At 65.4% G+C, this 56,769-nt stretch carries 55 protein-coding genes and 1 pseudogene (2 of these 56 running past the window's edge); 25 read left to right on the plus strand and 31 right to left on the minus strand.

Annotated features, from left to right (window positions below; genetic code table 11):
* Positions 1-641: the 5' portion of a hypothetical protein gene (locus SFC76_RS12060; protein WP_322849711.1), read on the minus strand. It extends 589 nt beyond the left edge of the window; 641 of the gene's 1,230 nt are visible here — the first part of the coding sequence; the start codon lies at positions 639-641; its stop codon lies off the left edge, out of view.
* Between the two features lie 215 nt (positions 642-856).
* Here SFC76_RS12060 and SFC76_RS12065 point away from each other — a divergent pair, with 215 nt between their 5' ends.
* Together SFC76_RS12065 and SFC76_RS12070 are read left to right on the plus strand one after the other, a co-directional pair.
* Positions 857-1,738, plus strand: a complete 882-nt coding sequence (locus SFC76_RS12065) for an AraC family transcriptional regulator (RefSeq protein ID WP_322849712.1) — start codon at positions 857-859, stop codon at positions 1,736-1,738.
* A 69-nt stretch (positions 1,739-1,807) separates the two neighbouring features.
* Complete coding sequence (locus SFC76_RS12070; RefSeq protein WP_322849713.1) at positions 1,808-2,374, plus strand: recombinase family protein; 567 nt, start codon at positions 1,808-1,810, stop codon at positions 2,372-2,374.
* Positions 2,375-2,400: 26 nt separating this feature from the next.
* Here SFC76_RS12070 and SFC76_RS12075 read toward each other — a convergent pair whose 3' ends face one another.
* The 3 genes from SFC76_RS12075 to SFC76_RS12085 are packed head-to-tail and all read right to left on the minus strand — an operon-like array spanning position 2,401 to position 3,654.
* Positions 2,401-2,931: an AAA family ATPase gene (locus SFC76_RS12075; RefSeq protein WP_322849714.1), complete on the minus strand. Its 531-nt coding sequence runs from the start codon at positions 2,929-2,931 to the stop codon at positions 2,401-2,403.
* Entirely contained in the window at positions 2,928-3,320 is a 393-nt protein-coding gene (locus SFC76_RS12080; RefSeq protein ID WP_322849715.1) for a VOC family protein, read from the minus strand. Before SFC76_RS12080 ends, SFC76_RS12075 begins: the two co-directional genes overlap by 4 nt.
* Positions 3,313-3,654, minus strand: coding sequence for a MarR family winged helix-turn-helix transcriptional regulator (locus SFC76_RS12085; RefSeq protein WP_245640873.1), 342 nt, complete (start codon positions 3,652-3,654; stop codon positions 3,313-3,315). The genes SFC76_RS12080 and SFC76_RS12085 overlap by 8 nt, the downstream gene beginning before the upstream one ends.
* A 188-nt stretch (positions 3,655-3,842) precedes the next feature.
* Here SFC76_RS12085 and SFC76_RS12090 point away from each other — a divergent pair, with 188 nt between their 5' ends.
* The 3 genes from SFC76_RS12090 to SFC76_RS12100 all read left to right on the plus strand — a co-directional run bounded on the left by SFC76_RS12090 (position 3,843) and on the right by SFC76_RS12100 (position 6,689).
* On the plus strand, positions 3,843-4,202 hold the full coding sequence (locus SFC76_RS12090) for a glyoxalase (RefSeq protein WP_322849716.1): 360 nt from the start codon (positions 3,843-3,845) through the stop codon (positions 4,200-4,202).
* Positions 4,203-4,582: 380 nt separating this feature from the next.
* Positions 4,583-5,488 carry a site-specific integrase gene (locus tag SFC76_RS12095; protein WP_322849717.1) on the plus strand — a complete coding sequence of 302 codons (906 nt, stop codon included), beginning with the start codon at positions 4,583-4,585 and terminating at the stop codon, positions 5,486-5,488.
* A gap of 7 nt (positions 5,489-5,495) precedes the next feature.
* Positions 5,496-6,689: an IS91 family transposase gene (locus tag SFC76_RS12100; RefSeq protein ID WP_322849718.1), complete on the plus strand. Its 1,194-nt coding sequence runs from the start codon at positions 5,496-5,498 to the stop codon at positions 6,687-6,689.
* A 1,421-nt stretch (positions 6,690-8,110) separates the two neighbouring features.
* Here the strand turns inward: SFC76_RS12100 and SFC76_RS12105 are convergent.
* The 6 genes from SFC76_RS12105 to SFC76_RS12130 are packed head-to-tail and all read right to left on the minus strand — an operon-like array spanning position 8,111 to position 16,055.
* Positions 8,111-8,725, minus strand: a complete 615-nt coding sequence (locus SFC76_RS12105) for a glycosyltransferase (RefSeq protein WP_322849719.1) — start codon at positions 8,723-8,725, stop codon at positions 8,111-8,113.
* Positions 8,722-9,381 (minus strand): phosphatase PAP2 family protein, encoded by a 660-nt coding sequence (locus SFC76_RS12110; protein WP_322849720.1) that lies wholly within the window; start codon positions 9,379-9,381, stop codon positions 8,722-8,724. Before SFC76_RS12110 ends, SFC76_RS12105 begins: the two co-directional genes overlap by 4 nt.
* A 47-nt stretch (positions 9,382-9,428) precedes the next feature.
* The gene (locus SFC76_RS12115; protein ID WP_322849721.1) at positions 9,429-10,445 is read right to left on the minus strand and encodes a YncE family protein; all 1,017 of its coding nucleotides are present in this window, start codon (positions 10,443-10,445) and stop codon (positions 9,429-9,431) included.
* Positions 10,442-13,516 (minus strand): efflux RND transporter permease subunit, encoded by a 3,075-nt coding sequence (locus SFC76_RS12120; protein ID WP_322849786.1) that lies wholly within the window; start codon positions 13,514-13,516, stop codon positions 10,442-10,444. The genes SFC76_RS12115 and SFC76_RS12120 overlap by 4 nt, the downstream gene beginning before the upstream one ends.
* Complete coding sequence (locus SFC76_RS12125) at positions 13,516-14,526, minus strand: efflux RND transporter periplasmic adaptor subunit (protein ID WP_322849722.1); 1,011 nt, start codon at positions 14,524-14,526, stop codon at positions 13,516-13,518. The genes SFC76_RS12120 and SFC76_RS12125 overlap by 1 nt, the downstream gene beginning before the upstream one ends.
* A 29-nt stretch (positions 14,527-14,555) precedes the next feature.
* Entirely contained in the window at positions 14,556-16,055 is a 1,500-nt protein-coding gene (locus SFC76_RS12130; protein WP_322849723.1) for a TolC family protein, read from the minus strand.
* Between the two features lie 25 nt (positions 16,056-16,080).
* Between SFC76_RS12130 and SFC76_RS12135 the strand changes: the two genes are divergently transcribed.
* Positions 16,081-16,755 carry a response regulator transcription factor gene (locus tag SFC76_RS12135; protein ID WP_322849787.1) on the plus strand — a complete coding sequence of 225 codons (675 nt, stop codon included), beginning with the start codon at positions 16,081-16,083 and terminating at the stop codon, positions 16,753-16,755.
* Positions 16,752-18,080, plus strand: a complete 1,329-nt coding sequence (locus SFC76_RS12140) for a HAMP domain-containing sensor histidine kinase (RefSeq protein WP_322849724.1) — start codon at positions 16,752-16,754, stop codon at positions 18,078-18,080. The genes SFC76_RS12135 and SFC76_RS12140 overlap by 4 nt, the downstream gene beginning before the upstream one ends.
* Before the next feature lie 93 nt (positions 18,081-18,173).
* Here the strand turns inward: SFC76_RS12140 and SFC76_RS12145 are convergent, their stop codons facing one another.
* The 3 genes from SFC76_RS12145 to SFC76_RS12155 form a co-directional block, all read right to left on the minus strand.
* On the minus strand, positions 18,174-20,483 hold the full coding sequence (locus tag SFC76_RS12145) for a TonB-dependent receptor (RefSeq protein ID WP_322849725.1): 2,310 nt from the start codon (positions 20,481-20,483) through the stop codon (positions 18,174-18,176).
* A gap of 120 nt (positions 20,484-20,603) precedes the next feature.
* Positions 20,604-20,966: a low affinity iron permease family protein gene (locus SFC76_RS12150; RefSeq protein ID WP_322849726.1), complete on the minus strand. Its 363-nt coding sequence runs from the start codon at positions 20,964-20,966 to the stop codon at positions 20,604-20,606.
* 781 nt (positions 20,967-21,747) lie between these two features.
* A complete protein-coding gene (locus SFC76_RS12155; protein WP_322849727.1) occupies positions 21,748-22,431 on the minus strand; it encodes a Crp/Fnr family transcriptional regulator in 684 nt (227 codons plus the stop codon).
* Positions 22,432-22,513: 82 nt separating this feature from the next.
* On the opposite strand from SFC76_RS12155, the gene SFC76_RS12160 reads away from it, so the two are divergent.
* Positions 22,514-23,002 (plus strand): DUF962 domain-containing protein, encoded by a 489-nt coding sequence (locus SFC76_RS12160; RefSeq protein WP_322849728.1) that lies wholly within the window; start codon positions 22,514-22,516, stop codon positions 23,000-23,002.
* Here the strand turns inward: SFC76_RS12160 and SFC76_RS12165 are convergent.
* The 5 genes from SFC76_RS12165 to SFC76_RS12185 form a co-directional block, all read right to left on the minus strand.
* Positions 22,999-23,601 (minus strand): TetR/AcrR family transcriptional regulator, encoded by a 603-nt coding sequence (locus SFC76_RS12165; RefSeq protein WP_322849729.1) that lies wholly within the window; start codon positions 23,599-23,601, stop codon positions 22,999-23,001. The genes SFC76_RS12160 and SFC76_RS12165 overlap by 4 nt on opposite strands.
* A gap of 86 nt (positions 23,602-23,687) precedes the next feature.
* Complete coding sequence (locus tag SFC76_RS12170; RefSeq protein ID WP_322849730.1) at positions 23,688-24,959, minus strand: D-arabinono-1,4-lactone oxidase; 1,272 nt, start codon at positions 24,957-24,959, stop codon at positions 23,688-23,690.
* Positions 24,956-26,119, minus strand: coding sequence for an MFS transporter (locus SFC76_RS12175; protein ID WP_322849731.1), 1,164 nt, complete (start codon positions 26,117-26,119; stop codon positions 24,956-24,958). The genes SFC76_RS12170 and SFC76_RS12175 overlap by 4 nt, the downstream gene beginning before the upstream one ends.
* Positions 26,119-28,365, minus strand: coding sequence for a TonB-dependent receptor (locus tag SFC76_RS12180; protein ID WP_322849732.1), 2,247 nt, complete (start codon positions 28,363-28,365; stop codon positions 26,119-26,121). The genes SFC76_RS12175 and SFC76_RS12180 overlap by 1 nt, the downstream gene beginning before the upstream one ends.
* Positions 28,366-28,407: 42 nt before the next feature.
* Positions 28,408-29,643 carry an alanine racemase gene (locus SFC76_RS12185; protein WP_322849733.1) on the minus strand — a complete coding sequence of 412 codons (1,236 nt, stop codon included), beginning with the start codon at positions 29,641-29,643 and terminating at the stop codon, positions 28,408-28,410.
* Positions 29,644-29,811: 168 nt separating this feature from the next.
* Between SFC76_RS12185 and SFC76_RS12190 the strand changes: the two genes are divergently transcribed.
* Genes SFC76_RS12190 through SFC76_RS12200 form a run of 3 tightly spaced genes read left to right on the plus strand, consistent with a single transcriptional unit; the run spans position 29,812 to position 32,223 of the window.
* On the plus strand, positions 29,812-31,236 hold the full coding sequence (locus tag SFC76_RS12190; RefSeq protein ID WP_322849734.1) for a coniferyl aldehyde dehydrogenase: 1,425 nt from the start codon (positions 29,812-29,814) through the stop codon (positions 31,234-31,236).
* Entirely contained in the window at positions 31,233-32,006 is a 774-nt protein-coding gene (locus SFC76_RS12195; protein WP_322849735.1) for an SDR family NAD(P)-dependent oxidoreductase, read from the plus strand. Before SFC76_RS12190 ends, SFC76_RS12195 begins: the two co-directional genes overlap by 4 nt.
* Positions 32,007-32,031: 25 nt before the next feature.
* Positions 32,032-32,223, plus strand: a complete 192-nt coding sequence (locus SFC76_RS12200; RefSeq protein ID WP_322849736.1) for a hypothetical protein — start codon at positions 32,032-32,034, stop codon at positions 32,221-32,223.
* Between the two features lie 27 nt (positions 32,224-32,250).
* Here SFC76_RS12200 and SFC76_RS12205 read toward each other — a convergent pair.
* Positions 32,251-33,398 (minus strand): IS3 family transposase gene (locus SFC76_RS12205; protein WP_322849737.1). Its coding sequence is split into 2 segments (ribosomal slippage): positions 32,251-33,137 and positions 33,137-33,398, totalling 1,149 coding nucleotides; the frame shifts between segments, so codons are not numbered across the junction.
* 197 nt (positions 33,399-33,595) lie between these two features.
* On the opposite strand from SFC76_RS12205, the gene SFC76_RS12210 reads away from it, so the two are divergent.
* On the plus strand, positions 33,596-33,934 hold the full coding sequence (locus tag SFC76_RS12210; RefSeq protein WP_322849790.1) for a hypothetical protein: 339 nt from the start codon (positions 33,596-33,598) through the stop codon (positions 33,932-33,934).
* 92 nt (positions 33,935-34,026) lie between these two features.
* Here the strand turns inward: SFC76_RS12210 and SFC76_RS12215 are convergent.
* The 7 genes and pseudogenes from SFC76_RS12215 to SFC76_RS12245 all read right to left on the minus strand — a co-directional run.
* A pseudogene (locus SFC76_RS12215) lies at positions 34,027-34,140 on the minus strand (transposase); the annotation flags it as partial.
* Positions 34,141-34,857: 717 nt separating this feature from the next.
* Positions 34,858-35,604, minus strand: a complete 747-nt coding sequence (gene arsH, locus SFC76_RS12220; protein ID WP_322849738.1) for an arsenical resistance protein ArsH — start codon at positions 35,602-35,604, stop codon at positions 34,858-34,860.
* A complete protein-coding gene (locus SFC76_RS12225; protein ID WP_322849739.1) occupies positions 35,604-35,927 on the minus strand; it encodes a YnfA family protein in 324 nt (107 codons plus the stop codon). The genes arsH and SFC76_RS12225 overlap by 1 nt, the downstream gene beginning before the upstream one ends.
* Complete coding sequence (locus tag SFC76_RS12230; RefSeq protein WP_322849740.1) at positions 35,924-37,210, minus strand: arsenic transporter; 1,287 nt, start codon at positions 37,208-37,210, stop codon at positions 35,924-35,926. Before SFC76_RS12230 ends, SFC76_RS12225 begins: the two co-directional genes overlap by 4 nt.
* Positions 37,210-37,638 carry an arsenate reductase (glutaredoxin) gene (gene arsC / locus SFC76_RS12235; RefSeq protein WP_322849741.1) on the minus strand — a complete coding sequence of 143 codons (429 nt, stop codon included), beginning with the start codon at positions 37,636-37,638 and terminating at the stop codon, positions 37,210-37,212. The genes SFC76_RS12230 and arsC overlap by 1 nt, the downstream gene beginning before the upstream one ends.
* 11 nt (positions 37,639-37,649) lie before the next feature.
* Positions 37,650-37,982 (minus strand): ArsR/SmtB family transcription factor, encoded by a 333-nt coding sequence (locus SFC76_RS12240; RefSeq protein WP_322849742.1) that lies wholly within the window; start codon positions 37,980-37,982, stop codon positions 37,650-37,652.
* Between the two features lie 147 nt (positions 37,983-38,129).
* Entirely contained in the window at positions 38,130-38,399 is a 270-nt protein-coding gene (locus SFC76_RS12245) for a metal-sensing transcriptional repressor (protein WP_322849743.1), read from the minus strand.
* 142 nt (positions 38,400-38,541) lie between these two features.
* Here SFC76_RS12245 and SFC76_RS12250 point away from each other — a divergent pair, with 142 nt between their 5' ends.
* A complete protein-coding gene (locus SFC76_RS12250) occupies positions 38,542-39,669 on the plus strand; it encodes a nickel/cobalt efflux transporter (RefSeq protein WP_416222414.1) in 1,128 nt (375 codons plus the stop codon).
* 154 nt (positions 39,670-39,823) lie between these two features.
* On the opposite strand, the gene SFC76_RS12255 is transcribed toward SFC76_RS12250, so the two are convergent.
* Positions 39,824-40,228 (minus strand): MerR family transcriptional regulator, encoded by a 405-nt coding sequence (locus SFC76_RS12255; protein WP_322849744.1) that lies wholly within the window; start codon positions 40,226-40,228, stop codon positions 39,824-39,826.
* 69 nt (positions 40,229-40,297) lie between these two features.
* On the opposite strand from SFC76_RS12255, the gene SFC76_RS12260 reads away from it, so the two are divergent.
* From SFC76_RS12260 to SFC76_RS12290, 7 genes are all read left to right on the plus strand, one after another.
* The gene (locus SFC76_RS12260) at positions 40,298-40,960 is read left to right on the plus strand and encodes a cation transporter (RefSeq protein WP_322849745.1); all 663 of its coding nucleotides are present in this window, start codon (positions 40,298-40,300) and stop codon (positions 40,958-40,960) included.
* Positions 40,961-40,979: 19 nt separating this feature from the next.
* Positions 40,980-41,312 carry a hypothetical protein gene (locus SFC76_RS12265; RefSeq protein WP_322849746.1) on the plus strand — a complete coding sequence of 111 codons (333 nt, stop codon included), beginning with the start codon at positions 40,980-40,982 and terminating at the stop codon, positions 41,310-41,312.
* Positions 41,313-41,377: 65 nt separating this feature from the next.
* The gene (locus SFC76_RS12270; protein ID WP_322849747.1) at positions 41,378-42,643 is read left to right on the plus strand and encodes a TolC family protein; all 1,266 of its coding nucleotides are present in this window, start codon (positions 41,378-41,380) and stop codon (positions 42,641-42,643) included.
* The gene (locus SFC76_RS12275) at positions 42,640-43,812 is read left to right on the plus strand and encodes an efflux RND transporter periplasmic adaptor subunit (protein WP_322849748.1); all 1,173 of its coding nucleotides are present in this window, start codon (positions 42,640-42,642) and stop codon (positions 43,810-43,812) included. Before SFC76_RS12270 ends, SFC76_RS12275 begins: the two co-directional genes overlap by 4 nt.
* Positions 43,813-43,815: 3 nt before the next feature.
* Entirely contained in the window at positions 43,816-47,043 is a 3,228-nt protein-coding gene (locus tag SFC76_RS12280) for a CusA/CzcA family heavy metal efflux RND transporter (RefSeq protein WP_322849749.1), read from the plus strand.
* A 10-nt stretch (positions 47,044-47,053) separates the two neighbouring features.
* Positions 47,054-48,028: a cation diffusion facilitator family transporter gene (locus SFC76_RS12285; RefSeq protein WP_322849750.1), complete on the plus strand. Its 975-nt coding sequence runs from the start codon at positions 47,054-47,056 to the stop codon at positions 48,026-48,028.
* A gap of 10 nt (positions 48,029-48,038) precedes the next feature.
* A complete protein-coding gene (locus SFC76_RS12290; RefSeq protein WP_322849751.1) occupies positions 48,039-48,725 on the plus strand; it encodes a transporter in 687 nt (228 codons plus the stop codon).
* A 214-nt stretch (positions 48,726-48,939) separates the two neighbouring features.
* Here the strand turns inward: SFC76_RS12290 and SFC76_RS12295 are convergent, their stop codons facing one another.
* From SFC76_RS12295 to copC, 4 genes are all read right to left on the minus strand, one after another.
* Entirely contained in the window at positions 48,940-49,323 is a 384-nt protein-coding gene (locus tag SFC76_RS12295) for a MerR family DNA-binding protein (RefSeq protein ID WP_322849752.1), read from the minus strand.
* Positions 49,320-51,590 carry a heavy metal translocating P-type ATPase gene (locus tag SFC76_RS12300; protein ID WP_322849753.1) on the minus strand — a complete coding sequence of 757 codons (2,271 nt, stop codon included), beginning with the start codon at positions 51,588-51,590 and terminating at the stop codon, positions 49,320-49,322. Before SFC76_RS12300 ends, SFC76_RS12295 begins: the two co-directional genes overlap by 4 nt.
* Positions 51,591-51,999: 409 nt before the next feature.
* Positions 52,000-52,926, minus strand: coding sequence for a copper homeostasis membrane protein CopD (gene copD / locus SFC76_RS12305; RefSeq protein WP_322849754.1), 927 nt, complete (start codon positions 52,924-52,926; stop codon positions 52,000-52,002).
* Positions 52,927-52,930: 4 nt separating this feature from the next.
* On the minus strand, positions 52,931-53,299 hold the full coding sequence (gene copC, locus SFC76_RS12310) for a copper homeostasis periplasmic binding protein CopC (protein WP_322849755.1): 369 nt from the start codon (positions 53,297-53,299) through the stop codon (positions 52,931-52,933).
* 126 nt (positions 53,300-53,425) lie between these two features.
* Here copC and SFC76_RS12315 point away from each other — a divergent pair, with 126 nt between their 5' ends.
* From SFC76_RS12315 to SFC76_RS12335, 5 genes are all read left to right on the plus strand, one after another.
* Positions 53,426-53,701 (plus strand): hypothetical protein, encoded by a 276-nt coding sequence (locus SFC76_RS12315; RefSeq protein WP_267382070.1) that lies wholly within the window; start codon positions 53,426-53,428, stop codon positions 53,699-53,701.
* Entirely contained in the window at positions 53,698-54,138 is a 441-nt protein-coding gene (locus SFC76_RS12320; protein WP_010165212.1) for a periplasmic heavy metal sensor, read from the plus strand. The genes SFC76_RS12315 and SFC76_RS12320 overlap by 4 nt, the downstream gene beginning before the upstream one ends.
* Positions 54,135-54,704, plus strand: coding sequence for an RNA polymerase sigma factor (locus tag SFC76_RS12325; RefSeq protein ID WP_010165211.1), 570 nt, complete (start codon positions 54,135-54,137; stop codon positions 54,702-54,704). The genes SFC76_RS12320 and SFC76_RS12325 overlap by 4 nt, the downstream gene beginning before the upstream one ends.
* 67 nt (positions 54,705-54,771) lie before the next feature.
* On the plus strand, positions 54,772-56,724 hold the full coding sequence (locus SFC76_RS12330) for a copper resistance system multicopper oxidase (RefSeq protein ID WP_322849756.1): 1,953 nt from the start codon (positions 54,772-54,774) through the stop codon (positions 56,722-56,724).
* Positions 56,721-56,769, plus strand: the 5' end (the start) of a protein-coding gene (locus SFC76_RS12335; RefSeq protein WP_322849757.1) for a copper resistance protein B. It continues 1,172 nt past the right edge of the window; the window shows 49 of its 1,221 coding nt (coding positions 1-49); the start codon lies at positions 56,721-56,723; its stop codon lies off the right edge, out of view. The genes SFC76_RS12330 and SFC76_RS12335 overlap by 4 nt, the downstream gene beginning before the upstream one ends.

Here is a 56,769-nt window from a genome sequence, read left to right on the forward strand (position 1 = left end):
GCGACGAACTCGGTGTGGTTCCTCACCGTCATGTGTGCGCCGACGCCATACGGGCCAATGGACCCGTCCAGGCCCTCCTCCTCGACACCGGGGACCGCAGCGCCATGCTTGATCGCCGTGCTGGAAGTGTCGGTCATCTGACCGGTATCCTCCCCTATGATCTGTTTCCCGGCGATAGCTTGCAGCCTTACAGCCGGTGAAACAGTTGGATTAACCGGGTAGCCATGCCCGTCATAGCGCAAGCGCGCCTCATATCCGCGAACGATGCCTCCAGCAGCGACCATCACTCCCAGATCACGCCACCCATGCGTAGTTGTCGCCAGAACGCGCACGGGGGGTCGGGCGACGGAGATATCGGTGATTTCCCGGTAGCCGGTCGGCGTCATGGCCAGCACGTAAAGGTCACATCCCCCGCTGCCGCAAAGGTCGGCTTGGCCGCCACCTTCGGACGTGGCCATTGCGTAGATCAGCGCCTCCGGCTTCTTGTCCCCGTCCAGGTCCGCCAACGCGACGGTGTAGCGCGTCAGCTTGTGATCCCGGATGAAGGCCGCGACCCCGGAAGGCGCTGTTGGAGCGGCCATCCCTGCGGCCGTAATCAGGCCGACGATTGTAGCTGCGGAATAAACGGCCAGACGCTTCAAGACAGCCTCCACTACGAAATGTCGCGACGCGTTCGTGCGCCAATCGTTTTACCCTGCCTCTGCGTTCCCGTAAACGAACGGCAAGCGAGACGGCTCGGGCGTTCTCAATTAGCAGCCTTTGCTAGAACGCATGGATCCGAACGCAGAACCGCAAGATCGGTCGAGCGCCTCCAATCCAAGTACGTCTAACTGGCGCCGCCACGGAGGACAGGACGATGAAGGCGGCGGTTCACAACTACCATGCCCGGATGCAGCGGGTGCTGGATCACATTGACCGGCATCTGGACGACGATCTAGACCTGGATGCGGTGAGCGGCGTCGCCGCCTTCTCGAAATATCACTTCCACCGGCAGTTCACGGCGACCTTCGGACTTTCCGTGCAACGCTACGTCCAGCTCGCCCGCATGAAGCGGGCATCCTACCGGCTGGCCTACAGGGACGCGCAGAGCGTCACCGACATAGCGATAGATGCCGGCTACGACGCCCCGGATGCCTTCGCCCGTGCCTTTCGGCAACGGGTCGGGCAGTCGCCCTCGTCGTTCAGGAAGGCTCCCGATTGGGAGCCGTGGCTTGCGGCCTTCGGGCCTCTCGACAACGCGAGGAGCAAGCTCATGCAGACCACTTACACTACCAACGACGTAATGATCCGCGACGAAGCGCCGACATCCGTCGCGATCATGGAGCATCGCGGCGACCCGGCGACGATCGGCGCGACCATCCAGCGGTTCATCGCTTGGCGCAAAGCGACTGGGCTGTCACCCAGGGTCAGCCCGACCTTCAACGTCTTCCACTCCGATCCGCGCACGACGCCTCCAGCAGAATACCGCATGGACCTGTGCGTCGGCACCGATCGCCCCATCGAGGCGAACGGCGAGCGAATCGAGGCCGGCACCATCCCGGGCGGACGCTGTGCGGTGCTGCGCGTCGTTGGCAATACCGACAATCTGGAGCCTGCCGCCCTGTATCTCTATCGCGATTGGCTACCCGTAAGCGGTGAGGAGGCACGCGACTTTCCGCTCTACTGCCAGCGCATCGCCTTCTTCCCGGAGGTACCGGAGCATGATGCGGTCGCGGAGCTGTTCCTGCCGCTCAAATAGCCTGCCGGAGGGCGGCTCGCATCCTTGTCCTGGAGTCGAAGAGTCGCCCCTCTCACGTAGGATGCACCCATGCTGATCGGTTACGCCCGTGTTTCGACGACCGACCAAGATTTGTCGCTACAACTCGACGCATTGGCAAAGGCCGGTTGTGGGAGACTGTTCACCGACAAAGCGAGCGGCGTGAAAGTCGATCGACCGAGCTTGGCGGAAGCGCTCCATTTCGCACGCGCAGGAGACACCCTCGTGATTTGGAAGCTCGATCGGCTTGGCCGCTCGATCCGAGGTCTCATCGAGCTAGCGGCGGGCCTGTCCGCTCGCAACGTGGACTTCCGATCTCTCACCGATGGGTTCGACACGGCCACTCCTTCTGGGCGACTCCTTTTCCACATATTGGCTTCAGTCGCAGAGATGGAACGTGAGCTGGTGAAGGAGCGTACGATCGCGGGCTTGGCGGCAGCTCGCGCGAAGGGCGGCACCGGTGGTGGCCGAAAAGCAGCAATGACACCCGACAAGATCGACACTGCGCGCAAGCTCCTAGCAGCCGGGGACAAGCCTACCAAAATAGCGAAGCTGCTCCAAGTTGGCCTATCCACCTTCTATCGCCATTGCCCGGCCAGCGCCGGCCTTCCCGATTGAGGATGCTTTTTTGGGATTGGGCGGGTTTACCGAAATACGCGTAGAACCAGCTCTGCGACCAGCTCCAGATCGACGGTAACGCGGGTATCTACCCGGATAACATTTCCAATCCCGACTGGCCTATTATACTTCGCCAGCATCTCGGGCGGCATCTCCTTGAGCGGGTGAGCGGCATGATGGCCGGCGATGGCAGCCCGATCCCGGAAGCGCCTGGCGGCCTCGATCGGGCCACAATCGCAATAAACCTCAGCGATAGTCGCCTCCAACGCGCTAAGTTGGGCGCGCTCATAGTCGCTTCGCGGACGGAAATTGGCTTCGAGCACCGCCTGTGTCGTATGACGCGCCAGCATCCACAGTAATTCCATAGCGGCACCCCCGATCCGGCGTGATGTCGCAAGGTCGCCTGCACCAGCTCCCAGCGCGTCGGTAAGCGTCTCCTTTACAAGATCTTTGGAAAATAGCGCGAAGCCGAGCTGCTGCGCGAGCGGGACCGCCAACGTCGTCTTGCCGGCACCCGGAGCGCCCGAGACAATGACGATCCGACGCCGCAGGGTCATTCTTCCCGCCCTGCAAAGGCTATGAGATTGCCGCCGGGATCGCGGAGGATGAACGTCCGTGCGCCCCATGCCTCGCGCTTGAGGCGTTGGTGCCATTCGACACCGGCGACATCGAAAGACTGCGCTAGCGCCTCTATGCCCTGGACGGTTACGGTAGCCGAAAGCGCATCGGCTTCCCGATCGCGGAAGCCGTCTGCAAACACGTTGCCGTTTGTATGCCGCAGGTTGAGGCAGGCCCCACCACGCCCGACCTGTACGTAGAAAGGCGGATCGCCGTACATGAACATGAGCGTGAAGCCGAGGCGATCGGTGTAAAAGGCAGTGGCGGCGATCAAATCCGGCACGAAAAGCTGGGGCTCGGCCGCGATCAGATTTGGCTCTTCACTCATGGTCGTCCTCCTGCGTCTCGCCGGCAAGCCGGAGCATCACGTCGGACGCGGCGAGCAGCGTCCGACGGTCGGCGTCATTCAGTTGGCTGGACATGGCATCTGCCAGCCATTGCCGGCGTCGAGCTATCGCCCGGTGCAAAGCCGTGGCACCGCCATCGGTCAGCGCAATTAGCTGACGACGGCGATCGGCAGGATCGGTCGGGCGCTCGATCAGCGCGGCATCCTCCAACCGGACCAGCAAGCGGCTCAGGGATTGAGGCTGCAAGCCTTCACCTCGCGCGAGCGTCACCGCACTCATCGGGCCTTGCCGGTGCAGCGACGCGAGCAGCGCCAAGCCGCTGCCGGTAACTTCCCCGTCCGACGCGGGCCGGCGCAACCGGCGCGCCATTCGAAGTACCGCTCGCACGATCCTGGCCTCATCGCTCTCGCGATCGTCTACGCTTGTCATTTCATACGCATTGCGTATTATCGGGAAGCAGTCAACCCGATGATCCGCGACGGCAGCACAGTGGAGACAGACCAATGCAGCAGCGTATGACAGCGATCCTCCCGTGCAACGATCTCGACGCGGCTCAGGGCTTTTTCGAGCGTCTGGGCTTTACGCGCGACAGCGGAAGTCCCGACGAGTACCGGATGCTGAGTGACGGGCATGGAGGAGATATTCACCTCAATCCTGCCGTTGCCGGCTGGCTGACGCCGGGCCGCAACCCATTCGGACTATACCTCTACCGCGAGGACGTAGACGCCTTAGCCGCCGCCTTTGCAGGCGAGATCATTGAGCCGGGCGGGGTCAGCGATAAGCCTTGGGGAATGTACGAGTTCGCGCTGAACGGCCCTGACGAAACGCTCGTGCGTGTAGGTTGGCCCAGCCGACTTCGTTAGGCACGCCGCTGCCGCGAGTGCCTTCCCACGCAGGAACTTGTGAAGAGAATCCGGCTGCGCCTATCGCGCTGACGGACGCCTGCGAGTTGCAGTTACCCGAAATCTGTTCCTGAATGCGCTTTCCCGAGGCGGACAGTTGGAGACGGAGAACCGGGAAGCCGGGAGCCTCCCAAAGCAATGAGTTTCGGGAAAGCCCCTGGCACCGGTGAGCGGGCAAGATTGGTCATGCGGCGGTCGACCGCTCAGCGGCTGCGGAGACCCAGAGCACGAAGCCGCTGCGCGGCATTGGTGCGGGTGGTGAGGTAGCGCGCTTGCGCTGAGGTTTGGCCCTGCGGCAGCGGGGGCAGACGATGGGGTTCCTTCAACGAGAGGAACTCCCCATGGCTACCCTACCCATCGGATCGGCCGTCACCCCGCTGCGCCAGCGGATGCTCGACGACATGGCGATGCGCGCGATGCGGTCGCGGACCCAGCACGACTATGTCCGCCATGTTCGCGCCTTCGCGGCCTTTCTCAAGCGTTCGCCGGATACAGCGACCGCCGAGGACGTGCGGCGCTTTCAGTTGTACCAGCGCGAACACGGCGTCAGCGAGTCCACGATCAACGCGATAGTATCGGCGCTGCGCTTCCTGTTCGGGGTGACGCTCGACCGGCCCGACCTGTCGCGCAAGCTGGTGCTGGCCCCTCGTCCCCGGAAGCTGCCCGACGTGCTGAGTGTCGATGAGGTCGGACGGTTGCTCGAGGCGGCACCGGGCATCAAGTACCGGGCCGCGCTCGGCGTGGCATATGGTGCCGGCCTGCGCGTGTCCGAGGTCGCGCACCTCAAGGCCGACGACATCGACAGCAAGCGCATGCTCATCCGCATCGAGGAGGGCAAAGGACGCAAGGACCGCAACGCCATGCTGTCGCCGCAGCTGCTCGAGTTGCTCAGGCTGTGGTGGCGCGAGGGCAAGCGGCGCAGCGTCCTGCTGCCGCACGGCTGGCTGTTCCCCGGCCGCAGCTACACCGACCCGATCTCGACCAGGCAGTTGCACCGCGCCGTCTGCGAGGCGGCCGAGGCGGCAGGCATCCGCAAGCGCGTCAGGCCGCACACGCTGCGGCACAGTTTCGCTACCCACCTGCTCGAGCAGGATGTCGATATCCGCGTCATCCAGGTGCTGCTCGGGCATAGCAAGCTGGAGACCACCGCGCTGTACACCAAGGTCGCCACCCGGACGATCCGGGCGGTCACCGGCCCGCTCGACCGGTTGATGGCGCTGATGGAGGGCAGGACGCCGGCCGGGTGACGCCCAAGTGCGCGCCTCGCTCGAGGTCGCCGACATCTTCCGCACCGCCGGTCCTGCGTATCGGGCCGCCCGTGCCGGGCATCTGAGCCTCGACCAGCTCAAGGTCATGTCAGCGATAGAGACTTGCCGGACCGCCGTCATGGGTGGGCATGTCGAGGCCTGCACCGACTGCGGGCACTGGCGGGTCGCGTATAACTCCTGCCGCAACCGGCACTGCCCGCGGTGCCAGGGCGCGGCCGCGCGCACGTGGCTTGCCGAACGCGAGGCCGACCTACTGCCGGTCGGCTATTTTCACGTCGTCTTCACGCTCCCGGCCGAGGTCGCCGACATCGCGCTCCAGAACAAGGCGGCGGTGTATGGACTGCTGTTCCAGGCGGCGTCAGAAACGATGACGACCATCGCTGCGGACCCGAAGCACCTTGGCGCCCGTATCGGCATCACCGCGGTGCTTCATACATGGGGCTCGGCGATGACCCACCACCCGCACATCCACATGATTGTCCCGGGCGGCGGACTATCGCCGGACGGCAGCCGCTGGATCTTGTCACGCCCGGCGTTCCTGCTGCCGGTGCGCGTGCTGGGAAAGCTGTTCCGACGCCTGTTCCTCACTCGGCTGACTGCACTCCACGATATGGGACGGCTTGCGTTCTACGGCAGCCTCGCGCACCTTGCCGACCGGCGCGCGTTCCTGCGGCATCTGGCCCCGGTCCGGAAGAAGCGCTGGGTGGTCTATGCCAAACCGCCGTTCGCCGGACCGGAGACGGTGCTTGCCTATCTGTCGCGCTACACGCACCGCGTGGCCATCTCGAACAGCCGGCTCATCCGCTTCGACCAGACCGGCGTCACCTTCCGTTACAAGAACTACCGGGCTGACGGTGCCGACCGCCAGCAGGTCATGACCCTTGCCGCCGATGAGTTCATCCGCCGGTTCCTGCTCCACGTGCTGCCCAAGGGCTTCCACCGCATCCGCCACTACGGCCTGCTCGCCGGCGCCACCCGCAAGGCGCATCTCGAATGTGCCCGCGAACTGCTCGGCGTTGCGCCAGCCGCCGTCGAGGCACCGGCCGTGGAGCCGGAAGACACCCGTCCGCCATGCCCGTGCTGTGGCGGGCGCATGCTCGTCATCGAAACCTTCGAACGCTGGCGACAGCCACGCGCCCCACCGCCGGGTATCAACCCGACCGGGACCACCCCGCCATGACCCGGCATGGCCCGAATATATCCCGCCGCGCAGCACCTGCGCTTCCGGCAAGAATGCCGTTCGCGCCGACGGTGTCGCCAGTCGCACTGGCACTTGCCATGATCCGCAGTTCACGCCGACATCCATCTCTGACGCCGCGCTCGATTGCCCCCTTCCGGCACGTCGGAGCGCATCTCGCCACCCGCCGCGCCCGTCGGCCAACCACACGAAAACCGCTTTCCCCATAGACCACCGCCCGTAGCCCGCGGCTTCCTGCTATGGAGGAAATCGTACACCTGCCGGTGCCCGATTTCCTTCACACACTCGGACGTTCAGGCCGCCCTGCTCGCTTCCCAACTTCGGTCGTTCGTTCATGTCGACTGATCCGCTCAATGGCCGATGCGCCGCGATGTCGCCGACGTCGCTGCCGAAGACCGCGACACGCACCCAGACGCTTGCAGGGTTCGCCATCGCTGCGACAGGCGGAGCAAGCAGGCGGCGCCGCGTGATCGCTGCGTCGGCCGCGGCCCTTGTGTGGCAAGCGCTGTTGCTGTCTCGTCACGCGCACGGACGCTGCCGACTTCAACGTGAACCATAGCCGATGCCCGATTCATTGCGATCGTCGCCAGCCGCACCAGCGCTCGCGTTCGTGCGACCCAGCCGTCCGCTGCCGCCTGCGCCGTGCCGATCTGGGCGAGGCTGTTGGTCGATCCGGTCGGCACCCCCGCAGCACCGACCGGCGGCACGACGATCTCGCCGCTCGTGCCACGGACCTGCGAAGTCATACCATCACCGACCCCTACGATGCGGATACCAAGCCGCTGCACCGCTTCAGGGGCAGTGTCAGCCGCAGCAGATCGCCCTCATGCGCAACCGTCTCAGCCTTGGCAGGCGGTTCAGGTGAAGAGGCAGGTTCGGTGCTGCAGCCTTGCAGCAGAAGCGCGGACAACAGCAATGCGGGCGGCACGGACGGTCGGATCAGCCGGACCGCCTATCCCGTCCTCATTGGAGCGAGCTTGGCGAAACTATACGATGCCCCAATGTGAAGGATTACCGGATCGGCTGCGCACCAAGTAGCTGCGCTGGCCACTAGCGTTTGCGCAGCAATCCACATCTTGCCGACTAACCCCGATAGCAGGTTGGGGATGCAGCAGGATCATCACAAGCGCGGCGCACGCGAAATGACGCCATCGACGAGACGGCGATCTATGAGTCCTTTGGGAGGGGATGAATAGCAAACCGAGCGCAGACATCGCAATCATGACAATTCCAACGGTTATATATACCATTATACCTATCGGAAGTCTTGTAGAGTTTCCTAATTGCTTTTTCGAGCTACGCCCATTAAGTAAAATACTTAGATATTTTTTCACATTTAATTAATTTTGCTTTTGCAAGCTAATAATTTTATGCGGGCTATAGCCAAACTTAATTGAGGGATATCACGAATGTTCACTAAGGTAACATTCTTGTAATTTAAACACATTTCTCGCTTTCTCATCCTCATTGGCGGCGATAATAGTCACGTCTCGCGCCAGCGCGGAAAGGATCAACGGTGACAAGGATCGAGGATCGTGCGAGACGGAAATAACGACATCGACGCCCAGAAGGTCGATCGCCAAAGCTCTGTTCGGCTCGTGGAACGTTACGACAGCATCAATCCCAAGCGCCTTCGCCCAGCGCTCAAGGCGCCACCGGTGTCGGCCATAACCCCTCAGGGTCAGGCGGTCGCCAAGCCTGCCAGCCAGAGCGAACGCCCGGATGGCAGCCGTATAGCCCTTTCGATCGTTCAGCCGGCCCACGACTAAAAAGACCATGGGAGCGTTGCGCGACAGTGGAACAGTTCGGTTCGCGCTTTCGCTCGTCGATATCGAGGGGTCGTCAGCAGAGTCTTGCCCCTCGTCAATTGCGACGAGAGCGTCCTGCGATACTGAGGTGAACGGAGACTTGCCCGGTCTTGCACTGGCAACCGAAGCTGGGCTGGGGAACGTAAGCTGGATCCCGCGCGGGTGCACTGCGTGTTTCACACCGGCTATAAGCCGAGAAAGCCAGTTCATCCGACGTGCTCGCTTATGGAATTTGCCGACTGTCCACGCCCGGACCGACCCGGGTCGACGCGAGCGAAAATCTTTGCGGCCAAGACCGTCCAACCTAGCCCAAAAGCCCAGCCAGCGGCGACGTCGGTCGGCCAATGCACGCCAAGGACGATGCGCGACGCGCCAATTGCCAGCACTAGGATCAAAGCCCCGACGACCGGAATCCGTTTACGAGGCCGTGTCACCTGAGTCGCCGCCACAGCTAGCGCTAGAGTACCGTAGACGTACGCCGAATTCATGGCGTGTCCGCTGGGGAAGCTTGCGGACTGGACTTCGACGAGGTGATTGACCAGTGTCGGTCGAGGGCGATCAACCACGAACTTGATCGCGCTGGTCATCATACCGCCGGTGGCAGTGGCACCAGCGATGTAAACCGCTTGTGGCCATCGGTGTTTAGCCAGGAGATAGCTCAAAGCCGCAATGGTGACGATCCAAAGGGTGAGGTTGTTTCCTAAAATCGTCAGCCTGCGGGCGAGTGTGACGACGGATCCGTAGTCCCCCGTGCGCTCCCGGACCCAACGTAGAATGACTGGATCCAGCCCCGTGACACTGCCACGGAGAAGAATCGCTAACGCCATGAGCAAGGCACATCCAACAAGCGCCGCCACTGCTGCCACGGTGATAAGCCTTGAGGGCTCGGCGTCTCGGTTCTCTCGATGCGGCATCATCCCACGGGCCGAACGACCAGCACCCTGAACGTGCCCGGCTTGGCGACCGGGCGTCCGCCGGCCGTGACGGGGGGATCGAACGAGGCGGTGGGCAAGTAGATCGCCCCGGCGTCTGCATCGAGCGCGCCGGTGCGTGCACCGATCGCCGTCTTCACGCTGCCGACCTGTCCAACGTGCAAACCGTCCAGCGAGAGGATGTCGAGCACGCCGTCCTTGCCGCAGGGGACGAACGCAAGGCGGCGTTTGGCGTCGAGGATAACCGCGTCCGGGCCGGCCCCGATTCCGACCAGCTCGGTCAGGCTGCGTCGTTTGGCGCTGACGATGGCCGCCTTCCCGTTCGCGCAGGCGGCAATCAGGCGATCCGTTTTCGCATCATAGGCGAGCCCGGTAGGCGCTTCGCAGCCCGGCAGGGCAATCGGCCTGGCGGTCGTTCCGCTGGCGACGTCGACGACGTCCATCTCGTTGGCGTCCTCGTTGTTCACGAACAGGATGCCACCGGGCGTCAACGCGGCATATTCGAGCGCCGGCTTGACCGTCACCGTCCGCACCGTCTTCAGCGTCGTGACATCGATGATCGACACGGTTCCGGCCTGGGCGTTCATGACGAACGCCGTCCGGCCGTCATCGGACAGGATTGCCGCATCGGGCTTCTTGCCCACTGCGATGCGACCAATTTCGCGACCGTAGTCGGCTGTGAGAAAGCGGACCGACGCGTCGTCGCCGCTCGTCACCAGCAGGCGATGACCGGCCAGCGGCACCACCGCGTGGCCGTGCGCGATCGATCCGATCGATCCGATCGCAGCCTCACGGTCCGTGTCGATGACCGTGACGGATCCCGATCGTGCGACGTAGAGGCGATGAGCCGCCGGATCGACACGCGCGTAATCCCAGCCTCCTGCATCAGGGCCGGGGATCGAGGCCGTGACACGGTAGACGGGTCCAGGTTCAGCAGCCCCCACCGGAGCGAACATGGCGAGAGCGAGTGGGGCGGCGATCGTCAGAAACTTCGTCATCGAACGGTCCTTCGCTGAATAATGGTGAGCGCATCGGCGTCGCACGGCAGCGTCAGGCGCACGAGCGAAGGCATGGCGAGCAGCACGAGCGGATATTGGAGCAGCAAACCGGCGATGATCGCGATCGCCAGCGGTTGCTGGATGCCGGAGCCCTGACCGATCGCCAGCGCCAGCGGCAGCAATGTCAGGATCGCCGCCAGCGTGGTCATCGTGATCGGGCGGAGGCGATTGCGGCTCGCCTCGCGGGTCGCCGCGGCGGGCGGCATGACGCGGCACAGCTCCTCGAACTCGGAGACGTAGAAGATCGCCATTTCGGTGCCGATGCCGATGATCATCGTCATCCCCATCAGCGCGGTGATGTTGAGGTCGACGCCAGCGAGCCACAGGGCGGTGAAGACCGCGGTGGTCGACAGGAGCGAGCAGCCGATGATGATGACCGGCAGCCAGAACCGACGGTAGAGGACGAGAAGCAGCACCAGTTCGGCAATGAGGGCTGCGCCGAACACCTTGATGAGACCGGCGAACGCGATCTGCTGCTGCTGGTAGAGGCCGCCCAACTCGTAGCGAACGCCGGGTGCCAGCACGCCGGGTTGGTCGAGTGCTCTTGTGACGTCACCGACGGCAGCCCCGATCCCACGACCCTGGATACGCCCGGTCACGGCGACCATCGGCTCCAGATTTTCGCGGGCGATCTGCGGCTGTCCGACCACCGCCACGATGGCGGCGACGCGCGACAGCGGAACGACATGGCCATCGGCGGCGCGGATAGGCAGCTGCGCGAGCCCGGTCTGGCTGAGCGTCATCGCCTGGGGGAGCCGGACGCGCACGTCGATCGCCTTGTCGGGACGGGCGAGAGTGGTGGCGACCGTGCCGCTCAGGGCGGTGGACAGCTGTGCCTCGACGTCGGCGGGGGCGACGCCTTCCAAACCGGCGCGGACCGGATCGACGTGGACGTCGAGGGCGTCGCCGGCCAGCTGGACGCCGTCCTTCACTTCGACCACGCCGTCGATCTTCTCGATCAAGGCGGCGACCTTCTTCGCCTGCGCATCGAGCACGGTCGGGTCGGATGCATAGAGCTTGATCTCGATCGGCTGCGGGACGGCGGTCAGATCGCCGATCAGATCCTCGATGAGCTGAGCGACCTCGACCTGGACGCCGGGCACCTTGACCCCAATCTCGTCGGCGACGTCAGCCGCCACTTCCTCGGTCGTCCGGCTGTGCTTCGGCTTCAGCCGGACGAAATAGTCGCCGTGATAGCTCTGCCCCAGATCACCGCCGAGACCTGTGCCGAGTCGCCGCGAGAAGGTCAGCACCTCCGGATTTCTCTGGAGCAGACGGTCAATCTGGCCAACCTGACGCCCGCTCTCGTCCAGCGAAGTCCCGGGCGAGGTATAATAGTCCATGACGAAGCCGCCTTCGTCGACCTTCGGCATGAAGCCCGTCGGCACTTTGGAATAGCCGATATAGCCGATCACCAGCAGCGGCACGAGGATGACGAGCAGCAGCCAGGGTCGGGCCGACAGGCGGTCGAGGCCCTTGTCGTGAATCGCGGCGAGCCGCCCCTCGCCGGCGACGCCGGGGTCTCGCCATTTGCCGAAGTCCACCAGCCAGCGCACGAGGACCGGCACGACGAAGGCGGTCATCGCCCACGAAATGGCGAGCGCGGCCGCCATGGTCACCGACAGCGCCTTGGAAAAGGCACCAGTCACCCCGGTCAAAAATGAAAGCGGCACGAAGACGATCAGCGTCGCGAGGCTCGATCCCGTCAGCGGTGCCATGAACTCTCGCGCGGCCGGAATAACTGCCGCATTGCCCGCAACTTTCCCATCCGGCTTCACCTCGCCGGCGCGACGGGCGATGTGCTCGACCATGACGATGACGTCGTCGATCAGCAGCCCTACCGCCGCGGCGATCCCCCCCAGCGTCATGATGTTGAAGCTCATGCCCAGGATGCTCAACACCAGCACCGTTGCCGCCAGCGTCGCCGGCACGACGATGATGGCCACCAGCGTCACGCGCCAGCTGCGCAGGAACAGGAGGAGCACCAGCGCGGCGAGCACGAGGCCGATCAGAACCGCATCGCGGACGCTGGCGACCGACTGGGTCACCAACTCGCTCTGGTCGTACCAGTTCACCAGCCTGACCCCGACAGGCAGCCTCACGCCCGCCAGCTTGGCCTGCACTTCCCGTGCGATCTGCACCGCATTGCCGTCGGGCTGTTCGTAGATGTTGAACAACACCGCCGGCTTTCCGTCCTCGACGATCCGCTGCCAGACGGGAACGGCACCGTCCTGCACCGTCGCGACATCCCGCACCCGAACGACCCCCGCCGGGGCCGCCTTGACGACGATGTCGCCGACTTGCGCGGCACTGGCGACGCTGCGATCGACGATGACGAGCGAGAGGCGGCCACGATCCTGAACCTGCCCCACCGCGCCCAGCACATTGCCGTTGCGGATGGCGGTCGCGAGATCAGCCATCGCGAGTCCGTAACTTGCGAGCCGTTGCGGATCGGCGAGCACCTCGACCTCGGCGGTGTCGCCACCCTGCACACCGACCTTGGCTAGGCCGGTGACGGAGGACAGCAACGGTGTGATCTGAAGCCGCGCAAAATCCTGGAGCTGCGCAGGATCGGCAGTGTCGGAAACGAGCGCATAGGAGATGATCGGGAAAACCGTCGGGTCCATCCGCCGGACATCGTACTGCGTGCCGGCAGGCAGCGACGGCAGGATACGGCCGACCGCGGTGTCGACCAGCAGCGTGCTCGCGATCATGTCGCGGCCCCAACCGAAGTCGATCGAGATCTGTGCGGTGCCGCGTGCCGTTTCGGAGCGGACGTTGTTGACCCCGGGGATGGCGCGAATTGCCTCTTCAACCGGGCGGGTGATGGTCAGCGCAGTCTGATCTGCCGGACGGCTGCCGGAGTCGAGGTCGACCACGACGCGCGGGAACGACACCTGGGGGAACAGGCCGATCGGCAGCGACAGCGCCGCCACGATCCCTGCGAGCGCGAGTGCCAGGCCGATCAGGACGAACGCGCGCGACTGGGTGCGTAGGAGGCGCTCGAGCATCAGCGTCTCCGGACGGCGTCGCCGTCCGCGACCTGATAGGCGCCGGCAACGATCAGCGGGAGGCGCAGCGACAGCGGGCCATCGACCACATCGCCAGCGTCCGACGACAGCCTGACGGTAACCGGCACCGCCTTGGCCTTGCCGGCCTGCACCTGGAATATCCGCGGGCCACCTCCGGCGGTGACCACGGCCGCGTGCGGTACGACCCATCCGACGATCTGGCCGATACGGATGTCGACCTGCATCGGCTCGCCCGGCAGAAGCGCTCCCGCCGGGAAGGACAGGTCGACGTCGACCATCTTGGTCACGGCATTCAGCGCGCCGTCGACCCGAACGACACGGCCATCGAGCGTGCCGCCTCCCGACAGACGCTTCAGCGAGGCCCCCTGCCCGACGGCGACTGCTCCACGCTGCGACGGGTCGATCCCGACCGTAACGACGATCCCGCCCGATCGCGCGACCGTCAGGATCGTGGCGCCTGCGGCGGTGCGATCACCCTGGCCGACGGCAACTGCGGTGACGACGCCTGCAAAGGGCGCCACGATAGTGTGGACCGGAGCGCCGGCCCCCTCGGCCCGCAGCGCAGCGAGAGATGTCCGCGCGTCCGAAAGTGCCTTGTCGGCCTGCACCAGCTGATCGATCGTCGCGAGCTGCTGGGTGAGCAGCTGCGCCGTGCTGGCGCGGGCCTTCTGCGCGGCGGCCAAGGCGCTCACCGCCTGCGCATAGGCGCTGCGTGATGTTGGCGCTGTGACAAAGGTCGCCAGCGACTGACCGGCCTTCACCGTGCTCCCCGGCGCAACGAAAAGGCGAGTGACCTGACCCGGTTGCGCCTCGTTGAAGGTGCGCGTCCCGATCTCGGACGGGGCCACTGAGCCATAGGCGGCGATGACCGCGGGCAACGCCCCCTGCCGGGGTGCGACGGTGCTGACGAGGACGCTGGGCGTCGGCGTTGCGCTCGCATCCGGCGTGGTGGACGTCCCGCTGCACGCCGCGACCGGCAGCAAGAGCAAGGCGGCCGATATCCTCGACTGGGTTGGCCTCACCGATCAGTTCCAGATTGTTCGGCGGAACCGTCGATCGTCGGCAACCCGTCGCCGACCAGCGTCTGGATGGCGACCTGACGATCGAACAGTGCGAGTTCCAGGGTCATGATCTCCTCTTCCTTGGCGAAGCGGTCGGAGACGAGGTCGACATAGCCCCGCTCGTCGATGTTGGAGGCGCCGAACGCCGCCTGCGCCCGGGCCGCCGCGGTCCGGGCGGCGGGCAGATCGCGGCGGGCGATCGCCAATTGCGCCGCGAGTTGCTCGTACTCGCGCAGCAGCGCGCCGACCGTGCCGGTCGCGGTCGCGAGCCGCGCCGCGTAATCGGCATGAAGCTGCGCCCGTGTGGCGCGTGCGATCGCAACGTTGCCCTGGTTGCGATCGAAGACTGGAATGCCGACCTGCACGCTCGGCCCGCCGTTGATGACCCTGGAACTGTCGCTGGAAACGGAGCCGCCAAGGATCAGGTCGGGGAACTGTGACAGGATCGCCACGCGCAACTGTTCGTCCGCGGCGGTATAGCCGAGGCGAAGCGCGAGGAGGTCGGGCCGGCGATCAGGCAGCGTCGAAAGCGCCGCACGGATGGCGGCGGGGTCGAACGACGGCAGGTCGGGGGCAGCAACGAGCGGAACGACCGCCTCGGGTGTCAGGCCCAGCAGCGCGTTCAGCTGGTGGCGTTGCGACAGCAATGTCTGGTCGAACGTGTTGAGCGACGTGCGCGCCGCCTGAAGCGCAAGGCGGTCCGGGGCGACAGTGACGAGCGTTACCGTCCGGGTGGCGAGCGCGCGCTCGAGCTTGCCGTTCCGGTCGGCCAGCAAGTCAAAGGCTGCGACATAGGTCGGTCGACCGCGCGTGCCGATGATGATGTCGGTTGCGATCTGGCGTGCCTGCCCGGCGATTTGCCATTCCTGCCAGACGAGATCGGCCGCGATCTGCCGCGTACTGGCCGTCGCGGCGCGGCGACGAGCGCGATAGGTGACGAGGCTTTTGATGTCCTGGGCCAGCCCCAGATTCCAAGCAGGTACGGCGCCAGCTCCCGAGAGCAAGGGCAGGAACGCGCCCGATAGCGAGGGATTGGCGAGCACCGCCGCCTGCGTCGCCTGCCCCGCCGCGACGCCCCGCTTCAGCCGGGCCGCCCGCAGGTCCGGGTTGTTGGCGAGCGCCAGCGTCACGACCTGCTCGACCGTCAGCGGCATCGACGGGGCTGGTCCGTCGAGCGCGGCAACCGTCGGGGCCAGCGGCGCCGTCGTCGCCAGCGGCAGCGTCGAATAATGCGCGCACCCGGCGAGCGTCGTCGCGAACAGGAGAGCGATCGATCGTCTCACGCGGGGTTCCTCATGATCGTTCCGCTCCGCAGGGCCGCGCCCTGCTGCCCGGCCGTCGTCCCCTATCCCGGCGAGCCACGCTCCCAAAATTGTATAACCCCAACGTCGCGCCCGCGTGTGCGAAGGGGCGTGCGCCGTGCGACAAAACAGGCCAATCATGTCGGCGATGGCCATGGCCGAGGCGGCGCTGGGAACGACGATGCATATCCTGATCGCGGAAGACGACGATCCCACCGCCCGGCTGGTGGAGCATGGCCTGCTGGAGCGCGGCCATTCGATCGTGCGTGTCGCCGATGGTCCCGAGGCACTGAGTCGCGCCTCGACGGATCCATTCGACGTGGTGATCCTAGACCGGATGCTGCCCGAAATCGACGGCATCCAGATCCTGCGCGGGCTGCGCTCGGCTGGCGTGAAAACACCTGTCCTGCTGCTCACGGCGCTGGGCAGCATCGCCGACCGCGTCACCGGCCTGGAAGCGGGTGCCGACGATTACCTCGTCAAGCCTTTCGCCTTCGCCGAACTCGCCGCGCGCCTTGACGCGCTCTACCGACGACCAGCGATGACCGAGGGGCCGACCCGGTTTGTTGTCGGTGACGTCACGCTCGACTTGCTACGACGGGAGGCGCGCCGCGGCGAGCGCGACATCCGCCTCCAGCCGCGCGAATTCGCGATCCTCGAACAGCTGATGCGCCACGCCGGACAAGTGGTGACGCGGACGATGTTTCTGGAGAGCGTCTGGAATTTTCACTTCGACCCGCAGACGAACATCGTCGAGAGCCATCTCAGCCGCATGCGAGCGAAGCTCAACGAGGGGTTCGACTACGACCCGATCGAGACGCTGCGCGGCATCGGTTATCGCATGAGAACACAATGACGGACCTCTGGCGCAGCGCGGCCTATCGCATCGCGTTCACCTACTCCGCCGCCTTCGCGCTGGCGATCGCGGTGCTGGGCGCGTCTGTCTATCTGGCCGCGGACGCGGCGTTCCGTCACCAGCTGGACACCGGCATCGCCGAGGAGATGACGGACCTTGCCCGGACCTATCGCACGGGCGGACTCGACGGCGTTCGCGCCGCGATCGACACCCGCCGATCGGGCGCCAGCAACGCCTATCATTACGCGCTGCTCGATGCGGCGGGGCGGCGCGTCGCCGGCGCGCTGGACACCGTGCGCCCCCCGCCCGGCTGGTCCGACATCCGCTTCATCGATCCCGCCGAGGGCGAGGATGCCGGCCGTGCGCTTGCCCGGCCGATCGGCGGCGCGACGCTGGTCGTCGCGATCGATCCGGAATCGCTCGAACGGCTGGATGCGGTCATTCTCCTGCTGTTCGCCGGGGCCTTCGTCATCGTCCTGCTGCTCGGCACCGTCGGCGCGTTGATCCTTGGCCGATACCTGCGGTTGAAGCTCGCGCGGATCGGCGACACCGCGCTGGCTATCGTCGCGGGCGACCTGTCACAGCGCATCCCGATCGGCCGACGTGGCGACGAATTCGACATCGTCGCCACGTCGGTGAACGCAATGCTAGACCGGATCGCGCAACTGCTCGACAATCTGCAACAGGTGTCGAGCGACCTCGCGCACGACCTGCGCACGCCGCTGTCGCGGCTGCGCGGGTCGCTGGAGGCGGCACTGGACGGCCCGTCCGATCGCACGACGCTCAAAGCCGCATTGCGCCAGAGCGACGACATACTGGCGCTGTTCGCGGCAATCCTGCGCATATCCGAGGTCGAGGGCGGCGGGATCGGTCGCAGCATGGAGATGCTCGACGTTGTCGAACTCGCCAGCGACCTGTGCGAAACCTACGCCCCGGCGGTGGCCGATGGCGGTCGTACGCTCACTTGTAATACGATCGGAGGAGCGCTGGTGCGCGGCGACCGGGAACTGCTCGCGCAGGGGCTCATCAACCTGCTCGACAATGCGCAGGTGCACACGCCCCTCGGGACGGGCATCACCCTTACCGTGACGCGGCAGGAGGGCACCGTCCTGCTGAGCGTCGAGGACGATGGTCCCGGTGTACCTGCGACGGATCGCATACGGATCGTCCGCCGCTTCGTCCGGCTGGAGGAAAGCCGCAGCCGTCCCGGCAATGGGCTGGGGCTCAATCTCGTCGCCGCGATCGCCGCCTTGCATCGGGGGCGGCTCGTTATCGAGGACAATCGTCCCGGCCTTCGCGCGATGCTCGTCCTCCCGGCTCCCTAATGGACTCCGGCCGCGCCCAGTTCGGCGCGGGCCTTGGCGGCAGCGGAGCGACCTTGGCCGGCGCGTTCGCCAGCATGAGGGCGAGCAGGAACATCAGAACGTCACCGTGACGTCGCCGGTCACCGCGCGACCGGTCTGATAGAAATACTGGTCGAACGGCGCGGTCTTGCCGGTGCTGATGTTGGTGACCCTGCGCGAATCGAACAGGTTGTTGATCTCGGCGCCGATCCGCACCGGGCCGACATCGTAGCGCGCGGATAGGATCGCGACATTGTAGCCGCGGCTTTGATAGGTCGGATTGTCATAGGCGTTGCCGACAGCGACCAACCCCGCCGGATTGACGAAGAACTGCCGGCCCACCCATTTGTCGATCAGCGAGAAGCGGACCGGTCCGGACTTCACCAGCACACCGCCGGCCGCAGTCCATTCAGGCGCCTTGGCGACCTGCTGTCTTATGACGCCGTCATTGTCCGTCTTCGCGTAGTTGCGCGATCCGTTCGCGAACACCGCGACGCCGTGAGGCAACGCATAAGTGATCTGGCCCTCGACCCCCTTATACTCGACCGCGCCCTGGTTGAAGAACACCGTCCCCTCCCCCGGCACGGTCGATACGACAGACGTAAATTTGTTCGTGAAGTCGATCTTATAAACGTCGGCGTCGAGGCTGAGGTTGGCGCCGTGATAGACCGCGCCCGCCTGATAGTTGGTCGAGCGTTCCGGCGCGACGGTCGATAGCCTTGGGTTGGCGACGTAGAGCACGCTCAACGGCGGCGCGAGAAAACCTTGCGCGTATTGCGCATAGACCGACACCTTCGGGATCACCGCATAGTTGATCGTCGCGAACGGCAGGTCGGCGGTGTAGGTGTTGCTCAGCCGCTGGGCGTAGCGGGTCGTCTGGTTGTAGGCGGCGTCGATTCGGCGGTTTAAGTCGACATGCTTGTAGCCGGGCGTGATCGTCAGGCCGGGCAACGGCCGCAGCTCCAGCTCGGCGAATTCCTCGGTATGGTTGGTGTTGCTGTTCTGGTCGAACTTGACGTTCTGCGGGGTCGCTGCGCCCCCCACCGGATTGGTCACCGCCTTCTCGACGTAGTTCGGCGTGCCATCAAGCAGATTGACGTCGCGCTGCTGGCGATACGTGTTGGACCATTCGATCCACGCACCGACGGTCAATGCGCCGAACCCGAAGTCGAGGCGCGTCTTGGCGATATCGCCGAACATCCGGTATTTGTTCGTCTTGGTATAACCCGGTACGCCGTACGAGGTCACCGCTTTCGTCGTGCCGCCCGCCGGCGACACCGTAACGACGTTCGCCGCCGCGATCTGCGCCGCCGTGGCGGTCGCGAACAGCGTGACGTCGTTACCGCTCAGCGTCTCATTGTCGTAGCTGTAGGTGTAGGCTCGATTTTCGAACGTGGATCCCGGCGCGATCTCCGCCTCGAACTTGATCAGCTCGAAATCCGTCGTCTTGTGCGTGTGGTTGTACCTGTAATAGGTCTGCGATGCCGGATCGTTGTTCAGGCTGAAATATTTGCCGTATTGCGCGATCTGGCTCAGCGTTGCGCCATCATTGTCGGGCTGATTGAAATCGTTTTCGTTATACGTTGCCAATATCGTCAGCTTGGCGGCCGGCCCGATCGGGATCATCGCTTTGCCGAACACGTTGTTCGACGTGAACGGGCTATAGGTTCGGGCACCATCTGATTTCACGTGCTGTCCGCTCACCACGATCTCGGTCCCGCCGAGCGCGTCGATCGCACCCGACTGCGCCAGCCCGCGCAGCAGATAGGTATTCCAGGTGCCGTAGCTGCCCTTCAATTCCAGACCGGGCCGTTCGCGTGTCGCGCGGCTGAACAGGTTCATGTTGCCGCCGAACGTCGCCTGGCCAAGCTGGCTGGCATTGCCTGGTCCGCGATCGACGATCAGTGTTTCGATCGTGTTCGACGGGAAGAAGGTATTGGAATGATGCGTCGGGTCGTTTGTGTCGCCGAACGGCACACCGTCATAGGTGATGTTGTATTCGCCATCCTGGAAGCCACGGATCTGCGCCTTTGATTCCGATAGGCCGGCGCCATTCGCGTTTCCGGTGATCGACACGCTGGGCGAGATCGCGGCGATCTGGTTGAAGTCTGCCGTCGCCGGCAGCGAATCCTCAATGAAACTGCGCGAGATGACGGACTGCGGCTGCGTCGTCTGCAACGAGGCGGTGACGGGCGCGATACGGTTCGCCTTGGTTGCGGTGACGACGATGTCGGCGCCCTCGGCGATGCCGGCAGGCTGCGTCTGCGGATCGGCCGGACCAGCGCGAAGCGCGTCCTTCGCGAAACCCGCGCTCGTCAGCGAAAAGGCAAGCGCCAAGGCGCTCGCGCCGATGCGCAGGGTGCGCGTCGTCGTCACATCGGTCATGTTTGATTTCCCCACCCTTGTCAGATGAGGTGGGGCTAGTTTTACTCCATGACACTTTGTTTGCCGTTCCGTGGCAGTTGATCGCATTGGGATTTTGTAATCGCCGGCGAATACGGCGCGTCACGCGATGCCGCCGCGCTCCTCCAGTTCCTCTTCGGCCGCGTCGCCGTTGCGGCGCAGTGCCTCCAACTCCTCCGCCGATTTGGTCTCTATGCCCGCGACCGCATTGCGCGCGCCCTGCATCGCATAGACCAGCTCGTCCATCTTCAGGTGCAACGCCTGCTCGCTACGCCGCTGCCCGTTCAGCACCATCTGCGTCAGCGTGATCGACGCCACCGACAGGATCAGCGTCAGCGTGTTCTCGCCCGCCTCGCCGGCGCGCAGAAACCAGCCGGCGCAGAACAACGCGACGCCCATGATCGCGAGCGGCGCACCGGCCAGGTCGGCTGTCCGTCCGGCGATCCGGCTTCCGATTTCGTTCATCCGCTTTAGCATGCCGCCTCACCTTCCATATTCGAAACCCACCTGCTCCTGGCTCGCGGGCTTCGCCAACGCGGCCTCACGTGACCGGCGCCCCAAAGCACGAGGTTGTTACACTCCCGACCACACCCGGTCGATCGGGGGTGAAGTCGCGGCCGGTCAGCGGGACGAACATCGCCCTGCCCAGCGAACAGCGGTCGAAATGCCCGTCAGCAGCCTTGATGTAGACCTCGAGGGGCTCGGTCGCGGTCGACGGCCCGATGGACATCACAAGTCGCCCGCCGATAAGCAGCTGACACCCAGATAGGCATAGCGCCGCGCCTGTCGGGGCAGGCAAGCTTCGCGCGGCAAACGCACCTCCCCGGCGACCGCTGCGATGAGTACCGAATCGCCGCACACCCTGGGCAGAGCCTGCGCCGCAGCCCGTATTGACACGATCGTTCGGCCGCGCTCTGCCGCACCGTCGGCCGTGGTACAGCCTGTGCACAGCACAGGTATCAACAGCAATAGGAAAGGCTTTTCCGCAAAGACGGGAGCTTTCACCGGTCTGGCCGGCCGGCCAAACGATCAGTTCCGCCGGCGATCCCGACCCGCCGATCGGATCTAGACATCGATGTTTTCCTTCATCGGCTTGGTGGTGATCGGAAATGCGGCCGGCGAATGCCGCGACCGAAGCGAGGCTGGCGAGGTCAAGTTGCTCGACTGAATTACATCTGCAGGTCGGCAAGCATTAAGCCTTGCAAACAGCATACCTCTCACCTCGGTACCAAGGGAGATCGATCACTTATTCGCAGATTTGTCGTAACGCCGGAAGATTTACGATGTCTATTCGCCCATGATTGACGGCGATCACGCCATTCTGTTCGAGGTTTTTTAGAATGCGGTTGACCGTCTGACGGGAAAGGGAAAGCATCGCCGCGAGCTGCTCCTGCGACAGCCTTAGCGTGGTATGGCGCGCACCCGTGCCCCCATAGCCATCGACCATCATAAACAACCGGGTCGCCACCTGTTGCGGCGCGCTGAGCAGCGATGCGGCCTCGGCCGCTCGAAAACTGAGACGGAGTTTCTCCGTTGTCAGCCACGCCAGCTCGCGCCAATGATCGGGCCGCTGATCTAGACCGGCAAACAGCGGTCCGCGGGGAACGCAAAGCAAGATCGTTTCGCGCACCGCGATCGCGTCATGGGTGCGCGCCATGCCGTCGATCAGCGCGATCTCGCCGAACCACATGCCCGGCTGCACATGGATCAAGGTCGCGGCGTGACCGGCCGCATCGACCACACCGATCTCGACCGCACCGTCGAGCACCGCGTAAAGCCCGTCGGCAGCGTCGCCGCGCCAGAAGACCGGCGCCCCCGCCGCAAACCGCATCTCCCGCCCGTCCGCGAGCAACGCCGCACGGAAGGAAGGCGACAGTCGGTTGAACCACGCCCCCTCGGCGAAGATGGCCAGCATGGCGTCGCGGGTCACGGCGCGCTTCCGATGTCGCCCATGCGACAGTCGCAACCGCACGCATCAACTATCGTCATGCGACGACCAGAGGAGAAACACGATGACCGACCTCGTGAGGCATTTGTCCGTTTATGCCGACTATCATCGCGACGAACGCAATATCGCAACGCATATGCTCGGCATACCGCTGATCGTGCTGGCGATCGCGATCCTCGCCTCTCGGCCGGCGATCGCAGTGGGCGGGGGTATGTCGCTGACACCGGCGATGCTGCTGTCGGCGATGGTCGCGGTCTTCTATCTGAGGCTCGACCTGCGCTTCGGGCTCGTCATGACCATATTGCTCGCGCTGAGCTGCTGGGTAGGTGTGGCGGTCGCCGGCCTGTCCACCGGGGCGTGGATGGGGATCGGGATCGGCACCTTCGTGGTAGGCTGGGCATCTCAGTTCGTCGGCCATTATTTCGAAGGCCGCAAACCGGCGTTCGTCGACGATCTGTCCGGCCTGATCATCGGCCCGTTGTTCGTGGTGGCAGAAATCGCCTTTCTCCTGGGGCTGCGGCTGGAGGTGAAGCGAAGCATGACACCGCGCTAACCCGCCTCGCGATTGGCTTCGAGGACCGCGACGACCATCGTCTTGAATTGCGCGACGATCCGTTCGGTCATCGGCGGATCGACCGCGAGGGCCAGCCGCACCGCATGACCGGCGAGTTCGGTGATGAGCAGCGCCGCCGACAGGATCCGATCGCGATCGGACGACGATAGCAGGATCATCATCGGCGCGACCATGAAGTCGGCGGTGGCATGCGTATCGATCACGTCGAGTCGGCGCAGCTCCAGATCGGCCTGCGCCCCGGCCCACACCGCGATCGTCTCGGGATGGCTGCGATAATGGTTCACATACGCGTCGATGATCCGGTCGACGGCCTGTACGATCGTCGGCCGGCCGCCATGATCGGCGAGGAGCGTCTCCACCTCGGCGCGCAGCAGTTCGCCGACCTTTTCGAGATTGCGCAATACCAGCGCGCGCAGGATCGCGGGCTTCGACGGGAAATATTGATAGAGCGAGCCGATGGAAATCCCGGCGCGGCGCGCCACCTCGCGCATCGCGAGATCCTCGGGGTTCTCGGTGACGAGCAGCTCCTGCGCGGCGACGAGGATCGCCTCGCGGCGGCGGAGACTGCGCTCCTGCATCGGAAGTCGGCGTGGTTGGACCATGACGGGACCGCTGTGGCTTGCCACGCCGCCGAAGGCAAACGGCCGTTTGCCGCCGCGCCCTGTCACCCCCTAATGGCAAACAGCCGGTCAAAGAAGGCGTTGACGAACTTGCCCTCCGGATCGACGTCGCGGCGCACCGCCAGGAAGTCGGCGAGCCGCGGGTATAGCGCGTGCGCGCTTGCCGAATCGATTGTGTGGCGTTTCGCCCAGTGCGGCCGCCCGCCTGCGCCGCGCAGGATCGACTCGATCGCGGCAAACTCATCGCGCCACGGCATGCCGGCATATTGATGGACCGAAATCGACAGGCACGGGCCGGCGTGGAACGGGCTAAGCCAGATGTCGTCGCCCGCGACGGTGCGCACCTCGAACGGAAAGGCGAGCGGCAGCCGCACCTTTCGGACATAGCGGAGCGCCTCGCGCAACGTCGCCAGCCCGTCGGCACGCGGCACCTCATATTCCATCTCTTCGAAACGCACGGTGCGTTCCTGCGCGAATATCCGATAGGCGGGGCCGACGCGGCGCTTTGGACCGCCGATCGCGTGCATCATACCACGTTGCAGCATGGGGATCAGCCCCGGCCGGCGCCGCGAGATGTTGCAGGCGATTCGGAAGGCGCCCTCGTTGACGTCGTTGGCGTGACGATAGGGCCCCTCGGGCTCGACCGGATGCAGCCGCTTGAGGATGACGTGGTCCGCATAAGGAAAAACCCAGAATTCCATATGGCGCGACGCCGCCGCCAGCTCGTCGAACCGGTCGAGCGCCAGGGCAAGCGGCCAGCGCTCGACCCGCTCCTCGAGGTGATAGGCCGGCAGTACCGCGATCCGCATCGCCACGGCGACGCCGAGCAGGCCGAGGCCGAGCCGTTGCGCCTGGAACAATTCGGGTTCGGTCTGCGCGTCGCAGGTGACGAGCGTGCCGTCGGCGCGCATCAGCCGGACGCCGGTGACCTGCGTGGCGATGCTGCCGAGCGTCTCGCCGGTGCCGTGGGTGCCGGTGGCGGCGGCGCCGCCGAGCGCCTGCGGATTGACGTCGCCCTGATTGTACAGCGACAGCCCCTGCGCCCACAAAGCGTCGGTCAGCCGTGCGAGGCTCCAGCCGGCCGGCGCCCAGACCGAGCGGCGGTCGGCGGCGACCTCGATATCGCCTTCGAGATCGGCGAGCGACAGCAAGGTCCCCTCGGTCTGGCATAGCGGCATGAACGAATGTCCCGCGCCAACCGGACGCAGCCGTCGCGCGCCGGCGACGATCGTCGCCAGTTCATCGAGACCGCGCGGGCGCGCGACCGCGGCGGGGTGCGCGACGACGCTGCCCGACCAGTTGCTCCATTCGGTCATGATCGATCTTTCGGTTGGGCGGCGAAGGCGATCCCGCCCAGTCGCCGGAGAAGGGGAAGCAGCAGCACGATACCACCGGCGACGGTCAGCATCCCGGTGCCGAGGCGCAGGCAGCCGCGCACGTCGACATCGCCGACGGTCAACGAGGCGAGCGTCGGCCCGGTCGCGCAGCCGAGCAGCAGCGCCGCCGACCCGAGCAAGGCGGCGCGATGGCTGGGATCGACGTCGATCAGCAGCCGCGTGAAATACGGGCTGGCGAAGGCCCAGAGCAGCCCGAAGAGGATCGCGGTGGCGAGGAAGAGCGTGGCGCCGGGCAACGTCGCGAACATCGCCGCGGCGACGATCAGCACCAGCGTCGAGCCGAGCAGGACGACGCGGCATGGCCAATGCGGCACGCTCGCGGCACCCAGCGCGCCGCCGACCACCTGCCCCGCCAGTGCGAGCACCACCGCCAGCCCGGCGGTAGCGGGCGACAGCCCGGCCTGATGCGCGAGCGGTTCGAGATAGATCCAGATGGCGAGAATGCCGGCAAAGAAGCAGAAGGCGGCGACCAGCGCCAGCCAGCCATAGACGTCGGGCAATGCGGTTCCCCGTCCGGCGGCGAACGGCGACAGCCGGGCGGGCGTCCACAGCGCGACGAGCGCGACCGGCGCGCCGAGCGCCGCGAGCGCGAGAAATCCCGCCGCCGCGCCAAGCCTTTGCGCGACCAGCCCGCCGATCAGCGCGGCGCAGGCGAGCTGCGCCACCGTCTGGATGGTGAGATAGAAGCCCGCCTGCCGCGCCGGCTGTGCCGACCGGATGATCATCGCGGTGACGAGGCCGATCAGCACGCCGCTCGGCAAGCCGGCGAGTGCGCGCATCAGGATGACGCCGATGCCGGTGGCGCGGCCGGTCACGGCGTCGAGCATCATGATCGCCACCACGCTGCTCGGCGCCATCAGCCGCGGCGACACGTGTTCGACCAGCAGACCGGCGGCGCCCGCGGCAAGTCCCATCGTCACCAGTTCGGCGGTCGCGGCCAGCCCGAGCTGCGCCGCGGTGAGATGGCCCTCGGTGACGAGCGTACCGAGCAGCAGCGGCGCGAGCCCCGCCATCAGGATGCCATAGACCCCGGCGACGAAGGCGGCGACATAGGCCGCGCGGGTCGTGGGTGCCGCCATCAGTAGTGCGCCCGCAGCGACAAGCCCCAGGTCCGCGGCCGCCCGACGACGATCGCGTCGAAACCGAGCGCGGGCAGCGGCGTGATGTCGGAGATGACCGGCACGTCGAATAGGTTGCGGACCCACAATGCCGCCTCGTAACGATCCCCGGCGAACTGCCAGCCGATCCGCCCGTCGACGAAGGCGCGCGCGCGGTCGCCAAGCCGGGCGGCGTTCGACGTGTCGAAGAACACGCGGCTGCGATAGGACAGGTCGGCGCGCGCAACGAGCGCACCGCTGCCGATCGGCTTACGATAGTCGGCGCTCGCCTGTGCGCTGACCCTGGGCGCCGATGGCAGGCGATTGCCCGAATAGTCGGCGCCCTGCGAGATGAAGTTGCGATAGGTGGCGTCGAGCAGCGAGGTCGAGGCGGCGAGGTTGAGCCCGTCGATCGGTCGCGCGGTCAGTTCGATCTCGGCACCGTAGATCCGCGCCGCCGAGGCGTTGGTGAAGAGCTGTGTCGTGATGAGCCCCTGCACCACCGAGGTATAGACCTGCAGATCGCGGTAATCGTAATAGAAGGCCGAGAGGTTGAGGCCGAGCCGGCGGTCGAGCCATTGCGTCTTGGCACCCACCTCATAAGCATCCACCGTCTCGTCCTTATAGGGGCCGATCAGCGACGGATCCTGCGCGAAGCCGCTGAAAAAGCCGCCGCTCTTGGTGCCGCGATTGTAGCTCGCGTAGACGTTGGCAGCATCCGAAAAACGGTATTGCAGGCCCGCGCGGCCCGACCACGCGCCGAAGGTCTTGGCATCGGCGAAGGTGAACAGGGTGATGCTGCCGCCGGCGGCGCTGGCGCGATAGGTGAAGTCCTTGCGATCGGCGGAATACCGCAGGCCGCCGGTCAGCGTCAGCCGCGGCGTCAGGTCGTAATCGAGCTGGCCGAAGGCGGCATAGCTGTCGGTCGCCTGTCGCGATGGCCAGGCGAAGTCACCGATTCCCGCGGTGAGATCGACTCCGCTCGGATTGTCGGCGGTCGGCGAACGCAGGCCGGGCAATACGTCGAGCGATGAGGCGTTGCGGATCAGATCGTGCGCATAATAGAGACCGGCGACGTAGCGCAGGCGGCCGTGGCCGTTCGACTGGAGGCGCAATTCCTGACTGACCGTGTCCTGCCGGGTGATGTAGGCGGCGACGACGACCGGCACCGGGCTGGCGTCGGTATCCTCCTGATCGTTGCGGGTGGCATGCTGGAATCCGGTCACTGCGATCAGGCTGACCGTGCCGAGATCGACCGACAGCGTGTTGCCGACGCCATAGAGGCTGACCCGGTCGCGTCCCTCGAACCGATAGGCGCCCTCGTAGAGGTTGCGGCTGGTATTGGCGTAGCCGAGGATGTTGGTGCATTGCCCCGAGGTATAGAAAGCCGGCGCGCACAGGCTGTCCGCTCCTGTCGCCGCCGCGGTCTGCGGGATCAGCGAGCGGGAATAGGCCTGAAGCGAGCCGCCGGTCGAGCGGCTGGCGTTGACGGTGAGATCGTCGGTGATCGTGCTCGACGGCGTGACGTGCGCGCTGCTGCGCACGGCCCAGCGATCGACGTTGTTGCCGCGATCGCCGGTGAGCGTGTTGCGCATATAGCCGTCGTCGCGCTGGTAGAGGCCGGCGACACGCACCGCGAGCAGGTCGGGTACGACCGGCGCGCTCATCCCGCCCTGCAACGTCACCGCATCGAAGCGGCCGTAATCGAGCGACAGGTCGCCCTCGGGCGTATCGCCCGGCTTGCGCGTGGTGACGTTGATCGCGCCGCCGGTGGTGTTGCGGCCGTACAGCGTCCCCTGCGGTCCGCGCAGCACCTCGACCTGCCCGAGATCGAAGAAGGCGTCGCGCTGCGCCAGCGTCGAGGCGACGTAGACGCCGTTCACGTAGATGCCCACCGCGCTGGCGGTCGCCGGGTTGAAGTCGTTGAGGCCGACGCCGCGGATGAAGATGCGTGGGTTGGCGCCATTGTCCGCCGAGCGGATCTGGAGGCCGGGGACGCGGCCAGACAGATCGAGCACGTCGGCGATGCGGCGTTCGCGCAGGTCGTCGCCGGTGATCGCGGTGACGGCGATCGGCACGTCCTGCAACCGTTCGGAGCGGCGCTGCGCGGTGACGACGATCTCGCCGTCGGCCGGTGCCGCGGGCTGATCGGTGGTCTGCGCCCGCGCCCCGGTCGATCCGGCCAGCGCGATGGCGAGCATTCCATATCGGTTTCCGTGCCGTGTCATCGTCATCCCCTTTGCCGTTGGCGCAAATCCTGTCTTTGCAGGTCAGAAGAAGCAGCGGCCGTCGCCGCGATAGGTCGCGACGCGGTCGACGATCGCGCCGCCACGCAGGAGCAGCAGCGTCTCGAAGCGCTCGCAGAGCTCGCCTGCCTTGGCATGGCGGAAGAAAACGGGGGCGCCGATCGGCAGGGCGCCGGCGGCGGCGAGCCGCACCGGCGTCTGCACCTCGCCGCCGCCCTCGTTGGCGAGCAGCGTCGCGCCTGCCGGTAGCCACGGCTTGGGCAGGCGGTCGGGCCCGATCGGGCCGGAGGCCGGATAGCCGCCACCCGCGCAGGTCACCATCCCGGCCGTCGGACGGCGCGTGACGGGCAGCGCGAAGCCCGCGGCGGGCTCGCCGAGGTGGACCGCGTAATGATCGAACAGCCCCGGCAGGTAGAAGCCCGATCCCGCTGCGAGTTCGGTGACGCTGGAGTCGCGCGCGGTGCTCTCGAAGCTGCCGGTGCCGCCGCCGTTGACGAAGCGCAGCCGGTGTCCGGCTGCTACCAGCGCGGCGACGATCGCGCCGCGCCGCCGCCGGACGTCGCGGATCGAACGGGCCTTGAGCGTGCGGATGATGCGGTTGCGCACCGCCTGGCCGGGCACCGCGTCGTTGAGACCGGCGATCTGACCCTCATAGCCCATCACCCCGTCAAGCCGCAGATAGGGCCGCCGCGCGATTTCCGCGGCGAGCGCCAGCGCCGCCGCCGGGGTCGCCACCGGCGAGCGATAAACGCCGAAATGCACGCCGGGGAATGCGGTCGACGCATCCATGTCGATCGCCACCGGCAGCGAGGTCGCGGCCGCGGCCGCGCAGGCATCGATGATGTCGAGCTGGTCGACATGATCGACCATCAGCGTGATCGACGCGCCACCGCGTACCGCCGCCGCGACCAGCGCGATCTCGCTCGGCTCGACGGTTGGGTAGGCGACAACGAGATCGTCGAACCCCAGCCCCGCCAGCCACGCCGCTTCGGCGGGCGAGAAGCAGAGCAGGCCCTGCAGATAGGGAAAGCTGGCGATCAGATATCGCAGGATCGCCACCGAGCGGATCGATTTGGTGACGAGCCGGACCGGCAGTCCCGCCGCACGCGCGCCGAGCCGCTCGCCGTTGCGGTCGAGCGCGTCGAGATCGACGAAGGCGGCGGGCAGCCGCTCGCCCGCGAGCGCATCGGCATAAAGGCGGTAGGCATTGGCTGCGGACGCACCGGTCCGTGCCGACGCGACGCTCGCGCGATCGACCATGTCGCTCCTCTCCATCGTATCGACCTCTTCACCGAGTCGATACGATCACCCTATCATTCTTTATGAACTATGCTACATTTATATGTGAGCATCGATCTTGTTATAGCCTGTCTGGCTGCCATAGGGTCGCAAGGTGTCGCCCGGCGACGCATGATGGAGAGGATGGACATGACCCCCGACTTGCAGGCGTTGCACGCCGCCTTCGACCGCCAGTATCGCGCGTCGCGCGAGGAACCCGCCGCCGACCTTGCGACGCGGCGGGCGCTGCTGGATTCGCTGCACGGCCTGCTGGTCGACGAGCGTCCGGCGCTCGCGCAGGCGATCTCGGACGATTTCGGCGGCCGTTCGCGGAGCGAGACCGACATATTGGAGATCGTCCCGCTCATTACCGCGATCCGCCACGCCCGCGGCCATCTGAAACACTGGATGCGCGACGAACCGCGGCGCGTCGATTTGAGCCTGAAGCCGGGCAGTGCCTGGGTGCGGTACGAACCGCTCGGGGTGATCGGCGTGATCGCGCCGTGGAACTATCCCCTGTTCCTGACGCTCGGGCCGGCGCTCGATGCACTCGCCGCGGGCAATCGCGTGCTGATCAAGCCATCCGAATCCTCACCCGCCTTCGCGGCGCTGCTAGCCCGGCTGGTGGCGGAGCGGTTCGACGCCGACCGGCTGACCATCGTGACCGGCGGGGTCGAGATGGCGCAAGCCTTGTCGGGCTTGCCGCTCGATCACCTCGTCTTCACCGGATCGACCAATGTCGGGCGCCATATCCTGCGCGCTGCCGCCGAGCATCTGACACCGGTGACGCTCGAACTCGGCGGCAAATCGCCGGCAATCGTCGCCCCCGATTACGCGATCGAGCGCGCCGCCCGATCGATCGCCTTCGGCCGCTATCTCAACGCCGGCCAGACCTGCGTCGCACCCGATTATGCGTTGGTACCGGCCGCTTCGGCGCGGCACTTCGCCGAGGGCGTGCTGGCGGCGGCAGTACGCCGCTATCCGTCGATCGCCGACAACACCGATTACAGCAACGTCATCGATGCGCGCCACCACCGGCGACTGACCGATGCGATTGAGGAAGCCCGTCGCTGTGGTGCCGAGATACTGACCCACCCTGCCCCGGCATCCACCAGCCATCGCATCGCGCCCACGGTGGTGCTCGGCGCACCCGACGATTGCACATTGATGCGCGAGGAAATCTTCGGCCCCGTGCTGCCGGTGAAGCCCTATGCCACGCTCGACGCGGCGCTGGCCTTCGTCCGTGCGCGCCCGCGCCCGCTCGCGCTCTATTGCTTTGCCGATGGCTCGGCGACGCAGCGTGCGATCCTCGACGGCGCGACTTCGGGAGGGGTCACGATCAACGGGACGCTGCTCCATGTCGGCCAGCACACCTTGCCCTTCGGCGGGATCGGCGCGAGCGGCATGGGCGCGTATCACGGCCGCGACGGCTTCCGCCGGTTCAGCCATGCGCGCGGCGTCCACAAGGCTGGCCCGATCAACATGTTCGAACGGCTCGGGCCGCCCTGGGGTGCCACCGCGCGACTGACGATGCGCCTGCTCGCCGGGCTGAAACCGATCGGCGACGCGCGATGATCTTCACGGACAAGGTCGTGCTCATCGTCGGCGCGTCGAGCGGGATGGGTCGCGGCGTCGCGCTGCATCTGGCCACCGAAGGCGCAACGATCGTCGCGACCGCGCGCCGCGAGGCGAAATTGCAGAGCCTCGCCGCCGAGATCCTCTTGCAAGGCGCGCGATGCGCGATCCATCCCGCCGACGCCCGCGACGCGGCGGCGGCCGCGGTGGTCGTCGCCGCGACCATCGCGCAATTCGGGCGAATCGACCTGCTGTTGATGAACGTCGGCGGCGCGCCCGATCTCGACCTGCGCACGATCGGCGCGGGCGAGGTCATCGATTATATGCGGAGCAATTACGATGTCTGCGTCCATTACCTGTTTCCCGTGCTGCGCCAGATGATGCGACAGCGCGACGGGTTGATCGCGCATACCAATTCCCTCGCGGGGTTGATGGGCGTGCCGCTGCAAGGCCCCTATTCGGCCGCCAAGGGCGCGATGCGGTTGCTGATGGACACGTGCCGCATCGAATTCGCCGATCACGGGATCCGCTTCGTCAGCATCTATCCCGGCTTCGTCGCGACCGAACGGACGCAGGCGCACGACATGCCGTCCCCTTTCGAGATTTCGGAGCGGCAAGGCGTCGCCCATATCGTTCGCGCGCTACGCCGCGAACGCCGCGATTATCGTTTTCCCGCGGTGACCAGCTGGCTCGTGAGGCTGGCGACCATCCTGCCCCGGCCGGTCGTGACGATGCTGCTGCGCCGGCGGCTGCGCGCGGCGCGGCGATGACCACGGGCCAATCGACCCGCTGAATATGGCGACGGGTGAGACCCGACATACCTTCCGCACCATGGTTTCCGCCCCGCATGACTTGCACCATGCACCGCCAGTGATTGCGGATCTCGACCTTCTGTTGCGCGGCGGCGCGACCGGGTTGCTGATGCTGGCGGCGGTGATGTCCGCGCGCGCGTGGTTCGACGATGCGTTTCGTCCGACGCCCGTCTGAGCTGCTGCCGGTCCGATGGACACGAGGTTAAGCTACCTGCGCCTGCCGTTCGAAGTCCATGGGGCTGAGATAGCCCAGGGTCGAGTGCCGTCGCGTCGGATTGTAGAAGCGCTCGATGTAATCGAACACGTCTGCCTTCGCGTGATTGCGCGTGCGGTAGGTTTTGCGCCCGATCCGCTCGGTCTTCAGCGAGGAGAAGAAGCTCTCCATGGCGGCATTGTCCCAGACGTTGCCCGAGCGGCTCATCGAGCAGGTCACACCATTGTCCGTCATCAGCCGCTGGAACTTCTCGCTCGTGTATTGGCTGCCCTGGTCCGAGTGGTGGAGCAGGGCATCCGGCTTTCCGCGTCGCCAGATCGCCATCATCAGTGCGTCCGTGACGAGTTGCGCGATCATGGTGTCACTCATCGACCAGCCGACGACCCGGCGCGAGAACAGGTCGATGACGACGGCGACGTACAGCCATCCTTCGGCAGTCCAGATATAGGTGAAGTCGGCGATCCACCTCTGGTTGGGCGCTTCAGCCGTGAACTGGCGGTCGAGGATGTTGTCGGCGATGACCGACCGCAGGCCGTCGTCCTTCGGCAGCCCACGGCGCCGCGGACGCGCCTTCAGGCCTTGAACACGCATCAGCCGCTCGATGCGATGAAGACCACATGACAGGCCTTCGGCCAGAAGGTCGTGCCAGACGCGGCGCGCACCGTACGTCCGATAGCTGGAGATGAAGCTGGCGCGCACCTTGGCGCCGAACTCCTCGTCGCTCCGGGCGCGGGCACTGGGTACCCGAACCAGCCAGGCGTGAAAGCCGCTGCGCGAAACACCGAGCGCTTCGCAGATCCATGATACGGGCCAGATCCCCCGGTGCTTCGCGACGAACTCGAACTTCATATCGAGTCCCTGGCGAAGTACGCCGCCGCTTTTTTTAGGATGTCGCGCTCCGCCTTCATCCGGGCCAACTCGCGGCGCAGCCGCTCTATCTCCTGCTGCTCGGGTCTCATCACCCCATGGCCGGGAAACGCCGATCCCGGGTCCGCTGCCTGCTCACGCACCCACTTGCGCAGTACGTTCTCGTGCAGGTCCAGATCGCGGGCCGCTTGCGATACCGATACCCCGCGCTCCCGAACGAACTTCACCGCCTCGAGCTTGAACTCGCGGCTGAACTTCCGTCGTTGCATCCACACCCTCCGGTCTCAAAAACACCTTATCTCGGTGTCCACGAAACCGGCAGCAGCTCAGTCGACCTCAACCTCGCGGCGGCGTTCCTGTGCTGCACGCGGTACGCCAGCCTGCAAGCGCACGGGTGGACAGCGCCGGTCGTGGGGCTGGACGTCGCGGTCTATCTGAGCGGGATGGTCTTCGCGATCCACGCGCAATGGCTGTGGCATGGCGCAACCTGTCGGGCGATCTGGCGGAGGCGCGGCGAAAGACGCGGACGATCTTCGTCGTATCGATCGGACTCATCATCCTGTGGCTGCTGGGCAGCGTGATCGTCGGCCGCGCGACGGGGGAATTCGCGCTCTCGCGCATCGCCTCCGCGGCCGGCCTGTCCATGGGCTCGTCGACGATCGCCGCGCTACTGTTCGGGTTGCGGCACCCCGAAGTGTTCCCGCATCCGCCCGACGGCGTGTCGGCCGGCCCCCCGACCTTGCCAGCGCCCCGGTCCCCGAACCACTCGCCCCCGGCGTCGAACATGGTCAGGCGCGGCCGATGACGGAGAAGCGCGCGTAACGGGATCCCGACCTGACGATCGCCATGATCGCCGCGCCCGTGGCAACACCGGAATATCGCGTAAGGCGGCATATCAATGGCGGCCTCGGCTACCGCATGCTCGCGGTACACATCGGCGGTCTTCATCCCGCCCTCCCGCTCGCGCAGCACCACGATGATCTGCTCCTCGCTGAATCTGGTCTTCTTCACGCCCGTCTCCTCACGAAGCCGGACTCTAGCTCAAACCGGCGGAGTTCAGGGAAGCACGTCAGGTGGGATCCTCCTCCCGCGAAAAAGCTTCCGTCTTCTATCCTACGAATGGCAGCTAACTGCCTCGCAGCGCGAAAAGCGGTCATTCCGTTAACCACCATGAACGTTCGGCCGCTTTGAATATGCTACATAGCGCGCAGCCAGCGGCTAGCGTGCCGTGCTACGATGCGAAGTAAGCACTTGAATTATCTGCGAGTGATATTGGTTGCGGGTTCGGCGGGGGCGATTTGAACCTGTCAAGGCAACGTGTTGAACTTGCACGACATCCCGGTGGACGGCTTTCGAGCGCTGCTTACGAGACAACAAAAAAACCCCGCCATCCTATTAAAATGACAGGGCTTTTGAGAATTACGTTGGTTGCGGGGACAGGATTTGACCGCTGTAGAACACGATTCCGACTGGTCGGCGGAACCATCGTAGCCATGGCGAATGCGCAGCAAGACTTCATTATGTCCCATGGTTAGGCTTCCTTCAGATGCTATTTGTCCAATGCGGCACGCCAAGTGCGAAGTGAGCTATGGCCCCGCGCCCATGCACTGCACTTAGCCCGTAGAGTGCCGCAGCCCTCCCCCGGAGGCCCGCCAACGCAGGCACACAAAGGCGGCTGCTCGCCGCGCGCCGACAGTTTCGCGTCGACTAGCCTTAAAATCTGTGAGGCTATCCTTGCCGGGCGGTCGCGATGCTCGACAGATCCGTCGCCGTGTCGATCGGCACGCCGGCTTCCTTCCGTTCCGAGTAGCGATCGACGAGCTGGACCGCATGAGGGCGCAGCAGCACCGTGAACCGCACCAGTTCCTCAATCACGTCGACGATCCGGTCATAGTAGCTGGATGGCTTCATGCGCCCGGCATCGTCGAACTCGTTGAATGCCTTGGCAACGCTCGACTGGTTCGGGATCGTAACCATCCGCATCCAGCGGCCCAACACGCGCAGCGTGTTGACGCTGTTGAACGACTGCGACCCCGCCGACACCTGCATGACCGCCAGTGTGCGCCCCTGGGTCGGTCGCATCCCGCCCATCGACAATGGCAGATGATCGATTTGCAGCTTCATGATGCCGGTGATCTGGCCGTGCCGTTCAGGGCTGCACCACACCTGTCCTTCCGACCATAGCGACAACTCTCTCAGTTCGTGGACGGCCGGATGATCGTCGCCAGCGTGTTGGTCAGGGAGCGGCAGGGTGGACGGATCGAAGATGCGCGTTTCACACCCGAAGAAGCGAAGCAGACGCGCCGCTTCCTCGACGCACAGCCGCGAAAAGGAACGTTCGCGCAGCGAGCCATAGAGTAACAGGATTCGTGGCGGTGGATCACCAGCGCCGAGGCCAAGAGCAGGCCGTTCGATCGCATAGCGTCGATCGAGCGCGGGCAGATGGTCGGGGTCGGAAAGTGTTCGAACAGGCATCAGGCGGTTCGTGGTCCCAAGAGGATGATGCAGGTGCCGATCAGACAGAGCGCCGCTCCACCGACATCCCAGCGATCGGGCCGCACGCCCTCGACGGTCCAGAGCCAGGCAAGCGATGCGCAGATGTAAATGCCGCCGTAAGCGGCATACGCCCGTCCCGCGGCATCGCTGTCCACGTGGGTCAGGAGCCATGCGAACAGGATCAGTGAGACGACGCCGAGAGCAAGCCACAAGGGTGACTTTCCCATGCGAAGCCATGCCCAGAAGGCAAAGCATCCGGCGATCTCGGCAAGCGCCGCGCAGATGTAGATCAGGGCTGTCATCCGATCGCGATCCTCAATGCCAAGGCGGCAAGCGTGACCAGCAACACCGGCACGGTGAGCGTTACGCCCACACGGAAGTAATAGCCCCAACCGATCCGCACGCCCTTCTGGCCGAGGACATGAAGCCATAGCAGCGTCGCGAGCGAGCCGATCGGCGTCAGCTTGGGGCCGAGATCGCAGCCGATGACGTTGGCATAGATCATCGCTTCCTTCACCGCGCCCGTGGCGTGGGTGGCGTCGATCGACAGCGCGCCCACCAACACGGTCGGCATGTTGTTCATCACCGACGACAGGACGGCCGCGATCACGCCCGTCCCGAACGCAGCGCCCCACACGCCGCCTTGAGCGGTGCGATCGAGCAGCGCGGCCAGATGATCGGTCAGTCCCGCGTTCCGCAGGCCATAGACGACCAAGTACATGCCCAGCGAGAAGATCACGACCTGCCACGGTGCGCCGCGCAGCACCTTGCCGGTCTGGATCACGTGGCCCCGCCCAGCGATCACCAGCAGGAGAATAGCGCCGGCAGCGGCGACGGCGCTGACCGGCACGCCGAGGGGTTCGAGCAGGAAGAAGCCGGCGAGCAACAGCGCCAACACGATCCATCCGGCGCGGAAGGTCGCGGGGTCACGGATCGCTTCGCGGGGCGTGCGGAGCGCGCCGACGTCATAGTCCTGCGGGATGTCGCGCCGGAAAAACAGCAGCAGCGCGCCCAGCGTGGCGGCGATCGACACCAGGTCGACCGGCACCATCACGGACGCATACTCGCCGAAGCCGATCTTGAAGAAGTCGGCCGACACGATGTTGACGAGGTTCGACACGACCAGCGGCAGGCTGGCCGTGTCGGCGATGAACCCGGCAGCCATGACGAAGGCCAGCGTCGCCTTGTCCTTGAAGCCCAGCGCCCGCAGCATGGCGATGACGATCGGCGTCAGGATCAGCGCCGCGCCATCGTTGGCGAACAGTGCGGACACCGCCGCGCCGAGCAGCACGATCAGGACGAACAGGCGGCGACCATGCCCCCTGCCCCATCGCGCGACGTGGAGCGCCGCCCACTCGAAGAATCCGGCTTCATCGAGCAGCAGGCTGATTACGATGATCGCGACGAACGCGGCGGTCGCGTTCCAGACGATGCCCCACACGACCGGCACGTCGGACAACGTGACGACGCCCGCGAGCAGCGCCACGACGGCGCCGCCCATCGCGCTCCACCCGATCCCGAGGCCTTTGGGTTGCCAGATGACGAGCGCGATCGTGGCGACGAAGATCAGGACGGCAAGAAGCATCAGGCGATGCGCTGGCCCGAGGCATCCACCACCTGTTGTCCGTCTTCCTTCGCGAACGCGCCGAGCTGATCGCCTGGCAGCAGATCAAGCACTGCTTCGGACGGCCGGCAGAGCTTCACGCCGAGCGGCGAAACGACCAGCGGTCGGTTGATAAGGATCGGATGCGCCATCATTGCGTCGACCAGCGCATCATCGGACAGCGACGTGTCGCCCAGGCCCAACTCTCCATAGGGCGTCCCCTTCTCGCGCAGCAGCTCGCGGGGCGTGATCCCGGCGCGGTCGATCAGCTCGACCAGCAGTGCGCGCGAGGGCGAGGTTTTCAGATACTCCACGACATGGGGCTCGATGCCGGCATTGCGGATCAGGCCGAGCGTGTTGCGCGACGTGCCGCATTCGGGGTTGTGATAGATGACGATGTCGACGGCCACGGGACGTCCTTTCAGCAGCAAGGGGTAAGCTCGGCGATCAGCGGGGCACACAGCTCCGCACTACCGGCGCAGCAATCCTTGACGAGGAACAGTGTGAGCGCGCGCAGGCCACCCAGATCGGCACGGTAGATGATTGAGCGGCTATGCCGTTCGGATCGTACCAGTCCGCCACGGGCCAGAATGCCGAGGTGTGCTGACATGGTGTTTTGCGGCACTTCGAGTTGGCGGGCAATTTCGCCCGCCGCCAAGCCATCCGGCTCGTAGCGCACCAACAGGCGAAACACGTCTAGACGTGTCCCTTGTGCGAGCGCACCGAGTGCTAAGATTGCCGATTCGCTTTCCATATATCCAGCATAGCGGATATTAACGGCAGTGGAAGTCTCGCAGTGACATTCGGCACGAACCGCTACCGGCGATGCTGGGGAATCATCGAAGCTGCAGAGGGACGAGATCGCTGGTAGCGACGACGTTCGGCTTCGTTCTGAGCCGTATCACCAATATTTCGAGATTGCTCGAAACTGTTCCACCGCGGCCTTGGTCCCTTCGCCCTCTTCCGCGTGGACAAGGCAATGATCGATATGGTCGTTGATGAGCGCGCGCTTGGCGCTGGCGATAGCATTCTCGACCGCCTGAAGCTGCTGCGCGATGTCAACGCACGGGCGCTCCTCCTCGATCATGCTGACGATGCTCCGAAGGTGGCCGGTCGCACGGTTCAGCCGCTTGATGATCGCAGGATGACTGGAATGATCGCTGTGGGCCATGTCATTCCATGTAGGACATTCCTTGAACGATTGTCGAGCATCCCCCCAGGGGGATAGACTATATCCCCCTGGGGGGATATGGGGGCCCGACCTCGGCACCCAAGCACAGCTATCGTTTGGACGCCCTGACACATCGGGAAACATGATGACCTCGTTTGCAGACCTCGTTCAACAAGGCAGCACCAACCTTTGGTTATTTATACCGAGCGCGCTTCTGCTCGGTGCGTTGCACGGCCTGGAGCCGGGCCACTCCAAGACGATGATGGCCGCGTTCATTATCGCGGTGCGCGGCACGGTCGGCCAAGCCGTGCTGCTCGGTCTTTGCGCAGCGTTGTCGCATACTGCGATCGTTTGGGGGATCGCGCTCGGTGGACAGTATCTTGGCCGGGGCATCAACACCGAGACGACCGAGCCTTACCTATTACTCGGCTCTGCGGTCATCGTACTTGGCATCGGCCTCTGGATGGTCTGGCGCACGCGTGCGGACCAGAAGGCGGAAGCGGCCCACGATCACCATCATCATCATGGCGAGGATGAGGTTCGCTCGATTGATACCGGCCACGGCATGATGCGTCTCGAAATCTTCGAGGACGGCGTACCGCCTCGCTGGCGCGCGCACTTCGGCAAGGGCGGTTGGAAGGCGGATGACGTGACCGTCACCACGACCCGCGACGAGGGACGGTCGCAGACCTTCCGCTTCGTCGATCGCGGCGACTTTATCGAGAGCGTTGAAGAGATCCCCGAGCCGCACGCCTTTGCAGCTCGGGTGTCGCTCGGACATGGCGGTCACAGCCACGACTATGATCTCACATTCGCCGAACACGATCACGACCATGGGGAGCCGATGGACGGTCTCAAGGTGACGGGCGACGATGCCTACATGGACGCCCACGAGCGCGCCCATGCCTCCGACATCAGTCGCCGTTTCGCCGACCGGAAAGTTACGACCGGCCAGATCGCGCTGTTTGGCCTCACGGGCGGGCTTATCCCCTGCCCTGCAGCTGTAACCGTTCTCCTGCTCTGCCTCCAACTCAAGCGCCTCTCGCTGGGTGTCGTGTTGGTCAGCGCGTTCAGCGTCGGCTTGGCGGTCACGATGGTCAGCGCAGGTGTGATCGCCGCGCTCAGCGTCAACCAGATCCAAAAGCGCTGGTCCGGCTTCGGCGATTTCGCGCGCAAGGCACCGTATGCATCGGCCGGCCTTATGCTCGTAATCGCCGGCTATATGACCTATTCCGGTCTGAGCGGACTCAGCCGTATTGGTGCGATCTAATAAACTCCACGTAGCGAAGCAGGCGTAATGACCAGCGGCCGATTGATGAGGACGGGGTGCGCCATCAGCTGATCGTCAGAAACAACGTGTTGCCTGGGCCAAGCCCCGCACAGAACGTTGTCTTTTCGCGGAGCAGCTAGCGGTCGGTGGTTGCCTAGACGGGCGGCGCCAAGGCTTCGATGATCCGGCAATCAGCAACGGTGTTGCGGCTACAGGAATCGATCAGCGTATCTAGTTCGCCTGCCAGCGCCGTCAGGTCGGCGATCTTGCGCGTGATGGCGTCGCGGTGTTGGTTGGCAATGACGTCGACAGCCATGCATGATTGGTCTCGCCGATCGGCAAGCCCCATTAATTCCCGCACCTGATCGATCGAGAAGCCGAGATCCCGCGCGCGCCGGATAAACGACAGGCGGCGAAGATGCGCGGCGTCATACGTCCGGTAGTTCGCTGCCGAACGCGCCGGTGCCGGCAGCAGACCGATCTGCTCATAATAGCGGATCGTCTCGACCTTGGTGCCGGTTGCCCCAGCAAGTTTTCCGATCGTCAGTTTTTCGGACATCGCGCTTGACCCTCTAGCGACTAGAGGGTGCATATAGGCTGCCAGATCGATTCTATCGAGGTGGCGAACATGGCCTGCACGAGTTGCGCGTCCGACAAGACGGGCACTTTCAACGACCCGAGATGGCGGCGCGCGCTATGGATCGCGCTCGCGATCAACGGGGCCATGTTCGCGATCGAGATTGTCGCCGGCATCGCGGGCGGCTCGAAGGCGCTCCAGGCCGACGCTCTCGACTTTTTCGGCGATACGGCGAACTACGCGATCAGTCTTGGCGTCGCAGGTATGGCTCTCGCCTGGCGCGCCCGCGCCGCAATGCTGAAAGGTGCGACGCTTGCGGTACTCGGTCTTTACGTCCTGATCGCGGCAGGATGGGCGGCGCTTCACGGAACCGTGCCACATGCCGAGATGATGGGGATTGTCGGCGTTGTCGCTTTGATCGCGAACCTCGTCGTGGCGGTGATGCTCTACCGCTTCCGCAGCGGTGACGCGAACATGCGATCGGTCTGGATCTGCTCGCGCAACGACGCGATCGGCAACATCGCCGTTGTCCTGGCCGCAGGCGGCGTGTTCGGCCTGAACAGTGCCTGGCCCGACATTCTTGTTGCAGCGCTGATGGCAGCGCTGGGATTGGCTGGCGGCTTCCAGATCATGCGGCAGGCCCAAGCGGAATTGCGGTCTTCCTCGCGTCCCGCGTCCGTCGATCTCCGAGGATCATTACATGGCAGTCGCTAAGCTGCTACGAGCCGGGCCGATGCAGCGCCTGTCCGCCCTCTTCCTCTGTCTGATGCTCGCGCTGTCGCTCGGGTTCGGATCGGTCGCGCACGCGGCCGAGGGGCCGGGGGTCGAGGTATCCGCATCTACGTCGATCGGCCATGCCGACGGCGATGGCGACCAAGTGCCGGCCGACAGCCAGAAGGGCTATCCCCATCACCATGGTGGATGCCACGGCCATGATATCGGCGTTCCGATGGCCCCTGATCCGGTCGCATCCGCTACGGGGCTGCGCGTGACGCCCTCAACCTGGAACAATGGTCCGATGGCGATGGCGCAGTCGGACCCGGCGCTACGACCTCCCCAAGCCTGACCGACGTCTAAGCTCCGCCCGGCACACCGGCGCGGATTCCAGCGTTCGTCAGGAGATCCTTACCCATGCAGCGTTTAATCGCGGCCCTATTGGCCGTGGCGTCATGCGCGTCGATTGCGCAGGCGCAATCGTCCGAGCCGATATCGACCGGTCCAACCCTTACGCTCGACCAGGCGCTGGCGCTCGCCGGCGCGACCGCGCCCGCGCTGGACGCGGCAACGGCCGGGGTCCGGGCAGCAGAGGCGGGTCGCACCGTCGCGGGCTATCGCCCCAACCCCTCGATCGTCGCGGAAACCGAGAACGTCGCGGGCAGCGGACAATATCGCGGGGTGCGCAGCGCCGAGACAACGGCCGGCTTGGCGTTCCCGATCGAGCTTGGGGGCAAGCGGTCCGCGCGGATCGCAGTGGCCGACGCGATCGGTAGTCGCGCCCGGATCGGCTCTGCCTTGGCCGAAGCCGATCTGCGACTTGCCGTCACACAACTCTACATCGAGGCTACCGCGGCCGACCGTCGCCTCGTCACGGCACGCGAACAGGCGGGGATCGCCCGGGAAGCGCTGCGCGCAGCTGGCGTCCGCGTGCAGGCGGGGCGGGCATCGCCCCTCGAACAGCAGCGGGCCGACGTGCTGCGTATCAATGCCGAAACCGCCGTCGAGCGTGCGCAGCGTCTCGCAGAGGTCGCACGCGACAACCTAACGCGCCGCATCGGACAACCTGCTACCGGCGCACTCGACATGGCGTGGTACGATCGCGTCGAGGGCTTTGGTCCGGCGCAGCCGATCGCGACCGCCGGCACGCTCGCGCTTGCCGCTGCGCGCGCGGACGCCACCACAGCCGAAGCACAGGTGCGGCTCGCACGCTCCCAGCGCGTCCCCGACGTGACGCTCAGCGCCAGTGCGCGTCGTCTCGAGGCGACCAACGATGTCGCGGCAGTATTCGGGGTGTCGATCCCCTTCCCCGTATTCAACAACGGGAAGGCGGCCGTTGCCCAAGCTCGCGCCCAGAGCGATCAGGCACAGGCGCTTCGGCGTGTAGCCGAGCTGAATACGGCACAGGATATCGCACGCGCCCAAGTCGAGGTGGCAAATGCGGCCACGTCCGCCCGCAACGCGAGCGGACCGGCGCTCGCCTCGGCAACCGAGGCGGCGCGGATCGCCCGGATCGGCTACCGCGAAGGCAAGTTCGGCCAGCTCGACCTTCTCGATGCCGAGCGGACCCTGTCCGAAACGCGAACTGCCGTGATCGACGCGCTCGCCACCTATCATGATGCGAAGGCACGCCTCCAACGGCTCGTTGCCGCCGCGCCCTCGTCCGAGGAAACCAATCAATGACGAAGATCATCATTCGGGCGCTTGCACCCGTGACCCTGGCTCTCACCCTTGCGGGCTGCGGCAGTGGTGGCAGCAGCGGCGAAGCCGGGGAAAAAGCCGGAGCTGGAAAGACCGAGAAGACCGAAGCTGGCGAGACCAAAGAAGCGGCCAAGGATGTTGTCACCTTATCCGCGCAGCAGATCGCGGACGCCGGCATCGAGGTGACGCGCCCGACCGTAGGCGGCGAAGCTGGTGCGATCGAGCTGTCCGCGACGATCGAAGGCGATCCGCAAGGCGTACAGGTTGTGTCGGCCTCGGTCGGGGGGCGCCTCGTCTCGCTCACCCGCAATCTCGGCCAATCCGTCAGCCGCGGCGATCCGCTCGCGATTATCGAGAGCCGGGAAGCAGCATCGCTCAAGGCCGAAGTCGAGGCGGCGCGCGCACGTGCCGCCCTCGCCGGGTCCAACCTGCGCCGCGAACAGCGCCTGTTCGCCGAGAGCGTCTCGCCGGAACAGGATCTCGTCGCCGCGCGGACCGCGGCAACGGAAGCCGGTATCGCACTGCGTTTGGCGCAACAGCAGTTGTCGGCGACCGGGAGCGGGGGCGGCGCGCTCAACCGCATTGCGGTGCGCTCGCCGATCGGCGGTCAGGTCATCGCACGGTCTGCCACACTCGGGCAGACGGTCGCTTCCGACGCCGAACTGTTCCGCGTCGCCAATCTTTCGAAAGTCACCGTCACCACGTCGCTGGTGCCGAATGATGCAGGCCGGGTGAAGCCTGGCGCGCGCGTCGAGGTCACGGCCCCCGGCCGGCGTCAGGAGGGTCGGGTGACGTTTGTCTCGCCCGTGCTGGACGAGACGACCCGGCTGGTGCCGGTGATCGCGACGCTCGACAACGCTGGTAGCACTTGGCGGGTCGGCGAGACGGTCAACGTGTCGATCCTCGTGCCCGCCACCGGCGACCGTACCGTCGCCGTCCCGTCAGCCGCGGTGCAAATGATCGAAGACAAGTCGTTCGTTTTCGTCCGGACCCCGACAGGGTTCCGCGCGCTGCCAGTGACATTGGGCCGGACCAATGGCGGTCAGGTCGTGGTGACATCGGGCCTCAGCGGCTCCGAGCGGATCGCGTCCACCAACAGCTTCACGCTCAAGGCCGAACTCGGCAAGGGCTCGGGCGCGGACGAGGACTGAGCCATGATCGGTCGCATCGTCACCCTTTCCGTCGAAAAGCGCTGGCTGGTCCTGCTTTTCACCGTCGCCGCAGCATTGATCGGGATCGGCGCACTGCGTCAGCTTCCAATTGATGCCGTGCCCGACATCACCAACAACCAGGTGCAGATCAACGTCGTCGCCCCTGCCCTCTCACCGGACCAGATCGAAAAACAGGTCGCCTTTACCGTCGAGACTGCGCTCGCCGGCATCCCCGGCCTCGAATATACAAGGTCTCTCAGCCGCAACGGCTTCGCTCAGGTCACGGCTGTTTTCTCCGAGAAGACCGATATCTACTTCGCACGGGCACAGGTCGCGGAGCGCCTGCGGACCGCCGAGGAAGACCTGCCGCAAGGCGTGAACCCTGAGATGGGGCCGATCGCGACCGGGCTCGGCGATATCTTCATGTGGACGGTCGAATACCGCGAGCTGGATCAGACTCGTCACCGCAACGGCGAACCCGGCCTGCAACGCGATAGCAGCTACATCACGCCGGAGGGCGATCACCTCGTCAGCGATGCCGACAAGGCGACCTACCTGCGGACCGTGCAAGACTGGATCGTCACGCCGCAGCTCAAGAGCACGGCGGGTCTGGCTGGCGTCGACTCCCTTGGCGGCTACACCAAGGAATATCTCGTCGTTCCCGACGTCCAGCGTATGGCGGCGATGCGCCTCACGCTGCAGGATCTTACAACGGCGCTGGAGCGCAATAACACCAGCGCCGGCGCGGGTGTCGTCAACCGCAACGGTGAAGGGCTTGCCGTTCGCTCGGACGGGCGTGTGCGCAACGCCGACGAACTCGCCCGCACCGTTATCGCCACGCGCGAGGGCGTGCCGATCCTGCTCAACCAGATCGCGACCGTCCGCACCGGCCAGGCGCTCCGCATGGGGTCCGCGTCCGAGAACGGTCATGAAGTTGTCGTCGGGACGGCGGTGATGCGGATCGGGGAAAACAGCCGCACCGTATCGACGGGCGTGGCCGAGCGGCTGACCCAGATCGGCCGATCCTTGCCAGTCGACGTGGTGGTGAAGCCGGTCATGAACCGGACCGAACTGGTGAACTCCACCATCGCCACGGTTGCCCGCAACCTCGCCGAAGGCGCTGTGCTGGTCATCGTCGTCCTGTTCGCGCTGCTCGGCAATTTCCGGGCGGCACTGATCGCCGCATTCGTCATCCCGATCACAATGCTCCTCACCAGCATCGGTATGCTGAAAGCTGGTGTCTCCGCCAATCTGATGAGCCTCGGCGCGCTCGACTTCGGCCTGATTGTCGACGGCGCCGTTATCATCGTGGAGAATGCGTTGCGCCGCCTCGCCGAGGCGCAGCACGGCCGCGAAGGCGAGCTGACGATGGAACAGCGGCTCGGGTTGGTCGCTGCCTCCGCCCGCGAGATGATCCGCCCGTCTGTCTACGGGCAGGCGATCATCATCCTCGTCTATGCGCCGCTCCTCACCTTCTCCGGCGTCGAGGGCAAGATGTTCGAGCCGATGGCACTCACCGTCATCATCGCGCTCGTCTTCGCCTTCATCCTGTCGTTGACCTTCGTGCCCGCAGCCATCGCCATCTGGCTCAGCAAGCGGGTCGAGGAGAAAGAAAGCCGCATCGTCGCGTTCCTGCGGCGACGCTACGAACCGGGGCTCGATGCGGCCATGCGCCGACCGAGCCTCACCATCGGCGTCGCGGTCGGCGCGCTCGCGCTTGCCGGTGTCGCCTTCACTACCTTGGGCCAAGAGTTTCTGCCCCAGCTCGATGAAGGCAATGTCCTCGTGCAGGCGGTCCGCATCCCGGGCACGTCGGTCGACCAGAGTCAGGCCATGCAATTCCAGGTCGAAAAGGCGCTCGCCAAGGCGCCGCAAGTCAGGTTCGCTTTCTCGCGCACCGGCACGTCCGAAATCGCATCGGACCCGATGCCGCCTAACGCGACCGACACGTTCGTCATCCTGAAGCCCAAGAACGAATGGCCTGACCCCGGTCTGTCCAAGGAGGCGCTGGTCGAGCAGTTGGAAAAGCGACTTTCCACCCTGCCGGGCAACGCCTACGAAATCACCCAGCCCATCCAGATGCGCTTCAACGAGCTGATCGCCGGTGTGCGCGGTGATATCGCGATCAAGGTGTTCGGCGACGACTTCGGCGAGATGAACGCGACCGCAAATCGCATCGCCGGCATCCTGCGTGCGACGCGCGGCGCCGCAGACGTCCGGGTCGAGCAGACCGAAGGTCTGCCGATGCTCGACATCCGTCCCAACCGCACCGCCATGTCGCGGGTCGGGGTGACGGCCGGCGACGTGCAGGACACGGTTGCCGCCGCGATCGGGGGACGCCAAGCCGGCGTCATCTTCGAAGGCGATCGCCGCTTCCCCGTCGTGATCCGCATGGCGGAAAGCGCACGATCCGATCTGACCGGGGTCGCCCAGGTGCCCGTGCCGACCGCAGGCGGCGGTTTCGTGCCGTTGTCGACGGTCGCGGATATCGCCGTCGTCGACGGTCCCAACCAGATCAGCCGGGAGAACGGAAAGCGGCGCGTCGTGGTGCAGGCGAACGTCCGCGACCGCGATGTGGCAGGTGTCGTCGCCGATGCGCGCGCCGCGATCGACAGCCAGGTGAAGCTACCTCCGGGCACTTATCTCGAATGGGGCGGCCAGTTCGAAAATCTGGCGTCTGCACGCGACCGGCTCGCGATCGTCGTGCCGATCTGCTTCGCCGTCATCATGCTGCTGCTTTACGGGGCGCTAGGCTCCGTTCGGGACGCGCTGATCGTGTTCACGGGCGTGCCCCTGGCCTTGGTAGGCGGAGTGCTGGCGCTGGTGCTGCGGGGGATGCCATTCTCCATTTCCGCGGCCGTAGGCTTCATCGCGCTGTCGGGCATCGCGGTGCTCAACGGGTTGGTGATGGTGTCCTCCATCCACGACCTGATGCGCGACGGCGTGGATCGCGCTGTGGCGGCGCACCAAGGGGCGCTCGCCAGGCTCAGGCCGGTTGCCATGACCGCACTCGTCGCCTCGCTCGGGTTCGTACCGATGGCGCTGGGGCACGGTGCCGGTGCCGAGGTGCAGAAACCTCTCGCGACCGTGGTTATCGGAGGTCTCATCTCCGCGACCCTTCTGACCCTGTTCGTGCTGCCGACGCTCTACGCCCGCTTCGGCGCGCGCGCGCTGCCGGCGTCATCGGACGGCCATCTCGAACTCCCTCCCTTGCCCGCTGCGGCACACTGAAAGACAGATCATGCACGATCATGCAGCGGGTGGCGACGCCCATGGCCATAGCGAACCGGGTGGTCAGGACCACGGCCACGCTCACGGGGGGCATGGCCACAGCCACGCCCCCAAGAGTTTCGGCAAGGCGTTCGCGATCGGCACCGCCCTCAATCTCGGCTTCGTCATCATCGAGGCCGGTTACGGCATCGCGTCGGGATCGATGGCGCTGCTGGCCGATGCCGGCCACAATTTGAGCGACGTGCTGGGCCTGCTGATCGCCTGGGGCGCGGCGACGCTCGGCAAGCGCCGCCCGAGCGGCAAATACACCTATGGCTTCCGCAGCTCGTCGATCCTGGCGGCGTTCCTGAATGCCCTGCTGCTGCTTGTCGCCATCGTCGTGATCGCGGTGGAGGCGATCCGGCGCTTTTCCGAGCCTGCTCCGGTAGCGGGCGGCACGGTGATGATCGTCGCGGCGATCGGCATCGTCGTCAACACGGCGACCGCGCTCCTGTTCATGTCGGGGCGTAAGGGCGACCTCAATATCAAGGGCGCGTTCCTCCACATGGCAGCCGACGCCGCGGTGTCGGCCGGCGTCGTGGTGGCAGGCTTCATCATCGTGAAGACCGGCCTCACCTGGATCGATCCGGTGACGAGCCTCGTCATCGTTGCGGTAATCGCGATCGGGACTTGGGGGTTGCTCCGCGATTCCGTGAACATGAGCCTGCAGGCCGCACCTCCCGGCCTAAACCCCGAGGAAATCGGCACCTTCCTGCGCGGACGCGAGGGCGTGCAGGAGATCCACGATCTGCACGTCTGGCCGATGAGCACGACCGAGACGGCTTTGACCGTGCATCTGCTCGTCCCGAGCGGCTATCCCGGCGACGCCTACACGGCCGGCGTCGCGGCAGCTCTGAAGGAAAAGTTCGGGATCGACCACGCGACGATCCAGATCGAGACCGACCCGGGAACGCCGTGCACGCTCGAATCCGACAAGACCGTTTGAGGCTCGCGACATGCAGGCATTAGTCTTTACCCTGATCCCGGTCGCGGCCGTACTGCTCGGTTCGCTGGTTGCCGTTACCAGACGACCGAGCGAAGCCGTCGTAAGCGCGATGCAGCATCTGGCGGCAGGCGTGGTGTTCGCCGCAGCGGCAGTCGAGATCCTTCCGCAGGTGATGCACAAAGGCTCGCCCATCGCGACCTTCATCGGGGGGGCGATCGGCATCATCGTCATGCTTTCGCTAAAAGCCATCGAGGGTCGGGCCAAGGGGCCTATTGCGATGCTCGGTGCCGTCGGCGTCGACATCCTGATCGACGGGCTTGTCCTTGGCCTGGCGTTCATCGCCGGCGGCAAAGCGGGCATATTGCTGACCATCGCTTTGACCCTCGAGGTGCTGTTCCTCGGATTGACCGTGACGACCGAACTCGGCGAGACGATCCGATCGAAGGCCCGCATCGTGGCGATCACGGTGGGGATCGCGCTGCTGCTGCCGATCGGCGCGGCGCTGGCGACGCCCGTGGCACTGCTCCCGCCCATCATCATCGCCGGGTTCCTGAGTTTCGGGCTGATGGCTTTGCTCTACCTCGTCACCGAGGAGCTGTTGGTCGAGGCGCACGAAAAGCCCGACACCCCGCTCATCAGCGCCATGTTCTTTATCGGCTTTTTGGGGCTTCTCCTGATCGAGGAGATATTGAGCTGACCGGTCAGCATGGCACACGCTGGACCGCCGAGACCGACGCCGAGCTACGCCGGCGCGTGGCGGCCAAGCAGACCATCGGACAGATCGCGCGCGAGATGGGACGAACGATGGACGCGATCCGCGGCCGGGCAGCGTCGCTGCGGATCACGCTTCGCTCTTCGCAACGACCGTGGCGGGACGGCGTTGCTCGTCGCCCTAGCGACTAGGCGCGACTTCACGCTTCCATGCGGCGAAGAATCGGGCAGTCCGGTCGATCGTCTCCGTGACAGCGGTTCACCAATTCCAGGAGCGTCGATCGCATATCTTCAAGCGCAGCCGCCTTGCGCCCGAGTTCGTCAGCGCGCGCTTGCGCAAGCATTTTGACTTCGCTGCTGGATCGGCTGCGATCAGACCAGAGGCCGAGTAGCGTCCTGATCTCCTCGATCGGAAAGCCCAGGTCACGCGCGTTGGCAATGAAGCGAAGGCGGTGAACGTCGGGGTCGGCATAGTCGCGGTAACTCCCACGCCGGGGCGGCGCGGGCACGAGACCGATCTTCTCGTAATGGCGGATCATGCGCTGCGAGACACCGCTGGCATCCGATGCGGCCCCGATGTTCATAGCTTCACCGTGTTCAACCGCAGCGCGTTGAGGACCACGGTGAGGGACGAGAGCGCCATCGCCGCGCCGGCCAGCATCGGCGAGAGGAGAATGCCTGCCACGGGGTAGAGCACCCCGGCCGCGACCGGCACGCCGATCCCGTTGAACAGGAAAGAGAAGAACAGGTTCTGACGGATATTCCGCATCGTCGCGCGGGCGAGCTTCCGCGCACGCACGATCGCCGACAGATCGCCGCGCGTGAGCGTTATGCCGGCGCTTTCGATCGCCACGTCCGTTCCCGTACCCATCGCCAGACCAACATCGGCGGCCGCCAGAGCGGGCGCATCGTTGATTCCGTCGCCGGCCATCGCGACCTTGGCACCGCCCGCCTTCAGTTCGCCGATGATACGCGCCTTGTCCTCCGGGCGCAGGCCGGCGCGGACGTCGTCGAGTCCGCCGACAGCGCGGCCGACCGCATCGGCATTCGTCTGATTGTCACCAGTCAGCATAATGACGCGAAGCCCTTGCTGGCGAAGCGCGGCGATTGCCTCTCCGGCGTTGGCGCGGACCGGATCGGCGACCGCGAGCAGGCCGGCAAGAGCGCCATCGATCGCCACCAGGATGACGCCTGCACCCTCGCCACGACGACGATCGGCATCGGCGTCGAGCGCTTTGGGATCAGCGCCAATTCGGCGCATTTGCTCGGCGTTCCCGATCACGACCGGACGGCCATCGACCTTGGCGCTGACCCCTAGACCGGTTTGCGAGGCGAAGTCCGAGACCGTGCCGAGCTGCAATTCTCGATCCTTGGCGGCAACGACGATTGCGTGTGCGAGCGGGTGTTCGGATTGCCCTTCGACGGCCGCAGCAAGCGCTAGCAGGTCGTTCTCCACGACCGAGCCGATCGTCTGGACCGCGATGAGCTTAGGCTTGCCTTCCGTGAGCGTGCCCGTCTTGTCGATGACCAGTGTATCGACTTTTTCGAGCCCCTGGAGCGCTTCGGCGTTCTTCACCAGCACACCGGCCTGAGCCCCGCGGCCCGTCCCGACCATGATCGACATGGGCGTAGCGAGACCCAGCGCGCAGGGGCAGGCGATGACGAGCACGGCGATGGCATTGAGCATGGCATGACCCATGCGCGGCTCAGGACCGACCAGCGACCACACCACGAACGTCGCGATAGAAACCAGCACGACCAACGGCACGAACCAGCCGGATACCTGATCGGCGACTGCCTGGATCGGGGCACGGCTGCGCTGCGCGTCCGCGACCATGCGGACGATCCGCGCCAGCATCGTATCCGATCCGACCGCGCGCGCTTCCATGACCAGGCTGCCCGTGCCGTTGACCGTTCCACCCGTGACGGCCGCCTCGACTTCCTTGAGGACAGGGGCGGGCTCGCCGGTGAGCATGGACTCATCGACCGAGGAGCGTCCCTCGACCACCACGCCGTCGACGGGGATAGCATCCCCGGGACGAACGCGTAGCCGATCGCCGGCCGCCACGTCGGCGAGGCTGACTTCCTCCTCGGACCCGTCCGATCGCACCCGGCGCGCCGTCTTGGGAGCAAGATCCATCAGGGCGCGGATCGCGCGCCCGGTCGCCGCTCTGGCACGCAGTTCAAGGACCTGTCCGAGCAGCACCAAGGCTACCACCACTCCGGCCGCCTCGTAATAGACCGGGACCACGCCGCCGTGCATGCGGAAGGTCGGCGGGAAGATGCCGGGCGCGACCGTCGCGACCAGGCTGTATAGGAAGGCTGCACCGACCCCGATCGAGATCAGCGTGAACATATTGAGATGGCGAGTGCGAAGCGACGTCCATCCCCGCTGAAAAAACGGCCAGCCCGCCCACAGTACGATCGGGGCGCTGAGCGCGAGCTGTACCCAAGGTGATGCGGCAGGACTGACGACATGGACGCCGAGCATTTCGGCGACCATCGAGATCGCCAGCAATGGCACAGCGAGCACACCCGCCACCCATAGCCGACGCGTGAAATCGACCAGCTCGGGATTAGGCCCATCGTCGAGCGACGGCTCTTCCGGTTCGAGCGCCATGCCGCAGATCGGGCATGTCCCCGGCCCCTCCTGACGGATTTGCGCGTGCATGGGACACGTCCAGATAGCGCCCGGCGTCGCCATTGGCGCAGGCTTCGGCTTGTCGCCGAGGTAGACGTCAGGGTTGGCGACGAATTTGGTCCGGCAACCGGCACTGCAAAAGTGATAGATTTGGCCGGCGTGCTCAGCATGATGCGCCGTTTTCGCCGGATCGACCGTCATTCCGCACACAGGGTCCGTGACCGTCGCTGCGCCATCAGAGACTTTGCCGCCAGCGCAGCAGCCTCCAGCCTCGGCGTGATGCTCGTCGTTTTTGGCCGTCTCGGGAGGCCCCTCAGCCGCTCCACCCGAGCAGCAGGCCGCTGGCGCGGGAGAGACAGTCGCGGCCGCAGGCTCAGTGGTACTATGCCCGGGACAGCCGCACCCGCTGGCTTGAGGCGTATGGGAATGAGGGTCGTTCATGGCGTGAGACTCCTTCTACCCGAGGGCATGTAGGGTCTGACATCGTGTCAAGGTCAAGCCTGCCTACCTAGACTCTACGCGGCCGGGGTCGGTTGCCCTTGGAAACAAACGGCAGTGGTCCGCCGATTGATCCATCGGAGCAGGAGGCCGGGAGGCACGAGGACCGCCCGACCGATCCTCACATCGCCGATGCAGGGGGAGCAAGCGTCCCCAGCCAGGCGACGAGTCCGAGGATGACGACGATGCACCCGGTCTCGGTTACGAGGCTCGCGCGCAACGTACCGAGAGCCCTGCGATGATCGGCACTGGCGATCGATCGCTCGAAAGTCGGCGTCAACCAAAAGCGGTTGAGGGCGGCAAGACCGAGCATAACTGCAAATAACACCAGCTTGGCGAGCAGGAGCCGACCATAGAGCGACTTACCGAGATCCGTGAGGTGGTCGACACCGACCAACATCCAGCCGTTGATCAAGCCGGTAATGACGATCGTAGCGACCACAACCGTTCCGACCATCCCGAACCCGTACAGCGCGCGGTGCGTCAGTTCGAGGTGTGCTGCATCGACCCGCGCAGCGGGCCGCGAGACGAGAAGGATCAGCCCGAACAAGGCCCCGACCCAAGTCGCCGAAGCGACGAGGTGCAGAATATCGGCACCGAGGTGAACCCAGCCGATCGCGGCGTCATCCATCGCACCGTGCCCGGTCCATGCCAGCGTGCTGATCGCAACGACGGCGCAAAGTGCGACGATGCACAGCCAGATTCCATGGCGGGCAATCATCATTGCCGCCACACCTGCGACAACGAGCACGACCATGCGGAGCTTCCAGGCCGCTCCGATCGCAGACCCGGTGAGCAGCGCGCCGATCGCTTCGCGATCGATTGGCCACGCTGGCGTTTCCGCCATCGAGGAGGCCATCAGCACGATCCAGGCGGCCGAGAATAAGAGGCCGAGGGCGGCGCTGCCGACCAGCCATGCGCGCAGCGCGAGCGCATCACCGCGCTCGTCAGCTCGCAGCCCATAGATGCCGAATGCAGCGAGGCCGAACAGCGCCGCCAGCGTCAGGTAAAGCGCGAAGCGGATGCCGATCAGCGACCAATCGGTCATCGTCTCACTTCACCGCAAAGGCATAGCTTCCGGCGACCTTGTGCGTGTCTGTCGAGACCACCTGCCATGCCACGCGATAGCGGCCGTGCGGGAGCGAGCCGTTGGGAGTGACGATCAGCGTACGGCCATCAGGCCCCAGCTTTGCTACGCTGGCCATCTTCATGGCTGCCATCCCGGGCATGGCCGCCATAGTCAGTTCTGCCTTGGAAAAGGCTGGCATCAGTTTTTCGCTGAAATGCAGCTCGATATGCGTCGGCTTTGCGACGGTCGCATTCGCGGACGGGCTCGCAGACAGCAGTTTGGGGTGAGCGTAGGCGGTGCCGCCGAGTGCCAGGCTTGCGGCAGTGGCGATCAGGGCAGGGAAGCGGCGCATGGATGGCTCCTTCGTAATGGGGACTATCCTTCGTTACGCGCCCCAATCGACTACCCCTCGAAAGGTCGTGTTGAGGGATTGGGCTGCGGCATGCGTAACCTATGCTAGAGGAGTGGAGTGAACGACATGGATGACCTCGACGCAGTATTGACGAGGATGGCGCACGCTCCCGTGCCCGCCAGCCTCGACGGAATGGAAGCCAGAGTGCTTGCGCGCATCGCGGCGCGGCCAGCGGCACGAGCCGGCACGGGCATCGGCGCAGTGACGATCGCCGTAGCGCTCGTCATGGGCGTCTTGGGCGCGGGCTTTCCGGCCAGAGAGGCCGGGGCGGTTTCTGCGCTTTCACCACTCGGGCCAATGTCGCCGCTCGCCCCGTCGGTTTTGCTCGCCGGCGCGCCATGAGCGGTCGCGTCCGGCTGATAGTGTGCGTGATCGCCTGCTTTGTAGCGGCGATCGGCGGTGTGTTCATCGGGCGGGCACTTCTCCCCTCGCCGGTGCAGCCCGGCGCGGAGCTGCACGAAGTGCTGCATCACAAGCTGGCGCTGGACGCAGACCAGCAGGCACGCCTGCAAGTGCTGGAACAGCGCTTCGCGGTCCAACGCCGCGCCTTCGAGCTGGAGTTGCGGGCCGACAATGCCCGTCTCGCGGAGGCTATCGAAGTCGAACACGGCAACGGACCGCGCGTTGTCGCGGCAGTCGATCGGAGCCACGCCGTCATGGGCGAGCTCCAGAAGGCGACGCTCGCGCATATATTCGCCATGCGACAGCTTCTCCGGCCCAACCAGACCGGGCAGTTCGACCAGGCGGTGGTGAAGGCGCTCACCGACGATCAGCGTTGAGTCTAGATTGGACCTCGCTCACCGAGGCCGAGCTTGCGACGCTCAGCATCGCGGGGCGGGAAGCGGCCTTTGCCGAGATCATGCGTCGTCATCGGCAACCGATTTTCCGGATGGTCCGCGCCTGCGTCGGTGAACCCGACGAGGCGCTGGATCTGTTGCAGGAGACCTTCGTCGCCGCCCACCAGGCCATGCCACGCTACGATGGCAACCGGTCGATGCGGGCGTGGCTTTCCACGATCGCGCTCAACAAATGCCGTGATTGGGGACGCAAGCGGACCGTGCGCCGCTTCCTCTCGTTCGCGATCCCGGTCGGCATCGAGGCCGAGGCGGTTACAGACGATCAGGTGCCGATCGACGACGCCGCCAGCGATCGGCAGGAGCTGGACCGGGTGACACGCGCCATCGCTGCCCTCCCCGTTGCCTTGAAGGAGCCGCTGGTGTTGCGGACGATCGAAGGTTTGAGCCAGGCGGAAACCGCTGCGGTATTGTCGATCAGCGAGAAGGCGGTGGAAACGCGGCTTTATCGCGCGCGCGCCAAGCTGCTCGAGCAATTAGGCGATCGTTGAGGGGTAGCGCGACGCACCGCGTATCAAGGCTAGGGGGACATCCCCGATCGAAAGCCTTGAGGATCGTATGAGCCGCATTATCGACCGCCGCCAGATGCTACGCGGTGCCGCCCTTGCAGGCGGCGGACTCGCGCTGTCGGCCTACATGCCGGCATGGGCGCAGACCAATTCGGCAGGCATCATCACGCCGCTGCCGACCGTCACCGGCAACGACATTACGCTCCGCATCGCGCGCCAGACGATGATGATCGATGGCCGCGCGTCCAAGGCGATCGGCATCAACGGCACCGTGCCGGCCCCGCTGATCCGGTTGCGCGAGGGGCAGACCGTTCGTCTCAATGTCATCAACGATCTCGACGAGGACAGTTCGATCCACTGGCACGGCCTGCTCGTTCCCCCGCAGTTCGATGGAGTGCCCGGCATCTCGTTCCCCGGCATCAAGCCCCGTTCGAGCTTCCTCTACGAGTTTCCGATCCGGCAGAACGGCACGTATTGGTATCACAGCCATTCCGGGCTTCAGGAACAGCTCGGGCATTACGGGCCGATCGTGATCGATCCTGCCGGCGCCGATCCGGTGCAGTCCGACCGCGAACACGTCATCGTGCTGTCCGACCACAGCCAGCTCAGCCCGGCTACCATCTTCCGCGACATGAAAGTCGACCCCGGTCACTTCAACTATCAGCGCCAGACCCTCGCCGGCCTGCTTTCCGGCAAGGATCAGCCGCTCAAGGACCGCGTGGATTGGGGCAAGATGCGGATGGACCCCACCGATATTTCCGACGCGACCGGCCCCGCCTATACCTATCTCGTCAACGGTCACGGCCCGCGCGACAACTGGACCGCGCTGTTCACGCCCGGGCAGCGCGTGCGACTACGCGTGATCAATGCATCGTCGATGACAACCTTCAACGTCCGCATCCCCGGCTTAAAGCTCAGCATCGTCCAGGCCGACGGGCAAAACGTCATGCCGGTCGAGGTGGACGAGTTCCAGATCGGTGTTGCCGAAACCTACGACGCAATCGTCACTCCGATCGACGACCGCGCCTACACGCTTGTCGGCGAGGCAATCGACCGATCCGGCCTGGCGCGCGCCACCCTGGCCCCTCGCCCCGGCATGGCGGCCGAGGTGCCTGCGCTTCGTCCGCGTCCGCTCGCGACGATGAAGGACATGGGCATGGATATGTCGTCGATGGGCGGCATGGATATGTCGAGCGGCGGGATGCGCGGCCCCGACCCGACCAATGAAAAGAACCCGTCCGCCGGTCTCACCACCCCCGGCGCCGGCATGGCAACAGGCGCAATGGCAATGGACGGAATGCCGCAAGGCGGCACGATGTCAGGGATGGATCATTCGGCGATGAACCACGGTGCGATGGCGACGGGCGGCAGCGCGGGCGGCATGGCGGGGATGGACCATAGTTCGATGGGCGGCGAGCAGGGCATGGCCGGCATGGACATGGAGTCCATGAAGATGCGCGACTTCTCCAAAGCCCCGCAGGTCAAGAAGGGGCCGGGTGTCCAGACGATCTCGCCGATGCCGATGGATCGCACCGGCGACCCCGGTCAGGGGCTAGAGAATGTCGGCCACAAGGTGCTGGTCTACCGGGACTTGATGGCGCTGGAACGCAACCCGGACGTGCGGGCTCCCAGCCGCAGCCTCGACATTCACCTGACCGGCAACATGGAGCGCTTCATGTGGTCGTTCGACGGCGTGAAGATGTCCGACATGATGGAGCCGATCCCCTTCCTCGAAGGTGAGCGCGTGCGGATAAACCTCATCAACGACAGCATGATGGGGCACCCGATCCATATCCACGGCCACTTTTTCGAGCTGGTGACGGGGCACGGCGATCATGCACCGCGCAAACACACCGTCATCGTGCAGCCAGGCGGCAAGGTGACGTGGGATTTTACCGCCGATGCAGTCGGCGATTGGGCGTTCCACTGCCATCTCCTCTACCACATGCACGCCGGCATGATGCGAACCGTGAGTGTCCGTCCGCGGGGAGACGCCGCATGACGCGCCTCGCTCCCCTGCTGGCGTCGGTTGCCATGTTGACCCTCG

Source organism: Sphingomonas sp. CD22 (assembly GCF_034556155.1).
In the GTDB taxonomy this organism is placed as follows: domain Bacteria; phylum Pseudomonadota; class Alphaproteobacteria; order Sphingomonadales; family Sphingomonadaceae; genus Sphingomonas.

Coding starts and splice junctions, on each gene's coding strand:
- SFC76_RS12330 (WP_322849756.1), top strand. CDS start 54,772: ATGAGCCGCATTATCGACCGCCGCCAGATGCTACGCGGTGCCGCCCTT.
- SFC76_RS12065 (WP_322849712.1), top strand. CDS start 857: ATGAAGGCGGCGGTTCACAACTACCATGCCCGGATGCAGCGGGTGCTG.
- SFC76_RS12165 (WP_322849729.1), bottom strand. CDS start 23,601: ATGCAGGAGCGCAGTCTCCGCCGCCGCGAGGCGATCCTCGTCGCCGCG.
- SFC76_RS12230 (WP_322849740.1), bottom strand. CDS start 37,210: ATGCTTCTTGCCGTCCTGATCTTCGTCGCCACGATCGCGCTCGTCATC.
- SFC76_RS12245 (WP_322849743.1), bottom strand. CDS start 38,399: ATGGCCCACAGCGATCATTCCAGTCATCCTGCGATCATCAAGCGGCTG.
- arsH (WP_322849738.1), bottom strand. CDS start 35,604: ATGCCTGTTCGAACACTTTCCGACCCCGACCATCTGCCCGCGCTCGAT.
- SFC76_RS12285 (WP_322849750.1), top strand. CDS start 47,054: ATGCACGATCATGCAGCGGGTGGCGACGCCCATGGCCATAGCGAACCG.
- SFC76_RS12195 (WP_322849735.1), top strand. CDS start 31,233: ATGATCTTCACGGACAAGGTCGTGCTCATCGTCGGCGCGTCGAGCGGG.
- SFC76_RS12160 (WP_322849728.1), top strand. CDS start 22,514: ATGACCGACCTCGTGAGGCATTTGTCCGTTTATGCCGACTATCATCGC.
- SFC76_RS12140 (WP_322849724.1), top strand. CDS start 16,752: ATGACGGACCTCTGGCGCAGCGCGGCCTATCGCATCGCGTTCACCTAC.
- SFC76_RS12260 (WP_322849745.1), top strand. CDS start 40,298: ATGGCCTGCACGAGTTGCGCGTCCGACAAGACGGGCACTTTCAACGAC.
- SFC76_RS12200 (WP_322849736.1), top strand. CDS start 32,032: ATGGCGACGGGTGAGACCCGACATACCTTCCGCACCATGGTTTCCGCC.
- SFC76_RS12275 (WP_322849748.1), top strand. CDS start 42,640: ATGACGAAGATCATCATTCGGGCGCTTGCACCCGTGACCCTGGCTCTC.
- SFC76_RS12255 (WP_322849744.1), bottom strand. CDS start 40,228: ATGTCCGAAAAACTGACGATCGGAAAACTTGCTGGGGCAACCGGCACC.
- SFC76_RS12210 (WP_322849790.1), top strand. CDS start 33,596: ATGGCTGTGGCATGGCGCAACCTGTCGGGCGATCTGGCGGAGGCGCGG.
- SFC76_RS12105 (WP_322849719.1), bottom strand. CDS start 8,725: ATGAACTGGCTTTCTCGGCTTATAGCCGGTGTGAAACACGCAGTGCAC.
- SFC76_RS12150 (WP_322849726.1), bottom strand. CDS start 20,966: ATGAACGAAATCGGAAGCCGGATCGCCGGACGGACAGCCGACCTGGCC.
- SFC76_RS12115 (WP_322849721.1), bottom strand. CDS start 10,445: ATGACGAAGTTTCTGACGATCGCCGCCCCACTCGCTCTCGCCATGTTC.
- SFC76_RS12280 (WP_322849749.1), top strand. CDS start 43,816: ATGATCGGTCGCATCGTCACCCTTTCCGTCGAAAAGCGCTGGCTGGTC.
- SFC76_RS12250 (WP_416222414.1), top strand. CDS start 38,542: ATGATGACCTCGTTTGCAGACCTCGTTCAACAAGGCAGCACCAACCTT.
- copD (WP_322849754.1), bottom strand. CDS start 52,926: ATGACCGATTGGTCGCTGATCGGCATCCGCTTCGCGCTTTACCTGACG.
- SFC76_RS12315 (WP_267382070.1), top strand. CDS start 53,426: ATGGATGACCTCGACGCAGTATTGACGAGGATGGCGCACGCTCCCGTG.
- SFC76_RS12095 (WP_322849717.1), top strand. CDS start 4,583: ATGGCTACCCTACCCATCGGATCGGCCGTCACCCCGCTGCGCCAGCGG.
- SFC76_RS12240 (WP_322849742.1), bottom strand. CDS start 37,982: ATGGAAAGCGAATCGGCAATCTTAGCACTCGGTGCGCTCGCACAAGGG.
- SFC76_RS12320 (WP_010165212.1), top strand. CDS start 53,698: ATGAGCGGTCGCGTCCGGCTGATAGTGTGCGTGATCGCCTGCTTTGTA.
- SFC76_RS12075 (WP_322849714.1), bottom strand. CDS start 2,931: ATGACCCTGCGGCGTCGGATCGTCATTGTCTCGGGCGCTCCGGGTGCC.
- SFC76_RS12185 (WP_322849733.1), bottom strand. CDS start 29,643: ATGGTCGATCGCGCGAGCGTCGCGTCGGCACGGACCGGTGCGTCCGCA.
- SFC76_RS12180 (WP_322849732.1), bottom strand. CDS start 28,365: ATGACACGGCACGGAAACCGATATGGAATGCTCGCCATCGCGCTGGCC.
- SFC76_RS12135 (WP_322849787.1), top strand. CDS start 16,081: ATGCATATCCTGATCGCGGAAGACGACGATCCCACCGCCCGGCTGGTG.
- SFC76_RS12070 (WP_322849713.1), top strand. CDS start 1,808: ATGCTGATCGGTTACGCCCGTGTTTCGACGACCGACCAAGATTTGTCG.
- copC (WP_322849755.1), bottom strand. CDS start 53,299: ATGCGCCGCTTCCCTGCCCTGATCGCCACTGCCGCAAGCCTGGCACTC.
- SFC76_RS12120 (WP_322849786.1), bottom strand. CDS start 13,516: ATGCTCGAGCGCCTCCTACGCACCCAGTCGCGCGCGTTCGTCCTGATC.
- SFC76_RS12090 (WP_322849716.1), top strand. CDS start 3,843: ATGCAGCAGCGTATGACAGCGATCCTCCCGTGCAACGATCTCGACGCG.
- SFC76_RS12295 (WP_322849752.1), bottom strand. CDS start 49,323: ATGAACATCGGGGCCGCATCGGATGCCAGCGGTGTCTCGCAGCGCATG.
- SFC76_RS12290 (WP_322849751.1), top strand. CDS start 48,039: ATGCAGGCATTAGTCTTTACCCTGATCCCGGTCGCGGCCGTACTGCTC.
- SFC76_RS12080 (WP_322849715.1), bottom strand. CDS start 3,320: ATGAGTGAAGAGCCAAATCTGATCGCGGCCGAGCCCCAGCTTTTCGTG.
- SFC76_RS12265 (WP_322849746.1), top strand. CDS start 40,980: ATGCAGCGCCTGTCCGCCCTCTTCCTCTGTCTGATGCTCGCGCTGTCG.
- SFC76_RS12175 (WP_322849731.1), bottom strand. CDS start 26,119: ATGGCGGCACCCACGACCCGCGCGGCCTATGTCGCCGCCTTCGTCGCC.
- SFC76_RS12130 (WP_322849723.1), bottom strand. CDS start 16,055: ATGGCCATCGCCGACATGATTGGCCTGTTTTGTCGCACGGCGCACGCC.
- SFC76_RS12145 (WP_322849725.1), bottom strand. CDS start 20,483: ATGACCGATGTGACGACGACGCGCACCCTGCGCATCGGCGCGAGCGCC.
- SFC76_RS12170 (WP_322849730.1), bottom strand. CDS start 24,959: ATGACCGAATGGAGCAACTGGTCGGGCAGCGTCGTCGCGCACCCCGCC.
- SFC76_RS12225 (WP_322849739.1), bottom strand. CDS start 35,927: ATGACAGCCCTGATCTACATCTGCGCGGCGCTTGCCGAGATCGCCGGA.
- SFC76_RS12270 (WP_322849747.1), top strand. CDS start 41,378: ATGCAGCGTTTAATCGCGGCCCTATTGGCCGTGGCGTCATGCGCGTCG.
- SFC76_RS12190 (WP_322849734.1), top strand. CDS start 29,812: ATGACCCCCGACTTGCAGGCGTTGCACGCCGCCTTCGACCGCCAGTAT.